This is a genomic window from Kushneria marisflavi, from assembly GCF_002157205.1.
In the GTDB taxonomy this organism is placed as follows: Bacteria; Pseudomonadota; Gammaproteobacteria; order Pseudomonadales; family Halomonadaceae; genus Kushneria; species Kushneria marisflavi.
This window is the reverse complement of the sequence record NZ_CP021358.1, coordinates 2,360,539-2,418,209: the sequence shown is the minus strand read 5'-3', so window position 1 is coordinate 2,418,209 and position 57,671 is coordinate 2,360,539. Positions and strand designations below refer to the sequence as shown.

Here is a 57,671-nt window from a genome sequence, read left to right as displayed (position 1 = left end):
ACGATGACCTACTCTCACATGGGGAGACCCCACACTACCATCGGCGCGGAGCCGTTTCACTACCGAGTTCGGGAAGGGATCGGGTGGTGCCGGCACGCTATGGTCGTCAGGCAATTCTGCAGACCGGCTGCTTTAAAGCAGCGGATCAAAATAGGGATCATGCTGATCATTACATCAACGTTTTCGTGTGATGCGAACCACTTGGGTGTTATATGGTCAAGCCTCACGGGCAATTAGTACGCGTCAGCTCAATGCATTGCTGCACTTACACACCGCGCCTATCGACCTCGTCGTCTTCGAGGGCCCTTCAGGGAGCTCGAGGCTCCAGGGAAGTTTCATCTTGAAGGGGGCTTCCCGCTTAGATGCCTTCAGCGGTTATCCCGTCCGCACATAGCTACCCGGCGGTGCCATTGGCATGACAACCGGTACACCAGCGGTGCGTCCACTCCGGTCCTCTCGTACTAGGAGCAGCACTTCTCAAACTTCCGACGCCCACGGCAGATAGGGACCGAACTGTCTCACGACGTTCTAAACCCAGCTCGCGTACCACTTTAAATGGCGAACAGCCATACCCTTGGGACCGACTTCAGCCCCAGGATGTGATGAGCCGACATCGAGGTGCCAAACACCGCCGTCGATATGAACTCTTGGGCGGTATCAGCCTGTTATCCCCGGAGTACCTTTTATCCGTTGAGCGATGGCCCTTCCATACAGAACCACCGGATCACTAGAACCTGCTTTCGCACCTGCTCGACATGTCCGTCTCGCAGTCAAGCACCCTTATGCTCTTGCACTCATTGCACGATTTCCAACCGTGCTGAGGGTACCTTAGTGCTCCTCCGTTACTCTTTGGGAGGAGACCGCCCCAGTCAAACTACCCACCACACACTGTCCTCACACCGGATCACGGTGCGGAGTTAGAACGCCGATGATACCAGGCTGGTATTTCAAGGTTGGCTCCACCCCGACTGGCGTCGGGGTTTCAAAGCCTCCCAGCTATCCTACACAAGTAACATCAGCGTCCAGTGTGAAGCTATAGTAAAGGTTCACGGGGTCTTTCCGTCTAGCCGCGGGTACACTGCATCTTCACAGCGATTTCAATTTCACTGAGTCTCGGGTGGAGACAGCGTGGCCATCATTACGCCATTCGTGCAGGTCGGAACTTACCCGACAAGGAATTTCGCTACCTTAGGACCGTTATAGTTACGGCCGCCGTTTACCGGGGCTTCGATCAAGAGCTTCGCCTTGCGGCTAACACCATCAATTAACCTTCCGGCACCGGGCAGGCGTCACACCCTATACGTCCGCTTACGCGTTGGCAGAGTGCTGTGTTTTTAATAAACAGTTGCAGCCACCTGGTCTCTTCGGCCGGTCAGGGCTAGGGGAGCAAGTCCCGTCACCCTGGCCGGCGCACCTTCTCCCGAAGTTACGGTGCCATTTTGCCTAGTTCCTTCACCCGAGTTCTCTCATACGCCTTGGTATTCTCTACCTGACCACCTGTGTCGGTTTGGGGTACGGTCGCATGTTATCTGAAGCTTAGAGGCTTTTCCCGGAAGCGTGGCATCAGTGACTTCCAGACCGTAGTCTGTTCGTCTCGCGTCTCGGCTTTATAGAGGACCGGATTTGCCTGATCCCCAGGCCTACTCGCTTTTACCAGGACAACCAACGCCTGGCTCACCTAGCCTTCTTCGTCCCCCCATCGCAATAACATCCGGTACGGGAATATTGACCCGTTTCCCATCGACTACGCTTTTCAGCCTCGCCTTAGGGGCCGACTCACCCTGCTCCGATTGACGTCGAACAGGAACCCTTGGTCTTCCGGCGGGGGAGGTTTTCACTCCCCTTGTCGTTACTCATGTCAGCATTCGCACTTGTGATACCTCCAGCATACCTCACGATACACCTTCGCAGGCTTACACAACGCTCCTCTACCGCGCATCCATAAGGATGCACCCGCAGCTTCGGTACCCGGTTTGAGCCCCGTTACATCTTCCGCGCAGGCCGACTCGACCAGTGAGCTATTACGCTTTCTTTAAAGGATGGCTGCTTCTAAGCCAACCTCCTGGCTGTCTGTGCCTTCCCACATCGTTTCCCACTTAACCGGGATTTTGGGACCTTGGCTGGCGGTCTGGGTTGTTTCCCTTTTCACAACGGACGTTAGCACCCGCTGTGTGTCTCCCACGCTGTACTCACCGGTATTCGGAGTTTGCCTCGGGTTGGTAAGCCGGGATGGCCCCCTAGCCGAAACAGTGCTCTACCCCCGGTGGTAATACGTGAGGCGCTACCTAAATAGCTTTCGAGGAGAACCAGCTATCTCCGAGCTTGATTAGCCTTTCACTCCGATCCACAGCTCATCTCAGCATTTTTCAACATACTTGAGTTCGGACCTCCAGTCAGTGTTACCTGACCTTCATCCTGGCCATGGATAGATCGCCCGGTTTCGGGTCTATTCCCAGCAACTAAGTCGCCCATTTAAGACTCGGTTTCCCTGCGCCTCCCCTATTCGGTTAAGCTCGCTACTGAGAATAAGTCGCTGACCCATTATACAAAAGGTACGCAGTCACAGAACAAGTCTGCTCCCACTGCTTGTACGCACACGGTTTCAGGATCTATTTCACTCCCCTCGCCGGGGTTCTTTTCGCCTTTCCCTCACGGTACTGGTTCACTATCGGTCAGTCAGGAGTATTTAGCCTTGGAGGATGGTCCCCCCATGTTCAGTCAGGGTTTCACGTGCCCCGACCTACTCGATTTCACAATGCTCGGATTTCGGCTACAGGACTATCACCTGCTATGGTCAGACTTCCCAGACTGTTCGCCTATCGGTTGCACTGCTTAAGGGCTGGTCCCCGTTCGCTCGCCGCTACTGGGGGAATCTCAATTGATGTCTTTTCCTCGGGGTACTTAGATGTTTCAGTTCTCCCGGTTCGCCTTCATGAGTTATGTATTGGCTCATGAATACTCATCTTGTGATGAGTGGGTTTCCCCATTCGGAAATCGCCGGGTCGCAGGTCATTTGCCACCTCACCGACGCTTATCGCAGGCTGTCACGTCCTTCATCGCCTCTGACTGCCTAGGCATCCACCGTGTGCGCTTAATCGCTTGACCATATAACCCCAAGGGGTCCGGTCTCACAATCACACGACATTTACTGAAATACATACGACATTATGTATCGCAGCAAATTTATACGTTGTCTGCCGGCCGGGTCACAACGCCCATCCGAAGATGAGGTGTTCACCGACCGACAGGTCAGCATGATCCACATTGTTAAAGAGCGTACTGTCAAAAAGACAGTCAGAAATCATGTCGATGATTGTCATCATCATGACTTTTGACTGTGGTTTCATCAGTATCGAGCGAGATTGTGACACCGAGCTGTATGGTGGAGCCTAGCGGGATCGAACCGCTGACCTCCTGCGTGCAAGGCAGGCGCTCTCCCAGCTGAGCTAAGGCCCCGACAGGTTGGTGGGTCTGGGCAGACTCGAACTGCCGACCTCACCCTTATCAGGGGTGCGCTCTAACCAACTGAGCTACAGACCCAGGCATCTTCGCTCTATCCGATCAGGCAATTTGTGTGGACGCGCTGGTTCGCGTGAGCACTTGTCGTTTAAGGAGGTGATCCAGCCGCAGGTTCCCCTACGGCTACCTTGTTACGACTTCACCCCAGTCATGAACCACACCGTGGTGATCGCTCTCCCGAAGGTTAAGCTAACCACTTCTGGTGCAGTCCACTCCCATGGTGTGACGGGCGGTGTGTACAAGGCCCGGGAACGTATTCACCGTGGCATTCTGATCCACGATTACTAGCGATTCCGACTTCACGGAGTCGAGTTGCAGACTCCGATCCGGACTGAGGCCGGCTTTATGGGATTGGCTTCACGTCGCCGCTTCGCAACCCTTTGTACCGGCCATTGTAGCACGTGTGTAGCCCTGCTCGTAAGGGCCATGATGACTTGACGTCGTCCCCACCTTCCTCCGGTTTGTCACCGGCAGTCTCCCTGAAGTTCCCGGCCGGACCGCTGGCAAAAAGGGATAGGGGTTGCGCTCGTTACGGGACTTAACCCAACATTTCACAACACGAGCTGACGACAGCCATGCAGCACCTGTCTCTGCGTTCCCGAAGGCACTCTCCCATCTCTGGGAGATTCGCAGGATGTCAAGAGCAGGTAAGGTTCTTCGCGTTGCATCGAATTAAACCACATGCTCCACCGCTTGTGCGGGCCCCCGTCAATTCATTTGAGTTTTAGCCTTGCGGCCGTACTCCCCAGGCGGTCGACTTATTGCGTTAACTGCGCCACCAAACCCTCAAGGGGTCCAACGGCTGGTCGACATCGTTTACGGCGTGGACTACCAGGGTATCTAATCCTGTTTGCTACCCACGCTTTCGCGCCTCAGCGTCAGTGTCAGTCCAGAAGGCCGCCTTCGCCACTGGTATTCCTCCCGATCTCTACGCATTTCACCGCTACACCGGGAATTCCACCTTCCTCTCCTGCACTCTAGCCTGCCAGTTCCGAATGCCGTTCCCGGGTTGAGCCCGGGGCTTTCACATCCGGCTTGGCAAGCCGCCTACGCGCCCTTTACGCCCAGTAATTCCGATTAACGCTTGCACCCTCCGTATTACCGCGGCTGCTGGCACGGAGTTAGCCGGTGCTTCTTCTGTGGGTGATGTCCTTCATGACGAGTATTAATCATCATGCCTTCTTCCCCACTGAAAGTGCTTTACAACCCTAAGGCCTTCTTCACACACGCGGCATGGCTGGATCAGGGTTTCCCCCATTGTCCAATATTCCCCACTGCTGCCTCCCGTAGGAGTCCGGGCCGTGTCTCAGTCCCGGTGTGGCTGATCATCCTCTCAGACCAGCTACGGATCGCAGCCTTGGTGAGCCTTTACCTCACCAACAAGCTAATCCGACATGGGCTCATCCGATAGCGCAAGGTCCGAAGATCCCCTGCTTTCTCCCGTAGGACGTATGCGGTATTAGCTCGGGTTTCCCCGAGTTATCCCCCACTATCGGGCAGATTCCCATGCATTACTCACCCGTCCGCCGCTCGTCAGCGGGTAGCAAGCTACCCCTGTTACCGCTCGACTTGCATGTGTTAGGCCTGCCGCCAGCGTTCAATCTGAGCCATGATCAAACTCTTCAGTTTATTTTGAAGCTTTGAGATTCTTTATCCGGCCCTGCAAAAGCAGTTCCGAAAGGCGAATCAATCCGGGCTCGAGGTCAAACTAGTACTCTTGACGAGTGTTCGTCTGCTCGATTATCTATGTGACTGGTGTCACACGAGCCAGACGCCCACACAAATTGCCTGATCGACTTGTTAAAGAGCGTCTCGAAGATGTTGCCTCAGTCGCCGTGGCGGCTGCTTCGAGAGAGTGGGCATTTTACAGCCCTGAATCGAAAAGTCAACCTCTTTTTTTCGATCCGGAAGTCGGCGGCTGGATTTGAAATCCTGATTGAGCGACCAAAACCTCAGTCAAAACAATCACCTGCAAACTTCCCCGCTGCCTCGTCGCCGTGTGCTCCGTGGCAGCGGATGCGTACTTTATAGATCAGACCCCGAGCGCGCAACCCCTTTCGGCAAAAAACTTCATTTTTCTGTCATGACTTACAGCACAGCCCTTTACTGACGCAGATAGCCTTCATCACCCAGACACCTCTCAAGCGCCTCCTTCCCCTTTACCAGATGTGAGTGCATCCCCAGCGCACGGGCTGCTTCAATACATTCGGGATTGTCATCAAGGAAAGTGATCTGGTCGGGGCGACACCCCAGTGCTTCCAGCACATGGTGCCAGGCACGTGGGTCAGGCTTGCGATAACCGATCTCGTGGGAAAGAAAGACAGCGTCGAAAGCGGCTTCCAGACCGGTCTTTTGAATGACGTCCCAGTGAAGTGGATTGTTATTACTGAGAATGGCCCTGTAAAAGCGCGGATCAATTCGCTCCAGCAGTTCAAGGGTGCCGGGATAAAGGCCCTTGACCCATTTTGCATAATGCTGACCAAATGCTTCAGGCGTCATCTCAAGTGACAGGCTTTCAACCGCAGCCTCCAGAAAGCCGTCCACCGACGCCCTGCCGGTTTCAAAAGGGTCCAGCGGTGCAAACTCTAGCCAGAACCGGCGAGCCTCCTCACGGCTCAATCGCCCATTTGTCAGCGTGACCAGTGGTGTGATGCCGTCCCAGTCAGCCAGTACACCCCCTACATCGAATAGAAGTATCTCTCGCGACGTCATGCACTCTCCTTATTTGAGTCAGGCCTTAACCCCAGAGCGCCCACACCTTGCTGCCAATCTGCTGAAGTGCTTCATAAGGTGGTAACCAGGGCGTCATCGACAGTATCACGATCCCCATAAGCAACGCCGTCTGAGGAGTGCCGTAATCATAGAGCTTGAAGGCCGTTCCGAAGGAGCGCTTCAGACGTCGGCCTTCGATATCGATACTGTAGATTTCATCGAGCAATAGATGAATGAGCACGCCCACCAGCATGGCCGCGGCAAAACACCAGGACTGCATGGCCGTCTGTATAAAGAGGTGGTAGCTCACCACGGCAACAGCCAGGGCGGAAAGCACAGCCGCAAGCAGGGAATGCCAGATGCCGCGATGCACGGAAAAGCGCTTGAAGAGACTACTGAGGGGATAACGCACGAGAAGATAGGCGGCGATGCCCGCACCACTCAGCTCTGCCAACGACAGAAAGGGTTGAAGCGCCGAGACACAGCCGACAACAGCCAGCATGGCCATCAATGTAAATATCAGGCGAACCGCACGGGATTGATCGGCATCGATATCCGGTACCACCCCGCCCAGTGCTACCAGTCCTGCGACCGGAAAACTGTCAACGAAGGGCCAGAGCCCTGCAAACCAGCCCAATCCGCCGACCAGGACACCGCCAGCGGCAGCCACCGTAAAATGCGTTGTAAAATTGGCCATAACTCAACCACTGGATATAAATCCATATTATGACGCAATTTTTCCAGCAACAACAAAGATATAGCGGCTACCGCGCTCACATTATCATTCGGTCTGGGAAAGGAACTCGTCCTTGAGCGCGACATAGTTGCCTGCCGAGTACTCGAAGAAGCGATATTCGGACTCCTTGAGTGGGCGCAGTTGACGCACAGGATTACCGCCATAGACGTAGCCGCTTTCCAGATGCTTGCCCGGAGGCACTACGGCACCGGCGGCCACCAGCACTTCGCTTTCCACCACGACACCATCGAGCACCGTGGCCCCCATGCCAATCAGCACCTTCGAGGCAATGGTGCAGCCATGCAAAATGGCGCGATGGCCGATGGTCACATCATCACCGATCGTCAGCGGATATCCCCCGGGGGCGTAATCGCTGGCATGAGTAATGTGAAGGATCGAGCCATCCTGAATGCTGGTCCGGGCACCGACACGAATCCGATGCATGTCGCCGCGGATGACGGCCGTGGGCCAGACAGAGGTATCATCTCCGAGTGTGACGTCTCCCAGCACCACGGCAGTGTCGTCGATGAAGACACGCTCCCCCAGCGATGGTGATACCCCTCTAAAGCTTCGAACTCCCATATACCTTCTCCCTGTCCGATGTGTCTGATCAGTCTGCAGCAACCCGAAAGGCGCTGCCAGCACTCCATACGGCCGTCAGGTCACGCCGGCGGCTGACTATTTCATCAGAAAAAAGCCCAGTAAAACCACAAGCAGCAGCGGAATGGATACCCATCGCACCACCGCCCGCCACACCTGATAAAAGCGCTCGCCGGCCCCGATCGCTGCCATCGCCCGTGGGGCATCGACAACCCAGACCGCAAAAACGGCGATCAGCAGCCCACCAATGGGCAGCATGATGTCGATCGGTAGCGTCGTGGCCAGATCAAAGAGCGTCATGTCGTGGAAGAGGTGAACATCCGACCAGATCGAAAAGGACAGTGCCGAGGGCAGACCCATCAGCCAGACGCCGACACCGATGATCAATGCCGCCAGCGGACGAGCCATGCCGGTACTGCCCAGCATGGCCACCATGGGTTCAGCGAGATTGATGGAAGAAGTCCAGGTCGCCAACAACAGCAAAACAAAAAAGCAGCCAAGCCAGAGCGCGCCCCCGGGGAGGTCGGCAAAAGCAATGGGCAGCGTCACGAACATGAGTCCGGGACCGGAAGCGGGGTCCATGCCCTGTGAAAAGACGATCGAGAAGATGGCAATGCCGGCCAGCAACGCCACCGCCACATCGAGGATAGCGACGGTCACGACAGCGCGCGGCAGACTCTGGTCATCGGGCATATAAGCCCCGTAGGCCATCAGCGCACCCGCCCCCACTGCCAGTGTAAAGAAGGCGTGCCCCATCGCGTTGAAAACGGCCACGAGGGTCACCGCCGAAAGATCAGGTTTAAAAAGCCATGCCAGCGCGGTCGTGAACCCGCTGGTCGTCACGGCATATCCCACCAGCAGAATCAGCAATAGATAGAGCAGGGGCATCAACAGATTGTTGAGCCGTTCAAGGCCACCACCGACGCCGAGCGCCACGACCGACATGGTCAAAAGCAGGAAAATGCTGTGATTGAGTAGCACAAGGCCGGGGCTTGCCAGAAAGGCATCAAAGGCCCCTCCGATTTCCTCGGGAGAGCGTGAAGCGAAATTACCGCTTAGTGCCTCGACCAGATACTCGATCGACCAGCCGGAGACCACTGAATAAAACGAGAGAATGAAAAACAGGGTGATGCCGCAAAAAAGCCCCAGCAACCCCCAGTGCCGACTCCTGCCGGCATCGCGCGCCAAGAAGGTCAACGCCTGCATGGGGGTACGCCGTCCGGCGCGGCCGATCATGATTTCGGCCACCATGACCGGCAGCCCCAGCAGGGCCAGAAATACCACGTAGAGCAATAAAAAGGCCGCGCCACCGTTTTCACCGGTCATCCAGGGAAAGCGCCATATGTTGCCCAGACCTACCGCCGCCCCTGTCACTGCTATAATGAACGCACGGCGTGACCCCCAGCGCTCTACCACTTCGGACATGTCCTGCATCCCTTCTACTGCGCCCTGAAGCGCACTGAATCGACTCATGATGCCGCGCGCTCTCATTGAAACCGGCGCCCGCCACCCTCATTGTCAGCAGTATATCTTTCGCCAACCGCGAGGTCGCTTCATGTCTACCAATCCCCTGCTCGAATCCCACGTGCTTCCCCCTTTCGAGGCCATTACGCCCGACATCATCGAGCCGGCCGTGGACGAGCTGCTCGCGCGCAATCGGGAGGCCATCGACAGGCTGGTCGAGGCAGGTGACTACACATGGCAGGGTCTGGCGGCACCGCTTGAAGCCATCAACGACCAGCTCTCTCAGGCCTGGTCACCGGTCTCGCATCTCAATGCCACCATGAACTCACAGGCCCTGCGGGAAGCCTATCAGGCCTGTCTGCCGAAGCTTTCAGCCTACGGCACCTGGCTGGGCCAGCACGAAGGTCTTTTCAAGGCTTTCCAGACTCTGGCCGACAGCGACGAGTACCAAAAGCTGGACCAGGGGCAGCGCAAATCGATTGATAACACCCTGCGCGATTTCCGTCTGGCCGGGGTCGACCTGCCGCCCGAAAAAAAGGCACGATTTGGCGACATCCAGGCCAGGCTCTCGACGCTGTCCAACACCTTTTCCAACAATGTGCTGGACGCCACGCAGGCCTGGCATCTGGACGTCCCACGTGAACGCCTTGGCGGTCTGCCGCAGAGCGCGCTGGAGACACTGGCCGCCAACGCCGAAGCCAAGGGCGTCGAGGGCTATCGCGTCACGCTCGACTTCCCGAGCTTCTTCCCGATCATGAGCCACGCCGATGACCGAGCCCTGCGCGAAGAAGTCTATACCGCCTTCGTGACACGGGCTTCCGATCAGGGCCCCAATGCCGGCGAGTTCGACAATTCCGACGTCATGGCCGAGATCGTGACGCTCCGGCAGGAACTGGCAGCATTGGCCGGTTTTGAGACCTACGCCGACTATTCGATGACAACCAAGATGGCGGAAAGCCCCGATCAGGTGCTCGACTTCCTGCAGGATCTGGCCGGCCGTGCCGTCCCCCAGGCCACTGAAGAATTCAAAAGCCTCAGCGATTTCGCTCGTGAGGAACTGGGCATTGAAACGCTTGCCCCCTGGGATACCGGCTATGCCAGTGAAAAGCTGCGAGAAGCACGCTATGCCATTTCACAGGAAGAGCTTCGCCCCTACTTTCCTGCCCCTGGTGCCGTCGACGGTCTATTCCGGGTCATCGGCAAGCTCTTCAACGTCAGCTTCCAGGAAAATACCCAGGCACCGCGCTGGCACAGCGATGTGCGCTATTTCGACATTCTTGAAAATGACAGCGTCATCGCCGGGTTCTATCTCGACCTTTACGCCCGCGAAGGCAAGCGCGGCGGCGCATGGATGGATGAGTGCCGGGTTCGGCGCGAGCGCGAGGATGGTGACATTCAGTTGCCGGTCGCCTACCTGACCTGCAACTTTACTCGTCCGGTCGGTGACCGCCCGGCGCTTCTGACCCACGATGAAGTCCTGACCCTGTTCCACGAATTCGGCCACGGATTGCACCACATGCTGACTCGTCAAAGGGTGGCGGACATTTCCGGCATCAATGGCGTGGCATGGGACGCCGTCGAGCTGCCCAGCCAGTTCATGGAGAACTACTGCTGGGTACGCGAAGGGCTCGATCTGATCGCCGCACACGTGGATACCGGAGCCCCGCTGCCGGACGACCTGCTGGAACGCCTTCAGGCAGCTCGCAACTTCCAGTCTGCCATGACCATGGTGCGCCAGCTCGAGTTCTCGCTGTTTGATCTGCGTCTACACCGTGAGCATCAGTCACCCGGCGCCGGAGATATTCAGTCTCTGCTGGATGACGTCCGTCATCAGGTTTCCGTGGTGCCCAGGGTTGAATTCAACCGCTTCCAGCACGGCTTCAGCCATATCTTCGCCGGAGGTTATGCGGCCGGCTACTACAGCTACAAGTGGGCCGAAGTCCTCTCGGCGGATGCCTGGTCGGCCTTTGAAGACGCTGGCGTCTTTGATCAGACCACCGGCATGCGCTTTCGCACCAGCATTCTGGAGCAGGGCGGCGCTCGTGACGCTGCGGTTCTGTTTCAGGAGTTTCGTGGACGCGAGCCAAGCATCGAACCGCTGCTGCGCCACAGCGGCATCCACCAGGCGGCCTGATTTCTGCATCACGACCGGCAGGCCCTTGCCTGCCGGTCAGGAGTTTTGATGAACCAATCCACACCCAAACGCTTTATTGCCGGCGCCATCTGTCCGCGCTGCAGCGCCATGGATCGTATCCGTAGCTGGGAAAGCAACGGCACGCGCTATCGAGAGTGTGTCAGCTGCGACTTTTTCGAGCAGCTGCCCATGACCGATGAATCGCCCGACCCGCTTGATACTCGCGTATCCAAATCCCGGCCAGCGTCGGAAAGCGACGATTTTCAGCCGGTTAAAATCATCGACCCGGGCAAGCGCTAGCTCCAGCGACACTAGCGCTTGCCTCACCGCAACACCATCAAAAAGGCCCTGCCGGCTAACCGGCAGGGCCTTTTCCATCAATAATGCTCTGAATCAGTTGGCGCCTTCAACCACGCCACAGGCCCAGCGGGCACCGCCACCGCCCAGTTTGGGCGTATCGCTGTAGTTGTCACCACCTTCGTGGATAACGATCGCATGACCGCCAAGATCACTTTCCTTCAGGCGGGGCGCCAGCACCGGCGTTGTAATGTTGCCATCGTTGTCCGCCACCAGCAGCGGCATGTCACCCAGGTGGCTATCCTCAACGTAAGGCCCGGCATGCGTGTCCGTGCCCTTCGGATCAAAATGCCCGCCGGCAGCACCCGCCGGTGTCACCTTGCCATCCGTCGTGGAAGGATCGCAGCTGGGGTTGGTATGCAGATGAAAACCATGCATACCCTGGCCCGGCAGCCCTGAAATATCAGGCGTCGCCAGAAGGCCGTAGTCGGTATCCTTGAACGTGACGCTGCCCACGGATTCTCCCGGCCCCTTGTCCGTTGCCTTGTGCAGCTCTACCGTCGTGTCAGCCATGGCCAGCGGCGTCAGTGCCAACAGTGCAGATGCCAGAAACAGTCTTTTCATTGGAAGTCCTCTTGAGTCAGCCCAATCATGATTGGCGTACTCTCAAGACTAGCTGGCTCAGGTCGATGCAACCAATCAGCGGCCTGCTTTCTCAAGCGACAGGTCCGACACGATACGCGTGCAGGCCTCGGCCTGATTGAGTGTATAGAAATGCAGACCCGGCGCCCCCTGATCCAGCAGCTGCTGACAAAGACGCGTCACGACTTCGTGCCCGAACGCCTGAATGCTGTCACTGTCATCGCCGTAGGACTCGAGCTGTCGACGTACCCAGCGCGGAATTTCCGCACCACACATTTCCGAGAAACGGGCCAGCTTGGTGTAATTGGTGATCGGCATGATGCCCGGCAGGATCGGAACATCTACCCCACGCGCCCGAACCCGATCCACGAAGTGATGGTAGGCGTCCGGATTAAAGAAATACTGTGTGATGGCCATGTCGGCGCCGGCACGCACCTTGTCGACAAAATGATCGATATCGCGTTCGAAGTTCTGTGCCTGCGGATGACACTCCGGATAGGCTGCCACGGTCAGGTCGAAATGATCTCCGGTCTCTTCGCGGATGAAATCGACAAGGTCACGCGCATAGCGAAACTCTCCCAGCCCCAGCATGCCCGATGGCATATCGCCCCGTAGGGCCACGATGCGCTTGATCCCGTGCTCACGATATTGGGTCAAAAGCCGGCGCAGATCGGCCTTGTCGCTGGCCACGCAGGACAGATGCGGCGCCGTACAAATGCCGGTATCGCGCGAAATGTTTTTGACAGCGTCAAAGGTGAAATCACGCGTCGTGCCACCGGCGCCAAAGGTGACCGAAAAAAAACGGGGATCGAGTTCAGCCAGTTTGGTATAGACCTCGGGCAGCCGATCTCGACCTGCCTCGGTACGCGGCGGAAAGAACTCGAAGCTGAGCTCGGGAGCACGGGAATCACTCATGGGTCTAAAGGTCCTTTTGACAAGTCACGCGGTTGACCGGCCGGCAGCATCAAGCTGTCTGTCAGGCTGCCTTTTTGCGGCAGCGGTCGACCATCGATTAATGCCGTGTATTGTGACGACACTGAAGAACTAGGCCAAATGAAAGATTCGGGGGGTCTGATCAAGCAGAATTCATGATCAAGCGTGTGAGAAGTCTGGAAGACAACAGAAGGAGACAGAGTTACCGACAGAGGGCATGGCAGAAAAATGGCGGAAAAGCGTGGGAGTCGAACCCACCAGGGACTGCTGGCAGCCCCTCTCGGGTTTGAAGCCCGAGCGCCCCACCGGGGAACGAAGCCTTTCCGCAACCGCATGATATACATGGTGTCATGCAGATGTGTCACCAAACCTGCATGATAGCTTAATTAATGCCACATGTCGGCCTGTCTTACGACATGGTCATCGCGTACCCGACGTGTATAGCCGATTCGGTCAAAGAACTCCAGGATCATGACGGCCAGCTTGCGCCCGATCCCCAGGCGATCGCGAAAGCTGGCCACGCGTGCCGCGCCCTGCTCCGCCTCGAGCTGCTGAATCATGCTGGCCATATCAAATACGGAGTGGGAGAGAAAAAAATGATCGCGGCGCACATGGTATACACGCCCCAGACGGGCAGCAGAGGTCAGCACCTGACGCACCTTCGCTTCATCGATGTTTTCCAGACCGACCACATCCCTCACTCGGGGCGGATCAAAGGGCGCGGCAGCCAGATGCGGCTCGATCTGCTGCCAGAGTGCCTCTTCATCCTCTGACAGTGCTGCCTGATGCTCAGGCAACGACAGGAAAGGGCCATGCTGTTTCAACATCCCGGCGGTCATCAGCGGCTGAAGAATCTGTCGAAACAGTGCGCTGGGCAGGCCGGGCATGACCTGACGACGCAGTCGCTCACGTTCGGTCCCCAGCATGGCCGGCTCGCGCTCATGATTTTCGGTGACCACCTCAAGAATGCGCACACGAAGCGACTCGAGTGACTCGGGCGAGAAGGCGCGCATCTCCTGACCGGCGCTGATGACCCGCGCGCCCAGCGCTTCAAACTCCCGCCCCAGCGAGGCCGGCGTACGATTGAAGTTTCGGGCCAGACCATAAACGTCCGGCCCGTCGGGTCGCAGCGTCAGTGCCACCTTGAGTGGCTCAGCCAGAGAAATGCCATCAGCACTGCCCGTTACTGCCTGGCGACAGCTCTCCAGCCACTGAAGTCGCGCCGGAGAACGCTGGCCACGACGCGGCGTCGCACCATCAAGGACAATGGCACCGCCAATGGTATGACGCGCCCCATGGTCACGAACGATAACGCGATCGCCGAGACAGGCATGCAGCGGCGACTCCAGAATCATCTGTGCCAGCATGCGCTCACCGGGCAGCAACTGCTGACCCTCCAGCAAAGAGATGCGACCGGTCACGTGCGATGCCCCCAGATGCAGGTGCACGCCCGACCAGTGGTTCAGGGGAGGCGCATCTTCCAGAAGCTCCAGCGCAATATCCACACGTGTCAGCGAGGGTGTAGGCAGCGCTTGAGCCACCACCCAGTCACCGCGCTGAACGATTTCACGATCAATGCCCGACCCTGCCAGATTCAGGGCCAGCCTGTCGCCCTGACGCGCATGTTCCGCCACTCGTCCCTGACGTCGCAGCCCTCTGACCCGGGCATCCCGATCGGATGGAAAAAGCCGGACATTATCGCCAACCGAAATCTCGCCGGCCACAACCGTACCCGTGACCACAAGCCCGGAGCCGGTCTTGGTAAAGGCGCGATCCACTGCCATGCGAAAATTGCCCTGAGCCACTTCGCTGTCGATGGCCCGGGCGCGCTGCCAGAGTTCGTCCTTGAGGGCCGTAATGCCTTCGCCGGTACGACTGGAAACCTCAAAGATTGTCGAGGCTTCCAGCGGTGAACCGGCCAGCAGCGCCTCGATCTCCGCACGCACTTCCAGAAGCCGTTGTGGCTCGACCAGATCACATTTGGTCAGCGCCACCACCCCCCGGTCGATGCCCAGCAGACGCAGGATCTGAAGATGTTCCCGGGTCTGTGGCATGACCCCATCGTCTGCCGCCACGACCAGCAGCATGGTATCGATCCCTGCCACACCCGAGAGCATATTGTGGATAAACCTTTCATGCCCGGGCACATCAATGAACCCGAGTTCGAAGTCATCGGACAACTCCGGATAGGCATAGCCGGCCTCGATGGTCAGACCACGGGCCTGCTCTTCGCTCAGCCGGTCAGTACTGATGCCGGTCAACGAATGAATCAGCGCTGTCTTGCCATGATCCACATGGCCTGCCGTACCTACAATCATGATCCGGTATCCCGATTAAGCGAGAGATGGCCAAGCTGTTCTGCAAAGGCGTGCTCTTCGGCCTCACCCTGTAGACAGCGTAGATCAAGCCAGAACGCGCCATCATGCAGCCGTCCAATGACAGGCCTTGGCAGCTGTCTGAAAGCGGTTTCAATCATGCGCAGAGTACGCTCACCGGCACGGCGTTCCTGCGTTGTGGGAGCCACCACGAGCGCCTGACTGGGCAGACGATCCACCGGTAGCGCTCCGCTGCCCAGCTGGCTTTTACATGGCGCAATACTGACCTCCATGTCCGGCAGATGTTCGCTCAACACCGGCAACAGCCGCTCGGCCGTAGCCGCAATATCCTCCTGAGCACGTGTCAGCAGCGCCAGTGTCGGGATATCGCGCGCAATCTCGTCGCTGTCTCGATAAAGTCTAAGCGTTGCCTCCAGCGCACTCATGATCAGCTTGTCGACACGCAGGGCACGCTTGAGCGGATGACGACGGATACGATCGATATAGTCACGACTGCCAACGATCAAGCCGCACTGAGGGCCGCCAAGCAGCTTATCGCCGCTGAAGGTCACCACATCGGCACCAGCCTCGATGCTCTGGCGTGGGCGGGCTTCATCCGGCAGCCCCAGAGCCGCCATGTTAGTGAGGGCACCACTGCCCAGATCCACAATAAAGGGCACCTCCTGGGCATGCGCAATCCGTGCCAGCTCACTTTCCTCGACGACCGCCGTGAACCCTTCCACGGCATAGTTGGAGGTATGGGCCTTGAAGATCATGCCGGTGGCATCATTCATGGCCTGCTCGAAATCGCGCGCATGCGTACGATTGGTAGTCCCCACTTCGCGCAGATAACAGCCGGAGGTATGCATGATATCGGGCAGGCGAAAGGAGCCACCGATCTCGATCAGCTCGCCGCGTGAAATCACAGCTTCACGGCCGGCGCCCAGTGCCGACAGCGTCAGTACCACAGCGGCGGCATTATTGTTAACCACGGTTGCGGCCTCGGCGCCGGTCAGCTCGCACAGCAGCGATTCGACGACCTGGTCACGATCTCCGCGATGCCCGCTATCGATATCGTACTCCAGCGCCAGCGAATACCTGGCAGCCCGTGTCATGGCCTCAATGGCAGGCTCTGCCAAGGGCGCCCGGCCCAGATTGGTATGAATGACGGTGCCGGTCAGATTGAAAACGCTGGGCGCATTCGACGCAGCCAGCGACCTGGCCATATCAATGGCGCGATCGACCAGCTGATCCGTGGCAAGCGGTGCAGCGTCCTCCTGGCCCAGCCGGCGGCGCTCACAGGCCAGCAGCTCGCGGACAGCACGTCGTTTAAGACGATGACTAATCTGCGAGCGCTCCATCGCCTGATGAGACAGCAGCACATCCACTGCCGGCAGATAACGACGCGGGTCATCCATCGAGGGCTCCTTTCATGAGGTCAGGGCAGGGGCGTTCATCCACGACACGCTTTCCATACTGTCATACACATGCTGCCATCCATCCAGCATCCGGCAGACACGCTGTCAGCTATTGAATCAAAATCGGACCATACGGTACACGACCATTCAAGCCGGTCATCATCCATTAAAAAAGTGCTGAAACAAGCAGGATACATTTTCTGCAGAGATCGTTTTGATATAACCAAATAAAAAACGCGCTCATCTTGAGCGCGTTGGTAAAACAGGACACCAGAATCAGCCCGCTATTAACCAGGGGTTATAACTGCTTCGGCCAATATCACGTTCATTGGCAATCATGATATCCAGCCCCAGACTTGCCAGATCATCGGACAATGCGTCGGCGTCCACCTCAAGATCACGATGGACAATCTTCACATAGCTTTGACAAGCCCCGCAGGTCTCCGCCCTGACCGGTAACGGCCGCTTGCCGTCCTCACCTTCAAGCCCGATGTAATCCAGCTTGCCGGTTTCAAAGCAGGTCGTGCAGCGGGCGCGCTCCATGTACCACTCGGCAGCGCAGATTGAACACTGCATGTAGCGCACACGGGAGCGTTCGCGACCGACCTGAATGAGGCTGGCCACTGGGAGCGAACCACAGCAGGGACAGACCGTCTGAGCCGTCCCTTCTGCCCGCTTCGGCGGTCGGGGCAGCACAGAGCACTGGCGAAGCCAGGCTACCTGCAGGGCCGCGGCCACCAGCGGCATGAAGGCACGAATCTCTTCCGTTCCGCTACCGGCATTGAGCACTTCAGCAGCGATTTTGCGGCGCGCCTCGGGATCAAGCTGACGCAACTGATGAATCAACTGCTGCTGCGTCGGCCCAACGTTGAGCTCCAGAGCATCACAAAGGGCATCCATATCTTCCTGCCAGTCCAGATCGTTTTGTAACGACTGCACCGACAATGGCGGCATGCCGTGCTCCAGCGCCAGATCAAAGGCCTCGTTGTCCGGCGCAAAGGTGCTGGTGCGCTTTTGCAGTACCTGATGCTGGGCCTGCGCCAGACGCGCGGCAAAGCCGAGGAAATCGGCCATTGAACGCATGCGTCTGGAAAGATCGCGCAGGCGACGCGCCCGATGGCTGAAAAGACGTCGTTCAGGCAGCACCACGACGGGGGGTTCAACGACCCCGCCGGGGGCAGCACCGTAATCATGTTCAGCCTGATGTTCGGCCGTCATGGCGAGCTCCGTGATGGGATGTCGTGTCACGCTCGGAAGCGTTCTCGTCTCCCGCACGCTGCGAGGGCTTTTTCATTTCATCTTCATACCACAGCGGATGATGATGTTTGGCCCAGGCATGCGTCACGCGACCGCGGGTCATGGCCTTGATCGACCCCTTGACCCAGATGGCTGCGTACACGTGCACGATGATGGTCGCAATCGCAATGAAAGCAGCCAGTGCATGCACAAGGCTTGCAACACGAATCAGCGGGATGGGAAAAAACCCGGCAAACCAAGGACGCCACATGATCACACCCGTGATCAGAAGCACTGGAATGCAGAGAATCAGCGCCCAGTACACCATCTTCTGGCCCGGGTTGTACTTGCCGATAGGCGGCAGTTTCTCATCCCGGTTGTTAAGCACATCACCCATCTGACGCATCCACTGCACATCGTTTTTCATCAGCAGATTATATTTGAGCTGTCGCACCGCGATGATGACGAACAGCACAAACAGAACCACGCCGATGAAGGGATGCAGGATCCGCGACCAGACCGGCCCGCCCAGCGTATGGGTAAAAAAGAAAAAGGGTGGATGAAAGAAGGCAAGCCCCGACAGCGTCAGCAAAATGAAGGCGCCGGCCATGGCCCAGTGATTGGCCCGGGTACCCGGGCCGTAACGCAGCATGGTCTTTTGTTTTCTGAAGTTCATGACCGATGCTCCTCTTCACGTGAATCACGATGATGGTCATCGCCTTCACCGAAGACTTCCTCATCCGTAGGCTCTTCCTTCGGGCCCTTGGTGATGTAGTGGAAGAAACCGGCAAACGCCGTGATGCCCAGAATGGCGGACATGATCGGTTTGGTAATGCCTTTCCAGGCACCGACGACCGGCGAAATTCGCGGGTCTTTTGCCAGACCGTGATAGAGACCTGGCTCATCGTGGTGGTGCAGCACGTACATGACATGCGTGCCGCCTACCCCTGCCGGATCGTAGATTCCGGCATTTTCATAGCCACGCTCTTTCAGGTCATTCACGCGCTTGTCGGCGCGCGCCAGCATGTCCTTCTTGCTGCCAAACTCGATACAGTTGGTCGGGCAGGCCTTGACGCAGGCCGGCTCGAGTCCAACGTTGACACGGTCAGAGCACAGGGTGCACTTGTAGGACTTGCTGTCCTTTTCCGAAATGCGCGGAATATTGAACGGACAGCCCGTAATACAGTAGCCGCAGCCAATGCAGTTGTTGGAATCGAAGTCCACGATGCCGTTGGCGTACTGCACGATGGCGCCAGGCGCCGGACAGGCCTTGAGGCAGCCCGGATCGGCGCAGTGCATGCAGCCATCCTTTCGGATCAGCCAGGACAGCTGCTTTTCAGCGCTGACGTCATCACCGCCCACGACCTCCGTTTCCACTTCGCTAAAGCGCATCACCGTCCATGATTCGGCGGTGAGGTCCATGGGGTTGTCATACACCCCATGGCACTCGCCAACGTCATCACGCAGGTCATTCCACTCCATGCAGGCGACCTGGCAGGCCTTGCAACCGATGCACTTGGTAACATCGATCAGCTTGGCCACTTCCACCACGTTATCGCGCGCATGCGGTGCCGGCAGTGTCGTCGCGGAACGGGCAACGATATTTTGTGAGTTGATCATATGCCCTCCCCCTATGCCTTCTCGACCTTGACGATGAATGACTTGTATTCCGGTGTCTGGGTATTGGCATCACCTACGAAAGGCGTCAATGCATTGGCCAGATAGCCCTTTTTCGCAACGCCGGTGAACCCCCAGTGAATCGGAATACCCACATGATGCACGTCGCGATCTCCGATACGCAGCGGCTGCAGGCGCTTGGTAACCACCGCGACCGCCTTGATAAAGCCACGGTTGGAAGACACCCGAACCCAGTCACCAGCCACCACACCAATTTCTTCGGCCAGCTGATGACCGATCTCCACAAACTGCTCCGGCTGCACGATCGCATTGAGGCGGGCGTGCTTGGTCCAGTAGTGGAAATGCTCGGTCAGACGATAGGTGGTTGCCGCATGCGGAAACTCCTGTCGTGTCCCCAGCTCCGCACGATCCTTGTCGAAAATACGCCCCGCAGGATTGTTTCTCGCCAGCGGATTGTTCGGATGCAGCGGGTTGTTGTCGATCGGCGATTCATAAGGTTCGTAATGTTCAGGGAACGGGCCATCCACCATGCTCTGCCCCCCGAAGAAGCTACCGCCACCGGACGGCTGCATGATAAACGGACCCACCCCTTTCGACGGTGCCGACGTCAACGGGAAGTCAGGCACATCAGCCCCGATCCAGCGGCCCTGCTCACTGCTCCACCATACGAACGCCTTTTCCCTGCCCCAGGGTCTGCCCTGAGTATCGGCACTGGCACGGTTGTACAGTACGCGCCGGTTGGCCGGCCACGCCCATGCCCAGCCCAGCGTGTTACCTGTCCCATATGGATCAGAGTTGTCACGCCGTGCCATCTGATTGCCGTCCTGGGTCCAGGCACCGGAAAATATCCAGCAACCAGAGGCCGTACGACCATCAGCCGTCATTTCAGAGAAGCCTGACAGCAGCTCACCGGCCCGACGGGTCACATTGCCGTTGTCATCGGTCAGATCAACCAGAGCACGTCCGTTGTACTCCTGTGCCAGCTCTTCCGAGGAAGGCGCTTCGGGGATGTCGTAGTCCCAGTCCAGATTCAGAATCGGATCGGGGAAGGCACCACCCTCCTGGCGGTAGAGATCACGAATCCGGATGAAAAGCTCACCCATGATGCGTGTATCCGGACGCGCCTCACCCGGCCCAGGCGCTGCAGCCCAATGCCACTGAAGCCAGCGGGCACTGTTGACGATCGAGCCGTCATCCTCGGCAAAGCAGGTCGTGGGCAGACGAATGACTTCGGTCTGGATCTGTGAAGAATCCACATCATTGTATTCGCCGTAGTTCTTCCAGAACTCGCTGGTCTCGGTATTCAGCGGGTCCATGACGACCAGATACTTGAGCTTTGACAGCCCTTCCGTGACCTTCTGGCGATTGGGGAACGACGCCAGCGGGTTGAAGCCCTGACAGAAGTACCCGTTGATCTCGCCCTTGTACATGCGATCAAAGGTATCAAGCACGTCATAAAGCGGTCTTGAAAGCTTGGGCAACCAGTCAAAGCACCAGTTGTTCTCCTGGGTTGCGGCATCGCCGAACCAGGATTTCATCAGGCTGACATGGAATTTCTCGTAGTTTTTCCAGTACGAGACCTCACCTTCCAGAATCGGCTGCTTGGCGCGCTTTTTGATATATGCGGGATAGTCCTGCTCGGCGGCGTTGGCCAGCGTCATGTAGCCCGGCAAAAGCTGCGAGAGCAGACCCAGGTCGGTCAGGCCCTGAATGTTGGAGTGACCACGCAGTGCGTTCACGCCGCCACCCGGCATCCCCATGTTACCCAGCAGCAGCTGGACCATGGCGGCCGTACGGATGATCTGAGACCCGATCGAGTGCTGCGTCCAGCCCAGCGCATAGAGAATCGTCATGGTCTGGTGGGGCACGGCCATCTTGCCGATTTCCGACCAGATATGTTCGATGTGCTCTTTGGGCATGCCACAGATGCTCGACACCGTATCGACGTCATAGCGGCTGTAGTGCTCGCGCATCAACTGATAGACGCACCTGGGATGCTGAAGCGACATATCGCGTACGGCCATGCCGTCATCGCCCAGCTCATACATCCAGGAAGACTTGTCGTCGTAGGCCTTCTTGTCAGGGTTGTAGCCGGTAAAGAGTCCGTCTTCGAAACCAAAGTCTTCACGCACCAGAAGCGAGGCATCGGTGTAATTGAGGACGTATTCCTGCTGAATCTGATTGGTCGTGATCAGGTAATGGATCAGACCGCCCAGAAACGTAATGTCGGTTCCGGTACGAATAAAGGCCTTGTAGTCAGCGACCGCGCAGGTACGGGTGTACCGCGGATCAATACAGATCAGCTTGGCCTTGTTGTGCTCAATGGCTTCGGTGACCCAGCGGAAACCCACGGGGTGAGCCTCGGCAGAGTTGCCGCCCATTGAAAGAATCAGATTGGCATTGCGGATGTCGACCCAGTGATTGGTCATCGCACCGCGACCGAATGTTGGGGCAAGACCTGCCACCGTCGGTCCGTGTCAGACGCGCGCCTGGTTGTCGAACGCTACCATGCCAAGATTACGCACCACCTTGTGGGTGATGTATCCAGCCTCATTGGAAGATCCCGAAGCGGCCAGAAAGCCGGTCGTGGTCCAATGATTGACCGTACCGCCATTGTCATCACGCTCGACGAAATTGGCGTCGCGATCGTTTTTGATGTGACGTGCGATCTTGTCGAGCGCCTCATCCCAGCTGACACGCTTCCACTCACTTGAGCCTGGCGCCCGCACCTGAGGATATTCAAGACGACCTTCACTGCGCACGAAATCCAGAAGCCCGGAACCCTTGGGACACAGGGAGCCGCGAGAGACGGGATGATCCGGGTCGCCCTCGATGTGAAAGACTTCCTGGCGAACATTTTTTGAGCCATCGCCCTGGCTGTAAATCAGGATGCCGCAACCTACCGAGCAATAAGTACAGTTGTTACGGGTTTCCTTGGCGTGCGTCAGCTTGAACTGACGTACGGACGCTTCAGCCGACTCCGGGGCAAACCCCATCATCGCCATGCTGGAAGAAGCAACGCCGGCTGCCCCCAGCTTGAAGAACTGTCTTCGGGTTACATTAACCGTCATGGGTCAATCTCCTCATCGCCTGCCGGATCAACAGCCTTCAGGGCAGGCAGGCGTCATGCTTGAACATCGGCTTTCAGCCAATGTGACCAGTCACTGTTTATCGGCATGACCTCACCGATTATTAATACTTCCCATGGCTGGGATAATTTTTATCAGGCAGTACAAAAAGAAGGGATAGGGAAATGGTCGTGCGGTCAGCGTCATGAAGACAAAATGCCGCATACGCCGATTTTCAAAGAGATTGTACGTTTTGTCATCATCGGGTTTCAAAAGTAAACGTCATATTTTTTTATAACTTTCAAAACCCCATGAAATTCATGACCTTGAGGAAGGGCACGACTTTAATTTTATTTTAATCGGAAGCGGATCCAGTCTCTTCATCCGCCAGCCAGTCCTCTGTTTCGGTTTTCTCGCGATGGCCGGAAGGGGGTCGAGGATCATCTACCAGCGTCTTGTTTTGCCAGTCGACCAGCCGCAATCGTCCATCAAACTCCTCAACCAGTGCCGTACAGTTTTCGACCCAGTCACCATCGTTACAGTATACGAAGCCCTCACACTCGCCAAAAAACGGGATGTGAATATGGCCGCCAATGTAGCCATCCACGCCCTCACGCCGCACACGCGCTAGCGCCGATTGACGAAAGGCACCCGCAAAATTTTTGACATTGCTCGAGCGACGCTTGAGCGCTGCCGACAACGACCAGTACGGGCGTCCCAGACGGCGACGCGCCTGCACGGTCCAGCGATTGGTGCGTCGCATGGTATGCAGCGCCATCTCTCCGACGACCAGCTTCCACTGTGGCGCCTTGAAGTGACCATCAAATTCGTCCCCGTGGCTGACCAGCAGTCGCCGACCGTCCTTCGTGACATGAATGGCGTCACGGCGAACCTCGATACTGCGAAAGGTTTCGCCACAGAAGGTACGAAAGGCGGCGTCGTGATTGCCCGGAATATAGATCACCTCGCAACCGGTTCGGGCCAGCCGCAGGATATGGCGAACCAGACGCTGCTGATGGCTGTCCAGTACCGAGATGGCCCGACGCTTCATGGCGATCAGATCAAAGACGTCGCCCACCAGATAAAGCCGCTCGGGGCGCACCTGCTGCATCAGGCTCAGCAACAGCTGCGCCTGAGCATCCGGCGTTCCCAGATGAAGATCGGACACAAACAGGGTGCGGGCATTGGGCCTTCGGGCCATCGGATCCTCCAGGACAGTCTCGATAACGCATGACCTGCGTCACGTTAAACACCTTCAATGACAGACAATTATCGACATAACATCGACATCCGTCGAATCGGCGCCCATAGCGGGGCACGAAGGCAGCTACACTCATGTGGCAGCCATCCTGTCATCACTATCAAAGGAGAACCCTGATGTCCGCTCCCGCCGAAAAGGTCTTTATCAGCCCCGGCCGTTATGTTCAGGGCGCCAATACACTGACGCGCGCCGGCCACTACGTCTCGCAGCTGGGTCAGCAGGCGCTGATTATCGCTGACGACTTTGTATGGAAAATGGCAGGCCAGGCATTGAGTGATAGTCTCAAGGACAGTGATATCCGCTTCGAGCGCGCCATCTTTGAGGGCGAATCTTCCACCGCCGAGATCGATCGACTGATCAAGCAGGGCGAGGCCTTCAGGGCTGATGTGATCATCGGTTTTGGCGGGGGCAAGACGCTGGATACTGCCAAGGGCGTCGCGGACAGAATGCAGGCAGCCTGCGCCGTATTGCCCACTACGGCTTCAACGGACGCCCCGACCAGCGCGCTCTCCGTCATCTACAGCGATGAAGGCGAGTTCGAATCCTACCGTTTTTACAACAAGAACCCCGATCTGGTGCTGGTCGATACCGCCATCATCGTCAATGCGCCCCCACGCTTTCTGGCCTCCGGCATCGCTGATGCGCTGGCCACCTGGGTCGAGGCACGCGCGGCCATTCGCGCCAGCGCCACCAATATGGCCGGCGGTCAGGCCACGATTCTGGGTCAGACCATCGGCGAAAAATGCGAAGAGGTTCTTTTCGATCACGCCCTGCTGGCCTATCAGGCCAACCAGGCCAAAATCGTGACGCCCGCCTTTGAAGCGGTGGTCGAGGCCAATACGCTTCTGAGTGGGCTCGGCTTTGAAAGCGGTGGACTGGCTGGCGCCCATGCCATCCACAACGGCTTCACTGCCCTCCATGGTGAAATACATGAACTCACACACGGCGAGAAGGTCGCCTACGGCACCGTCGCCCAGCTGATTCTGGACCAGACGCCTCAGGCCGAACTGGAAGAGTACCTGGATCTCTATCTGGCTCTGGGGCTGCCGGTGACGCTGGAGGCGCTCAAACTCAAGGATGTCAGCGACGAAGACCTGTATCGCGTTGCAGAAGCCGCGCTCAAGGAAGGTGAGTCGATTCACAACCTGGCCTATCCCCTTACACCCGATCAGGTCGTTTACGCCATCAAGGCGGTCGACGTTCATGCGCGCGCCTACATGGAAAAGCTCGGCTGGGAATAACCTCCGCTCTTTTAGACAAGGGCCGCGCCGCGGCCCTTTTTCATGGTGGCGGCTCGTTGCCGCCGACAACGAAAAAGGTTTGGCACCCCGCTATGCTGACAGCAGACCTGTCTCTCCTTTCATGTGACCGGACCGGAAGCCGAGGCTCATGCAAAACGCCGATATTGCTCGTACTCTCAACCGCCTGGCGAACATGCTGGACATCGAAGGCGCCAATGCCTTTCGCGTGCGCGCCTATCGCAGTGCCGCACAGACCATCGAGTCCCATCCTCGCGCCCTGCAGGAGATGGTGGCCCTTGATGAGCCACTGACCGAACTGGCCGGCATTGGCCAGGATCTGGCCAAAAAGATCACCGAGCTGATCAATACGGGCCGTCTGACGGTGCTTGAAGAAGCTGAAAAACGCCTGCCGCCCGGGCTTTTACAGCTGATGCGGGTCAGTCAACTGGGACCACGGCGGGTACGCCAGCTTCATGAGGCACTGGGCATCGACAACCTCGAAGCATTGAAAAAGGCAGCCCTTGAAGGCCGTATCCGCGCACTCGAAGGGTTTGGCGAAAAAACCGAGGCCGGCATCCTCAAGGAAGCCGAGCGTCTGGACGATGCCCCACCCCGAACGAGGCTTGATGAGGCTCATCAGGCCGCCGATGATCTGATTGCCTGGCTTGAACACGCCCGGGGCGCCCAGCGCATCAGCGCCGCCGGTAGTCTGCGGCGGGGTCGCGAGACTGTCGGCGACCTCGACATTCTGGTCAGCAGCGAGGATGGCCCGACGATCATGACCCACCTGATGGACTACCCCGAGATTGCCGAAGTCGTTTCTCACGGCAAGACAAAATCCACCCTTCGTCTTCACTCGGGTCTACAGGTGGATGTCCGCGTGGTGGCCGATGAAAGCTTTGGCGCGGCCCTTTACTATTTCACCGGCTCTCAAGCGCACAATATTGCCACTCGTAAAATGGCCACCGACCGTGGGCTCAAGATCAACGAGTACGGCATTTACAAGGGCAGGCAGCGGCTGGCAGGGCGCACTGAAGAAGAGGTGCTGGCACGGATTGATCTGGCCTGGATACCGCCCGAGCTGCGGGAAAATAGCGGCGAACTCGAGGCTGCGCTTGAAGGTACGCTACCCGAGCTTGTCACCCTCGATGACATTCGCGGTGACCTGCACATGCACACTACCGCCTCCGACGGCAAGGCAGGCCTTGAGGACATGGTCCACGCCGCCAGAAGACGCGGCTATCGCTATATCGCCATCACCGATCACTCACAGCGTCTGGCCATGGCCAATGGCCTGGACGCCAGGCGCCTGCGCGAGCAGATGGCCGAGATCGACGCGCTCAATGAACGGCTGAAAAATTTCACCGTTCTCAAGGGCAACGAGGTCGATATTCTGGAGGACGGTTCGCTCGACCTTCCCGATGACGTGCTCAAGGAACTCGACGTCTGTGTATTCTCGGTCCACTCCAAATTCAACCTGTCGCGGGAACAGCAGACAGCACGCATCCTGCGCGCCATGGACAACCCCCATGTCAATATTCTGGCCCACCCCACCGGCCGCATCATCAACGGCCGAGAGGGCCATGAGGTAGATATCGAGGCCGTACTGCGCGGGGCGAAGGAGCGCGGCATCTTCCTTGAAATCAACGCCCAGCCTGCCCGACTGGATCTCGCCGACCGCTGGGCTCGCATGGCGCGCGACATTGGCGTAATGCTGGCCATCAGCACCGATGCACACGCCACCGACCAGCTGGGGCACATGGCGCTGGGCGTGACTCAGGCCCGTCGAGGATGGCTGGAGCGAAAGGACGTGCTCAACACTCGTACCGTCACACAGCTCAGAAAACTGATGAGACGCTAGCGGGCCTGTCCAGTGCTCAGGCAGCACCAAGCATCAAAAACGCTCCGCCTGCCGCAATGACGGCGCCGCTGACATGCTGTACCCAACGCCCTGCCTGCCCGCGGGCAACGGTCAGCGCCATCAGGATACCCAGCCCGTGCAGGACCGCCGTGGAGAGCATGAAGCCGGCAAGATAGGGACCCACATGACCGCTGGCTTCGGTGGCATGCGCATGGCCATGCAAAACGGCAAAGAGCCCGATACACAGAAGGGAAGCGCGGGTCAGCATGACAGACTGCTGCTGGCCGCCTGTCAGGGTCAGCAGGCCAAAGACAATCACGGAGAGCACGATGCCGGGCTCCACCAGCGGAAGAGCGATTCCTGCCCAGCCCAGAAGCGCTCCGCCGCCCATGGCCGCCATGAAGGTCAGAGGGGCCACCAGTACGCGGCGCGGCATGACAAATCCGGCCCAGAGGCCTACCGCGACCATGGCCAGTAGATGATCCACTCCGGTCAACGGATGCATCAGTCCGGCCATCAGACCCGAGCCATGCTCATGGCCGGGATGTGCCATGGCCGGCAGGGAAAGCATCATCAGCGGGCCAGTCAGTGCCAGGGCCTGAGGGAAGCGCATACGGTTATCCTCTAAAGATTGATTCGGTCGTCCAGCCTGTTAATAAACAGGCCATGACCATTTGCAGGCCGGCCATTATGTCGCACTTGTTCCTCTGGCCCGGCTCTCTACGACGAAGGGTTAACACCATATCGTGCCGGTCACCTGAAAACGCTTCTACCAGCCCTGAAAAAACGCCCCGAAGGCTCGCTCAAGCAGCCCCGGGGCGTCCATGGTGTTGATCAAACCGGCCCGAAAAGGCCGGTCAGTCAGTCACTTAGTAGCGATACTCATGCGGCTTGAACGGGCCTTCCTGCGGCACGCCCAGGTACTCGGCCTGCTTCGAAGTCATCTTGGTGAGGGTGCCACCAAAGCCTTCAACCATATAGCGGGCAACTTCCTCATCGAGCTGCTTGGGCAGGACTTCGACCGTCACTGCAGGACGCTCATCGACCGGGATGTCGGCGAAACGGCGTTCGAACAGGTGAATCTGTGCCAGCACCTGGTCGGCAAAGGAGCCATCCATGACGCGTGACGGATGGCCGGTCGCGTTACCCAGGTTAACCAGACGACCTTCCGAGAGCAGCAGCAGATAGTCATCGCTGGTTGGGTCGAAGTTGCCCGGGGTGCCATCACGGTAGATCTTGTGGACCTGCGGCTTGATTTCTTCCCACGCCCAGTGCTTGCGCATGTAGGCCGTATCGATCTCGTTGTCGAAGTGTCCGATGTTACAGACCACGGCACCCTTTTTGATCGCACCCAGCATACCGGCGTCACAGACATTGATGTTGCCGGTGGTGGTGACCAGCACATCGATCTTGCCCAGCATGTAGGTATCGAGGTTGTTGCCGGACTCATCGTTGGCACCATCGATATAGGGCGAGACCACTTCATAGCCGTCCATGCAGGCCTGCATGGCACAGATCGGATCCACTTCGCTGACCTTGACGATCATGCCCTCGTTGCGAAGACCGGCCGCCGAGCCCTTGCCCACGTCACCGTAGCCGATGACCAGCGCCTGCTTGCCGGACAGAAGATGATCCAGACCGCGCTTGATGGCGTCCGACAGCGAGTGGCGGCAGCCATACTTGTTGTCGTTTTTCGACTTGGTGACCGAGTCGTTGACGTTGATGGCCGGTACACGCAGCGTGCCCTTGCGCATCATTTCGACCAGACGATGCACGCCGGTGGTGGTCTCTTCACTGATGCCGTGGATGGCGTCCAGCAGCTCGGGATGATCATCGTGGAGCATCAGGGTCAGGTCGCCACCATCATCGAGCACCATGTTCGGGCGCCAGCCGTCCGGGCCTTCGATGGTCTGCTGGATGCACCACCAGAACTCTTCTTCCGTTTCGCCCTTCCAGGCAAAAACCGGCGTACCGGCCGCAGCAATGGCGGCAGCGGCCTGATCCTGGGTCGAGAAGATGTTGCACGAGGACCAGCGCACACTGGCACCGAGCTCGATCAGCGTCTCGATCAGCACGGCGGTCTGAATGGTCATGTGGATGCAGCCGGCAATGCGGGCGCCCTTGAGCGGCTGCTGGTCACGATACTTGGCGCGGATCTTCATCAGCGCCGGCATTTCGGTTTCGGCGATGCGAATTTCGCGGCGGCCCCAGTCGGCAAGACTGATATCGGCGACCCTGTAATCCTGATGAACGGCGTTTTCGGCAGTAGCCATGAAATACTCCTGGCAAAATAGCGGGCGCCGTTGAATCCGGGGTATCCAGCTCGAGCCTCGCAAGAATCACTCTCTTGCTGCAGCGCCCCTCGAGTGGACATGACACCTCACGATGGCATGAGGCAAAAATCTGACGCAAATTATAGCGGGCTGGCGCCTTGAATGGTCAACACTGGACATAAAAGCCGTCAGCCCCGCTCATACTATCGGCACGTCGACGTGAAACAAGAGGTCTGAGGTCAATGGTGTTTCGTGGTTTCGGAGGACCTGTCGTCTTTTGGCACCAAATGACCGACCAGCTTGCCGATGGTCAACCCCTGCACCAGGATGGAAAACAGCACGATGATGTAGGTGATCATTACGATCGGCTCTCGGTAGTCACTGTCCGGAAGCCCCAGCGCGAGGGCCACCGAGATCCCGCCACGCAACCCGCCCCAGGTCAGCACCCGGGTCGTCCCCCGCCGATAGTCGATCCAGTGGCGCATCGCCATCAGCGGTAGCCCAATGGTGACAAGCCGAACCGCCAGAATGGCCACGATCAGCGGCGCGGCCACCATCAGATAGCTCCACTCGAACGGAATCAGCAAAAGCTCCAGTCCGATCAGAACAAACAGCACGGCGTTGAGAATCTCGTCGATCAGCTCCCAAAAGCCGTCCACATAGCGTCGGGTGTTTTCCGACATGGCATGTTCGCGACCACGGTTGCCGATGAAAAGCCCGGCAATCACCATCGCAATCGGCCCGGACACCTCCATCCAGGTGGCCAGCGCATAGCCACCCAGCACCAGCGCCAGACTGATCAACACCTCAACCTGGTATTGATCGATGCTTTTCATCATCTGGTAGGCGATATAGCCCATGACAAACCCAAGCAACAGACCGCCACCAGCTTCTTCGGCAAACAGTACCAGTGAATGCATTGCCGTGAGCTGCTCGCCTGCCGTGGCCGCCCCCGCCAGCAGGGTAAAGACCACCACGGCGACGCCGTCGTTGAATAACGACTCGCCCACAATCTTGATTTCCATGTCCTCCGGCGCGCCGGCGTTTTGCATGATGCCCAGCACGGCAATCGGATCGGTCGGCGAAATCAGCGCACCAAAGACCAGGCAATAAAGATACGGCACATGGATGCTGAAAGTGGCAAACAGCCACCAGGCAGCGCTGCCGATCGCAATCGTTGACACCACCACACCGACTGAAGCCAGAAAGCCGATCGAATAGCGATATCGCTTGAGCTTGTTGATATCCACATGAAGGGCGCCTGCAAACAGCAGAAACGACAGCATGCCGTCCATTAACAGGGCATTGAAGTTGATGCTGCCAAGCCACTGCTCGGTCAGGTCCGTGACATGGGTAAAGCCCAGATGATCCAGCGCGATCAAGACCAGCGACATCACCAGGGCGACCACCATGACGCCGATGGTGGCCGGCAGGCGGATAAAGCGATAGTTGAACCACGAAAAGAGCGCGGTCACGGTAATAAACAGTGCGGCAATGTTCAGCATGGAAATCGTGCTCGATCGAAGAATCGGTCTGCTCGAAACAGGCAGGGGCCCTTGAGCATAGCCAAACTTCCGGCACAAAAAAGCCCACGTATCCGTGGGCTTTCAGGAAGTGGACCGGAACGTTCCCGGCCCATCAATCAGGATTTACAGCCCGGCGGCGTCCCGAAGTGCCTCGGCCCGGTCGGTTTTTTCCCAGGGGAAGGCCGTGAAGGTTTCGCTTTGCATCTCGCCGCGGGTGTCCTTCCAGGTATAGGTGTGCTCGAAGGGGTCACGACCGAAATGGCCATAGGACGCGGTGAGCTGATACATCGGATGGAGCAGATCCAGCATGCGAGTAATGGCGTAGGGCCGCAGATCGAAATGCTCTCGCACCAGGTCGACGATCTTGTCATCGCTGATCCTGCTGGTACCGAAAGTGTTGATCGCCACCGAGGTCGGCTCGGCCACGCCAATGGCATAGGAGACCTGAATCTCGCACTTGTCGGCGATACCGGAAGCCACCACGTTCTTGGCCACATAGCGGCCGGCATAGGCAGCGCTTCGATCCACCTTGGAGGGGTCCTTGCCGGAGAAGGCACCACCGCCATGGCGGGCCATGCCGCCATAGGTATCGACGATGATCTTGCGCCCGGTCAGACCACAGTCGCCGACCGGCCCACCGATCACGAACTTGCCGGTCGGGTTGATGTGAAAACGCGTCGATTCGGTGATCCATTCCTCGGGCAGCACGTCACGGATGATCAGTTCCTCGACCGCATGACGCAGCTCCTCCTGGGAGATGCTCTCATCGTGCTGGGTCGACAGCACCACCGCATCCACCGCGACCGGCCTGCCATCTTCACCGTAGCGAAAGGTCACCTGACTTTTGGCATCCGGGCGCAGCCAGCCAAGCGTGCCGTTTTTACGCAGCTCCGACTGGCGCTCGACCAGGCGATGCGAGTAATGAATCGGCGCCGGCATGTAGGACGGCGTCTCATTGGTGGCATAACCAAACATCAGGCCCTGATCACCCGCGCCCTGATCCTCGGGCCTGGAGCGATCCACGCCCTGAGCGATATCGATGCTCTGCTTGCCGATCAGGTTGAGCACGCCACAGGTAGCACCGTCAAAGCCGACTTCGGAGGAGGTATAGCCAATATCGGAAATCACGCGACGCACCAGCTCTTCCAGATCCACCCAGGCACTGGTGGTAATCTCGCCGGCCACAATCGCCACTCCCGTCTTGACCAGCGTTTCACAGGCCACGCGGGCCTGCTTGTCGCGGGCAATCAGGGCATCAAGCACTGCATCGGAGATCTGATCGGCAATCTTGTCCGGGTGTCCTTCAGAGACGGATTCGGAGGTAAACAGGGAGTATTCGCTCATGAAGACTCTGGATCCTTTTGTCGCTCACTGACGAGCAGAAAAATATGAAAGGCCAGGCCGTCCTGCCCTTGGCAGACGTCCTGTCATGAATGTGGATACCGACACTATCGGCACAATGCGAAAAGTTTACACCCGGTAAAAGCAAAGTGCCTAACCCACGCCCGTGCAATGTCTTCATGGTCATCACGCAGGGCGTTCATGACGGGCAAGACCGGGTTCAAGCGGTATCGACTGAAGTGCCCGACCATGGTTGATGACGTTTCAATGAACCGTGCGCCCTACAATCAGGCACTGGATTAAAGGGGGCACGGCTGCAACGCTTGTCCCTTCACCTTCAACCTCAGGATGGGCCCATGTCATCACCGCAATCCCTTTTGGCCTATATCGGCTGTGGCGGCGCCGGCGAAGTCTGCCTGGTGCGCTATACCAACGACAGCCTCGAGCTGGTTCAGCGCGTCACCCTTCCCGACCTTGAAAAGGCCGGTGGTTCCCTGCCGCTATGCCTGAGTCCGGATCGGCGTTATCTCCATGCCGCCGGGCGGGGCACCCCCATGGGCATTTTCACCTTCGCCATCGATGAGCAAAATCATCAGCTGACGCCGGTGTCGACTTTTCCCATCCATGAAAGTGTCGCCTATCTGGCCTGCACCGCGAGGGATGGCCGCCTCTTTTCGGCGTCCTATCACCATCATCTGGTGGCCGCCTACGACATCGCTCGGGATGGTGGCGTCGAAAGCGAGCAGGGCCGCTGGACCACCGAACCCAACGCCCACTGCATCCTGCCCGACCCGGAGGAACGCAACGTACTGTTCACCAGCCTCGGCGGGGATCGGCTCTACTGCTCGAGCCTCGACGCGCAGCCGTCCTTCTCCGATACGGTTGAGGTCACACTCCCCGAAGGTACCGGCCCCAGGCACCTGATTTTCAACGCCGATGGTACGCGTGTGTACCTGCTTGGCGAGCTGGATGGCTCCATCACGCTGTTTGACTACGACAGCAGCACTCGAAGCCTGAACAAGCGACAGCGGGTAGTGATCGACAAGGGCGAGGCTGACACCTTCTGGGCGGCAGACATTCATCTCGATGCCGAAGGGCGTTACCTGTACGCGTCTGAACGCAGCAGCTCACTGGTGACCTCTTTCGCCGTCGATGCCGGCAGCGGAGAACTCACACGCATCGGTGCCTTCGAGGTCGAAACCCAGCCCAGAGGGTTTGCACTGGATGCTACCGGGCAGCTGATGCTGGTAGCCGGCCAGCAGTCTCATCATGTTGCGGCCTACCGCCTCGACCAGGGCAGGCTTGAATTGATCAGTCGTGTTGAAGTGGCCCAATCTCCGGACTGGGTTGAAATGATCTGAGCCGCAGGCGGTATCGGTTCACCACTGAAAGACGCGCATAAAAAAACAGCGCGGCAGAGCGGCCGCGCTGTTTCGAATCAACCCTTGGTTTCAGATCAACTCTTAAGGGATCAGCACGATCTTCAGTGACTTCGCCCCGCTGGTCATGAGCTCAAAGCCTTCCTCGAACTTCTCCAGCGGCAGCTTGTGGGTCACCACGCCCTCGGTGGGGAAATCACCATTGCCGATGCCGTCGATCACCAGCGGATAGCAGTACGGCCCCAGATGCGAGCCCAGCACATCAAGCTCCTTGCGATCGGAGATGATGCTCCAGTCGACACTGACCGGGTCCTTGAACACGCTGAACTCGACGAAGCGGCCCAGCTTTCGAATCATCGACAGGCCCTGCTCGACCGATTTCGGATGGCCGGTAGCTTCGATATAGACATCGCAGCCGTAACCGCCGGTCATTTCCTTGATGATCGACACCACATCATCGTTTTTGGGATTGAGCACCATGTCCGCGCCGAATTTTTTGGCCAGTTCGAGGCGCTCATCAAAGAGATCCAGCACGATCAGTTTTTCGGCCCCGGCCTTTTTGGCGGCCCCGACCATGCCGAGCCCCAGCGTGCCGGCCCCGGAAAGCACTACAACATCCCCCAGCTCGATCTTCGCGCGCTGAACGGCGTGCAGCGAACAGGCATAAGGCTCGATCAGAATCGCCTTTTCCAGCGGCAGCTCTTCAGGCACGTGATAGTTGATCGCCTCTTTCGTGAACTTCATGTACTCGGCCATGCCGCCGTTCACGTTGCTCTGGAAGCCGTAGAGATCGTGCTTTTCACACATCCAGTACTGCCCACGACCACAGAAGCGGCAGTCCCAGCAGGGCACGATCTGCTCGGAGATCACACGGTCACCGGGCTTATAATCCTTTACGGCATCGCCAACCTTCACGACCCGCCCGATAAACTCGTGACCCGGAATCATCGGTGCCTTGATATAGGCGGGCTGATACTCATCGCCCCAGAAGCTCGGGGCGCCATCAAAGGACTTGATATCGCCGGCACAGATACCGCACCCCTCGACCTTGACCAGAATCTCGCGGTCATTATCGAGCTCGGGAACCGGCACCTCCTCATAGCGATAGTCGCCGGGACCATAGGCCACCACGGCATGCATGGTTTTGGGAATCTCGTGCTGGGAGACGTTGTTCTGCGTCAGTGTGTCAGACATGATCACCTCATCGCGGGCTGCAAACATCATTTGTTCCTTCTGTGGACAAATGAAATAACGCTGCAGGCCGCCTCCGGTCAATCAAACGCTGCGCCTCTGAGCCTTATACTTTAGCGCAAGGTGCTATACCCCATTGAACTTGCGATGCTTTTTCAAAAGCTTTTAGACTAATGTCTGGACCGGTCGTAGCGCTCTGACATCACCTTTTAATGATCATTCATTGATCATTTGAACAAATCTTACAGGCAGCCATCTGCACGCAAGGCCCAACGAAAGAAGCCGCCCTGACGGGCGGCTTCGATGCTTTCAGAGACATGAGTTGAACGCTTATTGTTCCAGTACGAAGGGCGACGTCACCTGATCAACGTTGTCTGGCGTAATCAGCAGGCAGTCAAAGAGCTGCTTTTCGCCGTTCAAACCGGTTTCACCGGTGCGGATGAACTGATCGGCCAGCTCGACGGCACGCCTGGAGAACACGGCTACAGGCTGAAGCACGGTATAGGCCATGTCGCCATCCTTGACCGCCTGCACCGCATCCGGCGAGCCATCAAAACCGCCCACCACGACATCCTTGAGCTTGCCCGACTCGCGCAGAGCAGCAATGGCGCCCAGCGCCATCTCGTCGTTACCGCTGATCACGCCCTGAATGTCCGGATTGGCCTGCAGCATGCTCTGGGTCTTGTTATAGCCCTGAGTACGGTCCCAGTTGGCCACGTCGGACGCGACCAGCTCAAGGTCCGGGTACTGGGTCAACACGGTCTGGTAGCCGTTGGAGCGTGTGGCCGCGTTATTGTCAGAGGGGGCTCCCTTGAGCTCGACATAGCGGGCGCTGTCACCCACGGCCTCGACCCACTGCTGCGCCCCCAGTGCCGCACCCTGGGCATTGTTGGACACAAGCTGTGCCTTCGCCAGCCCCTGCTGGTTGATCTCGGCATTGACGATAAAGACCGGAATGCCGGCATTGACTGCCTTTTTCACGGCTCCGACCGAGCCATCGGCATTGGCCGGATCAAGAATGATTGCCCTGGCCTGGTTGGTGATCGCAGTGTCCACCTGACGGCTTTCGGCATTGGTATCGCCCTTGTGGGCGCTGACATTGGCGCTGTAGCCCATCTCTTCCGCCGTTTCGCGAGCAATCTGGCCCTCTGTAAACCAGTATGGGTTGGAGGTGTCATTGACGATGATCGAGATCAAACCCTTCTGCTGATCCTGCGCCAGCGCACTGCCGCCGAGAACCATGGCGCCGACGGCCAGACCCGCCATCAAAAGATGCTTTCCCTTTCTCAACATGATGTTTCCCCTTGCCTTGACGGTTGGTGTGCCGGCGAACCGGCGTTTCGATGCTGCCCGAGTCAGCCTATGCCGCCCCGGATGACGCTGAAGTCTTCTGCGGGGCATCGCCACCGGCCGCGCGCTTTTTGCGCGGCTTGTACTGGATGCTGTTCAACAGCACGGCCAGTACGATGACGCCCCCCATGAACACGGTCTGCCAATAGGAGGAAACTCCGATAATGACCAGACCGTCAGAGAGAAACCCGATCACGAAGGCCCCGAGCAGCGTGCCACGTACGTTGCCTCGCCCCCCGGTCAGTGCTGCCCCGCCAATGACCACGCCCGCAATGGCGGTCAATTCATAAGTGGTCCCGGCCGTCGGCCCGGCCGAGGTCAGCTGCGAGGAGAGCACCAGCCCCGCGATGGCAGCACACACCCCGGACAACACATACACCCACACCTGCACCCGCTTGACCGGCACGCCGGAAAGCTCCGCAGCTCGTGCATTGCCACCGGTGGCATAGACCCAGCGTCCGAAGGGCGTGCGATTGAGCGCAAACATGCAGGCAACTGCCACCGCCGCGAAAATCAACACGCCTACCGGCACCCCGAACAGCCGGTTGAAGCCCAGCCAGTCAAAGCCCGTATTGCCAAACTCCGGATTGCCGCCCAGATTGTTGTAGGTCAGGCCGTCGGTCATCAAAAGCGCAGCACCCCGCGCCACATAGAGCGTGCCCAGCGTCGCCACAAAGGCCGGCACCCTGAAAATCGACACCAGCACACCGTTGATCATGCCCACGAACGCCCCGGCCACACAGGTCAGCACCACGACCGCCCACACCGGCGGATAAAGCGTCACTCCGAAGGCATCCACCGATACCCCCTGCATCATGAAACCTGCGATCACCCCGCAAAGGCCCATGGTCGAGCCGACCGACAGGTCAATACCGCCGGTCAGGATGACCAGCAGCATGCCGATCGACAGCAGCCCGAAGATGGCCACATGGGAGGACATGGTCAAAAAGTTATTGGTCGAAAAATAGACCGGCGACAGGATCGAAAAGATGATGATGATGGCGATCAGGGCAAAAAAGGCTCGCCCTTCAAGAAGAATGCGCCCCAGATCAAATCCGCCGCTGCGACCTGACGCCGAGCGAGGAGAGGAGACGTTGGCGGATGAAGCACCCTGTTGAACATCGGACATGGTAGTGACCCCTGCTATACACGTATTTCAGCCTTCGGCAGACTCTCCGGAGGCGGCCATGATCTCTTCCCGGGTCACATCGGCCCCGAACTCTGCGCTGATGCGTCCGCGACTCATTACCACGATCCGGTGCGCCACACTCAGGCACTCGCCAACCTCCGAGGTCGAGTAGATAACCGCCAGCCCGTTTGACGCGCCTTCGGCCAACAGCCGGAACACCTCGGCCTTGGCACCGATATCGATACCGCGGCTGGGCTCATCCAGCAGCACCACGCGTGGATGGGTCGCCAGCATCTTGCCGATGACCACCTTCTGCTGATTACCGCCGGAGAGCGAGCCGATGCCGGCCGCCCCCCCGTCGGTCTTGATGTGCACGTTACGGATCGACTCATCGATGACGGCCTGCTCGCGGCCGCGCGAGGTCAAAAGACCACGGGTAAAGGCACCGATGCTGGCCAGCGACAGATTTTCACCGACCGACATGGTCTGGACCAGACCATCACGCTGGCGGTCTTCAGGGACCAGCACCAGCCCACGCTCGATACGATCGGCGATGCTCAGCCCGGAAATGTCTTCACCTTCGAGCATGACCCGACCATCACTGGCCGCCACGCGTCCGGCGGCGCACTCCAGAAGCTCCGTACGCCCGGCGCCCATCAGGCCATAGATACAGACAATTTCGCCGGCACGAACCGACAGCGACAACCGGTCCACCACCGAACGCTCCGGCACCGCCACGTCAGCCACACTGATGTTGTCCAGTGACAGCGCCACTTTGCCCATCGTGTGACCGGTCGGCGGCGAGCCCAGATCGAAGTTGTCACCCACCATATGGCGCACGATCCACTCCAGATCGATCTCGCGGCGCGCGGCATAGGCGGTCATGGCACCATCACGCAGCACCACGGCGTGGTCGGTGATGGTCAGCGCTTCTTCCAGATGGTGCGAGATATAGACGATCGACACCCCGCGGCTTTTCAGATCCGCAATCACCCGAAACAGCACCTCGACCTCGGAGGCCGACAGTGCCGAGGTCGGCTCATCCATGATCAAAATGCGCGAATCCACCGACAGGGCACGGGCAATCTCGACAATCTGCTGCTGCCCCAAACGAAGATCCTCGACCAGAGTCAATGGATCGATGGGCTCATCGAGTTCGGCCATCAATCGTTCGGTTTCACGTGCCTCCAGGGCGTAATCCACCCCCCGGGACCGCCCAGCTCTCGCCCCATGAAGATGTTGTCGCGCACGTTCATGTTGGGGGCTAGACTCAACTCCTGGTGGATGATCGAAATGCCATGACGCTGGGCATCCACGGTCGAGCCAAAGCTGACCGGTGTGCCTTCCAGCACGATGTCGCCGGAGCTTGGCTGAATCACGCCGGAAAGGATTTTCATCAGCGTGGACTTGCCCGCGCCGTTTTCCCCGAAAAGCGTGGTCACCTGCCCCCGGCGAATATCGAAATTGACGCTCTTGAGGGCCTGCACGCTGCCAAAGGACTTGGCCACATGACGCGCTGACAGCACGACCTCACCGGTTCTATCAACCGCCTCAGGCCTCTCCATGACACTCTCTTCACTGCTCATGACGCACTCCCGCCCTGGACTTCAAGGGCGACCGGTGTAATCAGCCAGTTTTTGGGATTGATCATCTGAAAAACGCCGGTCACTTCAACGGTTTTACCGCTCAGGTTCGCCGTATCCATACCCTCGAGCACTTCGGCCTTCATGGCATTATTGATAGCCGCGCCTGCGTTCTGATATTCGATCTGATTGGTAAACTGACCAAAGCTGATCTCGCCGGTCGCATCACGCAGCGTGGTCCCGTTGATGGCCGGCCCGGTCTGCACCCTGACACGCGTGCCTTCGGGCATATCGGGAATATCGATCGTATAGATACCGGATTTGCCTTCCCCCACCGTGCCGGTGACATGCACCGGGAAGATCGGGCCAATCCCGCTGGCGACGCCATAGCGCTCACTGGCGGCACTGGCATCATCAGCCAGTGCCCGGGCCAGCTCCGGCGCTTCCACGGCGCGGGATTCCACGCTCTGGCGAATGGCCGGGAATTGTTCCTGCCCATAGCGTTCGGCTGAAAACTGCCCGCTTTGGGCCTCAAGCTGCGCGCCCTGCTCAACCACATGCGTATCCCAGCCAATGGCGATGGCTACCATGACCACCACCAAGGCCGCTATGGCACGGCCGCGTTTTTTGCGAGCGCGAGGGCGTGCATGGGTACTGGCTTCTGCTGTCATATCAAACCGGTCTCCGCTGCAGAGGCAGGTTGTGGTCAAGACCTCAGGGCTTGAAGGACAATCAATCGGTGATGTCCATGCCGAATCATTTGACCTGCCTTCGTTCAAATGTATTAACGCCACAGCGCCTCTCGGCTGCAATCCCCACGCAGGCACCAGACGTTAAGACTTTATGCTTAAGGTCATTAAGATATTGAAATAAAAGGCAATAATTTGACCAGTCAGCCAGCCGTACGACTAAAGTTATTCAGGTGAACAGGGTATAGCAACGCGAACATTTCTACAGAAGGGGAACATTGGTACAGGACATGTCTCGACAAAAGATTAACCTGAACAGTGTCAGGCATGGCAAGGACCGACCTCTGTCAGTCCTGCCCAGTGAAGGGGTGTCGTGAAAGGATACTGCGGGGGCGAACGAGGGCTTATCCCTCGCTTTTGAGGCGCGTGGCCTCATCCAGGTGCAAAAGGGTATGCGCATTGGTAGCGCTGGTGGCGAGCACATCGATCACCCCGGTGCGTAGCGCCCCCAGAATACCGGCAGCCTTGGTGCTTTCACTGGCAATCGCGATCACCTCGGGAATACGTGCCAGATCCGCGATGGTCAATCCGATGACACGACCCTGCATGGGGGTGGTGGATGCGCGGCCGTTCAGGTCGATGAAGTCATACCCCATCATGTCGCCGACCGTACCGGACAGGCGCGCCTCGGCGATCTCCTGCGGCGAGAACCAGCCCATGCGTACCATGTTGCTGTCTTCCGACAGATCCCCCACGCCGATCATGGCAATATCAGCCCGTCGGGCGCGATCCAGCGTCTGGCGCACGGTGGGGTTTTCCAGCATGGCATCACGAAGCTCGGTACTGGCTACCATGGCCGGTGCATAGAGTGTTTCACTCTCGCCGCCGAATCTGGCCGCCAGACGTCGACAGATATGATCAGGGTTCATGTATTCCCCGGCACGCAGCGAACCACCAATGGCGCAGATGAACGAGCATTGCCGGGTGCGCTGGGTAAAGACGTTGTCGGCCACGGTGCCGACATTGCGCCCCATGCCAACGGCCACAATGGTGCCGTCTTCAAGGGTTCTGGAAAGATGATCGGCCACCAGACTCGAGACCTCATGGCGCTGCTGCTCGGCATCCGCGCAGTCGAGTGCAATCAGTGCCCGGCGGATGCCAAAGCGCCGGATCAGCGCCTGTTCGATCTCGGCGGACACCGAAGGATGGTGACGCACCCGCACATCAACGATGCCTTCGGACTGAGCGCGCTTGAGCATGCGCCCGACCTTGATGCGTGACATACCCATGCGCCCGGCAATCGCCTCCTGGGTTTCACCCTGCATGTAATACAGGCTGGCAATCTCGGTCATCAACGCGATATCGGGATCGGCACGCTCGTTCATGGGGTCTCCGGATCAGAGGCATGGGATTGATGGTGGCGGGAAGATACCTGCAAGCACTGTCCATGTCACAGTAGATGGACCGAAACAGGTCGCGGTTCATCCAAAAAGGGGCAGTACGCTGGCTTGCCGTACTACCCCATCACGTCGACCCATATGCCCTGCCTTGTCAGACAGAACCATGGTCAGGCGGATTATGCCTTGCCGTGCTGTTCCTGCTCGTAGGCCGCGATGCGGTCGACCTTGGCCTGGGAGCCGCCGCCGCTGAACTCGCTCTCAAGAAAGGACTCGGCAATCTTCTTGGCAAGCTCGACACCGATCACACGAGCGCCCATGGTCAATATCTGCGCATCGTTACTCTTGCGCGCGCGCTCGGCAGAATAGGTGTCATGCGCCTGCGCAGCACGAATGCCCGGCACCTTGTTGGCCGAGATAGCCACGCCAATGCCCGTGCCACAGATCAGAATGGCGCGATCGACCTTGCCGTCCTTGACTGCATGAGCGGCGGCAAAGGCGATATCGGGATAGAGCACCGGTTCGGCATTATGGGTGCCGAAGTCCTCGACCTCGTGACCCAGCGAACGCACGTGCTCCACCATGGCCTGCTTCATGTCATAAGCGGCTTCATCACATCCGAGTGCGACCCGAAGCCTTTTGGTCTCTACTGTCATGATCTCTCCTGGTGAACGGTCACCGTCTGCGTTGACATCCTTCTAGAGTACGCCCTGCCGATCATATGAACAAAACGTATTCATATGAAAAATATTTCAGCTCCTACAAACTGCGCCAAAAAACACCCTCGAAGGTCGACAATATCACTCGCCAACCAATAAATACGTCATTACACCCCCGACCAAAGGCGATATTAAAACCAAAGTCTCATGCGAACACATCGAGCCCAGCGCTAATATGGCCTGAATGCTTTAACAAATGTACATATCAGGATCATATTATCATTCTGACCATTTCCTGTTCGAGTGCGCACCGCACACGAAGGGGAGAGAGGTTTTCAGCGCTCCTTGAGTACAAGGTTGCGCAATGCCTGGTCATTTTCGCCTTATCAGGAGTACGCCCGTCATGACACGCCTTTTCAACGACCCGATTGCCTTTGTCGACGAAGCCACCGAAGGCTTTGTGGCCGCTCACGCTCACCGGGTACGCCAGGTGCCCGGTGGGGTGATCCGCAGTACAAAAAGCGAGCCCAATACCGTCGCGGTCGTGATCGGCGGCGGCTCAGGCCACTACCCCGCCTTTTGCGGCCTGGTCGGGCAGGGGCTGGCGCACGGAGCGGCCATGGGCAACCTGTTTGCCTCGCCCTCGGCCCAGCAGATCTATTCGGTCGCTCGTGCCGCCAATAACGGTGCCGGCGTTTTGCTGAGCTACGGCAACTATGCCGGCGACGTGCTGCATTTTGGTCAGGCACGTGATCGCCTGATCAGCGAAGGCATCCCATGCGAGATGGTCAAGGTCATCGATGACGTCTCCAGCGCCAGTCTTGAAGAGATCCAGAAGCGCCGTGGCATTGCCGGTGACCTGACCGTATTCAAGATCGCCTCGGCCGCCGCCGAAGCCGGCTATTCGCTTGAAGACGTGGTCCGTGTGGCGGAGGCAGCCAACCTGCGCACCCGCTCCTTTGGCGTGGCCTTTGACGGCTGTACCCTGCCCGGCGCCGACGACGCCCTCTTCCACGTGCCGGAAGGCAAGATGGCCGTCGGCCTCGGTATCCACGGCGAGCCCGGCATCAGTGAACAGGATATTCCCACCGCCGACGAGCTGGCCGAACTGCTGGTCAAGCGACTGCTTGAAGAGCTGCCTGAAGGTGTGGGCAGCGCAAAAGGTGCCCGTGCCTCGGTGCTGCTCAACGGCCTGGGGACGGTAAAATATGAAGAGCTGTTCGTGGTCTATCGTCGCGTCAATCAGCTGCTGAAAGAGGCAGGCCTTGAGATTGTCGAACCCGAAGTGGGTGAGCTGGTCACCAGTCTGGACATGGCCGGCGCGTCACTGACCCTGTTCTGGCTCGACGACGAGCTTGAGAAGTTCTGGGCGGCGCCCTGCGATACCCCTGCCTACAGCAAGGGCAGCGTCGTCAGTGCCGAGCAGCTCGATGCAGCAGAACTTGATATCCCCGACCCGGACGCCATCCCCGACGCCACGGAAGAATCGAAGGAAGCCGCAGCAAAGGTGCTGGCGGCACTTGAGGTCACCTATCAGGTGATTGAAGAAAACGAAGAGGAATTCGGCCGCATCGATGCTGTCGCCGGCGATGGCGATCACGGCATTGGCATGGCCCGTGGCGGCAAGGCAGCGCTTGAAAAGGGTCGTGACGTCAAGGAGCGCGGCGCAGGCGCCGGATCACTGCTGCGCATGGCGGGCGATGCCTGGGCCGACAAGGCAGGCGGCACATCAGGCGCGATCTGGGGCTCGGCGCTTCACTCGCTGGCGATGGCCATCGGTGACGAGAAAAAGCCAGATGCCGCTCGGATCGCTCAGGGCGTGCGGGACGCACGCGACAACATCATGCACTTTGGCAAGGCAAAGGTCGGCGACAAGACCCTGGTCGACGTGCTGGTCCCCTTCAGCGAGGTACTGACAGAGCGCGTCGAGGCTGGCGATGATCTGAAAACGGCCTGGCAGGCCGGGGCTGACCGCGCCGAACAGGCAGCGAAGGAGACGGCCGATCTCGTACCAAAGATCGGACGCGCCCGCCCGCTGGCAGAGAAAAGCAAGGGTACGCCAGACGCCGGCGCCGTCTCGCTGTCCATGATCATCCGTGCCGTGGTAGATGTGCTCTAGGCGATTATTCAGGATCTGACCACAGGAGAGAGACATGGCCGCCCCCCTGCTTATCGGGACCAGCCTCAAGATGTATTTCGGCTATCAGCAGACGCTGGACTGGTGCCGTCAGGTGACCGACATTGCCCGTCAGCACCCTGCCGTCACGCAGGGGCACGCCGCGCTATTCATCATGCCCTCCTTTCCGACGCTGGCGCCGGTACTCGAGATCGTGCGCGACACCGATATCCGCATCGGCGCGCAGAACCTTTCCGACCAGCCCGCCGGCGCCTGGACCGGCGAGGTCAGCGCCGCCATGCTGGCGGAGATGGGCTGTCGCTGCGTGGAAGTAGGACATGCCGAGCGCCGCCGCCACTTTCATGAAGACGAGGCGCTGATCGCGGCCAAAACGGCTCAGGCCATGGCCAACGGTCTCTCGCCTGTCCTGTGCGTGGGCGAGGTGGAGGAAGGCGCCCCGGAGCGCGCGGCCGGAGAGTGCATTCGTCAGGTGGCCAGTGCCATGGCCGACGTTTCACAGCCCAGACAGGCCGACCTGATCGTGGCCTATGAGCCGCACTGGGCCATCGGCGCGCCTCAGCCGGCACCGAGAGAGCACATCAGCGCGGTATGCACAAGGCTTCAGGCCTGGCTGGACGGTCACGGTGGCGGGCGCGTCATCTATGGCGGCAGCGCCGGCCCGGGCCTGCTCTCGCGCCTTGAAGGCAGCGTTCAGGGCATGTTTCTGGGCCGCTTTGTGCATGACGCACGTGCCTTCGAGAAGATTCTTGATGAGGTCATGACGCTTCACGAGGCGTCCTGATAACGCAGGCTCATGATCCGACCCGCTGGTTTCAGCACATCCTTCTTGATACCTGGGGGGCGACATCACCATTTCATGCAGCTACTCTTGGCGAATAAAGATGTGCGACATCGATGCGGGCGCTGGTGCCACGGCCCATGATTCTGGTCGATAGCGCCAACGTCCCTTTCACCACCACCATCAGGCAGGAGTTCACAAAGATATGACCTCGCGTCGTCACCTCGCCAATGCCATCCGTGCGCTTTCGATGGATGCCGTGCAAAAGGCCAACTCCGGCCACCCGGGCATGCCGATGGGCATGGCTGACATCGCAGAAGTGCTTTGGAACGATCACCTCAGACACAATCCGGCCAACCCGGACTGGGCCGAACGTGACCGCTTCATTCTTTCCAACGGTCACGGCTCGATGCTGCACTATTCGCTGCTGCATCTCACCGGCTACGACCTGCCGATGGAAGAGCTCAAGAATTTCCGCCAGCTGGGCTCCAAAACGCCCGGCCACCCGGAACATGGCTACACCCAGGGCATCGAGACCACCACCGGCCCGCTGGGTCAGGGTCTGGCCAATGCCGTCGGCATGGCGGTCGCTGAACGTACGCTGGCCGCCCAGTTCAATCGTGACGGTCACGACATCATCAATCACCGCACCTGGGTATTCGCAGGTGACGGCTGCCTGATGGAAGGCATCAGCCATGAGGCCTGCTCGCTGGCCGGTACGCTGGGCCTGGGCAATCTGGTCGTGTTCTATGACGACAACGGCATCTCGATTGATGGCGAAGTCGAAGGCTGGTTCACCGACGATACTGCTACCCGCTTTGAAGCCTATCACTGGAACGTCATCCGTGACGTCGACGGCCACGATGCCGAGCAGATCGACGCCGCCATCCGTGAAGCCAAGGAAGTCACCGACAAGCCGACGCTGATCATCTGCAAGACCGTGATCGGCTTTGGTTCGCCCAACAAGGCCGGCAAGGAAGAAAGCCACGGTGCAGCGCTGGGCGAAGAAGAAGTCGAAGCCGCACGCAAGCAGCTGGGCTGGGAATACGGCGCGTTCGAAATTCCCGACGATATCTACAAGGCGTGGGATGCCCGCGACAAGGGCCAGCAGCTCGAAGACGAGTACAAGCAGAAGATGGCCGCCTATGAAAAGGCCCATCCGGAACTCGCCAAAGAGCTACAGCGTCGCTACGACGGCAAGCTGCCAGAGAACTTTGACGGCGATGCCCTGATCAAGCGTGCCCAGGAAAAATCCGAAACTACCGCTTCGCGCAAGGCATCCCTTGGCGTACTCAACGAGCTGGCGCCGGATCTGCCCGAACTCTTCGGCGGCAGTGCCGACCTGGCACCGTCCAACCTGACCCTGTGGAAAGGCGCCAAGGCCGTCAGCAAGGACAACTTCAACGGCAGCTACCTGCACTACGGTGTACGCGAATTCGGCATGGGCGCGATTGCCAACGGTATCGCCACCCACGGCGGCTTCATCCCCTATGACGCCACCTTCCTGGTGTTCATGGAATACATGCACAACGCCGTACGCATGTCAGCGCTGTCGCACACCCGCATCCTGCACATCTTCACCCACGACTCTATCGGTCTGGGCGAAGACGGTCCGACCCACCAGCCGGTCGAGCAGCTGGCCGATCTTCGCAACCTGCCGGGTCTGGCCACATGGCGCCCCTGTGACGCCACTGAAACGGCCGCCTCCTGGGTGGAAGGCCTGATGCGTGAAACCGGCCCCACGGCGCTGATCTTCTCGCGTCAGGATCTGCCGGCCCAGTCTCGCAACGACGAGCAGCTCAAGAACATCCGTCGCGGCGGCTATGTCCTCAAGGACGCCGAAGGCGGCCAGCCGGATCTGATCCTGATCGCGACCGGCTCTGAAGTCGGCCTGGCGATGGACGCCGCTGGCGAACTCGAAGGCAAGGGTCAGAAGGTTCGCGTGGTCTCCATGCCCTGCACGACCAAGTTTGACGAGCAGGACGAGTCGTATCGCGAATCCGTACTGCCCAACAGCGTACGCAAGCGCATGGCGATCGAGGCGGCCATTCCGTCGACCTGGTACAAGTACGTCGGCCTTGATGGTCACGTGTTCGGCATGACCACCTATGGTGAATCCGGCAAGGCGGGTGATCTGTTCAAGCACTTCGGCTTTACCGTCGAGAAGGTCGTCGAGCGCGCAGAAACCATGCTCAAGGCGTAATTCGCCAACCCATGCCGGGCGGCCCTCACCGCTCGGTACTTCAAAGACCCAATGTGCCGTAGACAGGGGGTCTTTGAAGACAAAAAGAAAGGGCCCGGCAAATTGCCGGGCCCTTTTGCGTTTCAAGCGTTAGAACATCTCCATCAGGCGATGGTGATGTCCTTGTCGAGATAGACATCCTGAATGGCATTCAGAAGGGCCACGCCCTCTTCACGCGACTTCTGGAACGCCTTGCGTCCGGAAATCAGACCCATGCCACCGGCACGCTTGTTGATGACGGCGGTACGGACCGCTTCACCCATGTCGGAATGGCCCTTGGAACCACCACCGGAGTTGATCAGTCCGGCACGGCCCATGAAGCTGTTGACGACCTGATAGCGCGTCCAGTCGATCGGGTTATCGCTGAGCAGCTCGTCATAGACGCGATCATGCGTGTGACCGAAGCCGACCGCGCGATAGCCACCGTTGTTCTCCGGCAGCTTCTGCTTGACGATATCGGCATTGATGGTCGCCGCCAGATGCACGGCCTGACTGGTGAGGTCAGAAGAGACGTGATAGTCGACGCCGTTTTTCTTGAACTCGGGGTTACGCAGGTAGGACCACAGTACGGTGACCATGCCCAGCTCATGCGCCCGTTCGAAGGCTTCGCTGATTTCCTGAATCTGGCGACGGCTTTCCGGCGAGCCGAAATAGATGGTCGCACCGACCGCGACACATCCCATGTCATGTGCCTGCTCGACCTGCGCGAACAGCGTCTGGTCGTAGATGGCCGGATAGGTCAGCGTCTCGTTATGGTTGAGTTTGACCATCATCGGGATGCGATGCGCGTAGCGACGCGCGACCGAAGACAGTACGCCCAGCGTGGAGGCTACGCAGTTGCAGCCGCCTTCGATGGCCAGCTCAACGATGTTTTTCGGGTCAAAGTACTGCGGATTGGGCGCAAAGGAGGCGCCGGCCGAGTGCTCGATGCCCTGATCCACCGGCAGCATGCTGACGTAACCTGTGCCACCGAGTCGACCATGGTTGAAAATGGTCTGCATGTTACGCAGTACGTGCGGCGAGCGGCTGCTGTCCATCATGACCCGATTAACGAAATCGGGACCAGGCAGGTGCAGGTCCTCTTTCTTGAATCCGGCACAGGTATGGTTCAACAGGCTATCCGCTTCCTCTCCCAGCAGCCTGGCGATATCTGTCATTATCTTCATCCTCTTTTCTACGAAAGATTTTGCATTGCCGCCGGCCAATGCCGAGGCTCGGACAGCATAAGCAACTATACGTTGCAGTTCATGTCATGTTTTGTCAGTAGTATTCAAGCATGAAGGGGGTTGCACTGCATGCCTGTCATGGACGATCACATATTCAGGGCCGTCATGACTGGTTCCCATTGTGAGCCGACAAGGCCATGGACCACTTGACCGCGATGCGCGCTGCCATCGCCCTATAGACGAAAGTCTCATGCGCATGAGGACGTCCTGGCAGTCAATAATGGCGCCCGGCGCTGCTGTCTTCGCTTTCCGTGTCCCTGCTATGCTGAAAGCTGTTCAAATCGGCCCTGGCAACACTGCAGAGCCACCACCGCTCAATGCCGACCACTTATCATTACTACGGGAGTAGCGACATGACTGTGCGCAAGATGTCCGAGCTGAACCTCGCCGGCCAGCGCGTCCTGATCCGTCAGGACCTTAACGTGCCGATCAAGGATGGAAAGGTCACTTCGGATGCCCGCATTCGTGCCAGCCTGCCCACCATTCGCACGGCCCTTGAACAAAACGCTCGTATCATGCTGATGAGTCACCTGGGGCGCCCCACCGAAGGAGAGCCCAATGATGAGGAATCACTGGCACCGGTGGCCAACCACTTGGGAGAACTGCTGGGCATGACGGTTCGTCTGGAGCGTGACTATCTGGAGCAGGACCCCGAAGTGCAGGAAGGGGAAGTCGTGCTGCTGGAAAATGTGCGCTTCAACAAGGGCGAGAAAAAGGATGACGAGGCCCTGGCGAAAAAATACGCCAGCCTTTGCGACATCTACGTGATGGACGCCTTCGGCACCGCGCACCGCGCCCAGGCCTCTACTCACGGTGTGGCCCGCTTTGCGCCGGATGCCTGCGCCGGCCCGCTGCTCTCCTCGGAGCTGGACGCGCTCGAGAAGGCCCTTTCCAGCCCGAAGCGTCCGATGGTCGCCATCGTGGGCGGCTCCAAGGTCTCCTCCAAGCTCGAAGTCCTCAACGCCCTGTCCGAGAAGTGCGACCAGCTGATCGTGGGCGGCGGTATCGCCAACACCTTCATTGCCGCCGCGGGTTACAACGTTGGCAAGTCACTTTATGAAGCCGACCTGGTCGATCAGGCCAAAGCGCTCATGGACAGGGTCAACGTGCCCCTGCCCATCGATGTGGTCGTGGCCACCGAGTTTTCCGACAAGGCCGAAGCCGTCATCCGCAACGTCGATGACGTCCGCGATGACGAGATGATCCTTGATGTCGGCCCCCAGACCGCACAGACCTATGCCGAATCCCTGCGTGAAGCCGGTACCATCCTGTGGAACGGCCCGGTGGGCGTGTTCGAGATCGATCAGTTCAGCGCTGGCACGAAGGCCATGGCACACGCCATCGCCGACAGCGACGGCTTCTCGATTGCCGGTGGCGGTGACACGCTCGCGGCCATCGACAAGTACAGCGTCACCGACGATATCTCCTATATCTCCACCGGTGGCGGTGCGTTTCTCGAGTACGTTGAAGGCAAGACCCTGCCGGCCGTCAGCGCCCTGCGTGATGCGGCCAAATAACGTCTGACCTCACGGCGCCGGATGGCGGCCGTTGAAGGACAGACGTTGAAGGACAGAAAAGTGGCCCTGTTCCGGCAAGGAACAGGGCCACTTTTGTAACACCTTTTTGCAAGCATGTTTCCGTGGCACCCTCTCGGCGCTACACTGCGACAAAGTGCAAAACAGGCTCTCCATGAACAAACGACTCTTTTATGCCGGTAGCTGGCCCGATTCCGCCGCCCTGCTCGAAGGCGCCCTGTGGGTAGGCTATGCCTGGAGCATTCAGTGGTCGCTGGTCCATCATCAGAGCCTGGTCTTTTTGCTGGCGACCCTTGTGGTGCTGGTCTGTGCACTGACCACACTCATGTGGCAGCCGCTGAAGCTCACACTGGCCCGCTACCGGGTCAGAAAGCGGCGCACCGAAATGTGGATGCATATCCTCTACCCACCGATGCTGCTGGCCCCGCCACTGTGGTGGCTGCTGGAGCGCCTGGTCGGCAACCTGCCCGACGCCCAGCAGTGGACACTGGCCTGCCTTCTGATGACGGTCGGCTGGCTGGTCTTTCTGATCTCGCTTTTGATCAAGCGTCTGATCCGCCAGTACCGTCAGTCCTTGAGCGATCACGCCGCAGACTGACGGTCCACCCTGGACCCCTTGCGCCTCCAAACCCCTTAGAAGCTTTCCCACTCCTCGACCGCCGTATCTCTGGACGAGGCGCGCGAGGCGTCCGGCCGGGAGAGTTTTCTTGCCGGAGTTTCAGTGTTTCGAGCACTTCTGGAGGCCGTTGACGGCCGCGTCGAGGCTCCGTGCGCCCTCGGCGACTCGGCCACCACCGGGCTGATCGTCATCGAATCGGACAGGCGAAAGAACGAGACGGCCTCGACCAGCGCCCGTGACTGCTGATGCAGCCTTCGGGAGGCGTCACCACTTTGTTCCACCATGAGCGCGTTGTGTTGCGTGGTCTGATCAAGCTGGCCGATCGCCTCACCCACCTGGCTGACACCGGTGCTCTGTTCGGCACTGGCCCGGCTGATATCGCCCATGAGGTGGTGTACGCGCTTGATGGAAGTCACGACTTCCCCAATGGTCTGCCCGGCCTGATCCACCAGTGCCGTTCCCTCTTCGGTACGGGTCACGCTTTCCGAGATCAGCGCATTGATTTCGCGCGCGGCCTCGGCACTGCGGCTGGCCAGATTTCTCACCTCGCCGGCCACGACGGCAAAACCACGACCCTGCTCACCGGCACGGGCGGCCTCGACCGAGGCATTGAGCGCCAGAATATTGGTCTGAAAGGCGATGTTGTCGATGACGCTGATGATTTCCGAGATACGTCGGGCGCCGTCGTTGATGCCCTTCATGGTGACCACCACACTGCCAAACACTTCGCCGCCTCGCTCGGCCACCCCGGCGGCGCTTGTGGCCAGCTGCTCGGCATCGCGGGCGTTATCGGCATTCTGGCGCACCGTGGCGCTGAGCTCCTCCATGGCGGCCGCCGTCTGCTCCAGCGCACTGGCCTGCTGCTCGGTGCGCGAGGAAAGCTGACTGTTGCCCTGCTCGATGTGATCGCTGGCATGAGCCACTTCATGCGCCGAGCGACGGACATCGGCCACGGTCTCCTGCAGCCGGTCCGCCGTGCGGCTCAGCGCAGCCATGATGCTGCGATCCTTCTCCTGATAAACCTTGCGAGCCGCATCCAGCTCACCACGACCAAGCGCCTCGGCCAGCGCCCGGACATCATCGGGTTCGGCCCCCAGCGTTTTCAGCAATTGCCGCGTGATCAATGTGGCAATCGCAATGCCCAGCAGCACCGCCAGTGCACACAGGGTAATCATGGTGGTTTTGAAGCCACCACTGATACCGCGTACCACGACGGCCTCGGCATGATTCATGGCTTCCTGATGATCGATGAAGGCATTGATCGAGGCCAGCCAGTCCACGAAGGCCGGGCGTGCCTGAGACAGCAGCAATGAGCGAGCGCCCTCGATGTCACCGTTGCGGCGCGCCTGGAGCACACGATCAATCAACGGCATGGTGCGATCGTGTACCGCGTTGATGCTGGTCAGAAGTCGCTGGTCTTCGGCGGTAAACTGTTGGGCATCTGCCGCCATGGCAGCCATGCTGGCCGCAGCGGTCTGGTAATCCGCCGTCAGCTTGTCGATCAGCGCCGTAACCTGAGGCAATTCGCTGTCGCTCACCAGCGTGGCATCTCTCAGCGCAATGGCCCGGTCATGAACGCTGCCACGATAGTCGATGGCATGACGCTGCTTGACGCTATTCACGTCATTGATATGAGTCAGCCCACGGTCAATCTCACCGACGCGCCAGACACCGATGGCCGTCAGCAGAACAATCAGGAAAAGCACCGTAGAGAAGCCGAGCATCATGCGGGTGCGAACGCGCATGTTCGAGAAGGTTGAAACGCCTGACGCCATCGCCATGTGAACACCTGCCTGTATTAGCGCACGATTAATTAATGCGCGATTTATATGGACAGAAGTTATCGCCTTGCATCGAGCTGACTTGAGCCACATGGCCGTTGAAATATCTTATGACAGTGATAGTCACACCGGAGGCTATACCGCCCGGAGCTTCCCCCGGGCGGAAGGACCGCTACTGACGCTCAAGCACCAGTAGCGGATCGATACGGGTATCGAACCAGTTCATGCCCCAGTGTAGATGCGGGCCGGTCGCGCGGCCGGTCGCGCCGACCTCGCCAATCACATCGCCCTGTGCCACACGATCACCTACCTTCACATCCAGCTTTGACAGATGCAGGAAGTTGGAGCTGATGCCGTAACCGTGATCGATCAGCACCGTGCCGCCAGTCAGACACAGATCCGGGTTGGCAAAGGTCACGATCCCGCCGGCCGGCGCCTTGACCGGAGTGCCGGTGGCGGCCGCAATATCCATGCCCGAATGTGCCGAGCCCGGCGTACCGTTGTAGACGCGCTGATTGCCGAAACGTCCGCTGATGCGTCCCTTCACCGGCCAGATAAAGTCCTCGGTGAAATCGGTGATGCGCTCGTCACGCGTGCGCGCCTGGCTGACGCCGGCCTGCTCGCGGCGAATGCGCTCGGCAATTTTGGGCGGCGGCGACACGGTTTTTGGCGGTACGCCGTTGATGCGCTCAACCGGGAAATCCCGCGGCGTCACCCGGATATCCACCGTGCGCGACGGCTCGCCGGGCGGCGTGACGCTGACCTCGCTGTTGCCCGTGGCATCACGGCCAATCCCGAACACGACCGTGCCGTAGTCGGTCACGCCCAGCGTGCGGCCGGCATGAACCACCCGGCTGCCGGGCGGCACCCGACCGATCACCATGCTGCCCTGCTGAACGTGCTCGGGAAAGACGATGGGTACCTGGCTTTCGGCTGCCGCGGGGCCGCTCATCAGCACCCCGGCAAGCATCAGTACCGGCAACAGCCCGGACAGGGCACGGCGCAGGCCGGCGGTCGATAGTGTGGTATCAAAAAACATGGGTCACTCACTCTCGGCAGATGGTCAGGTGGGCAGTAGATAGGGGAGATAGACGATCAGGGCAATCACGGCCAGATGTCCGGGATACCAGCCCAGCCACAGCCAGCGCGGCATGCGCACCACGCCCGGAATCCAGCGTGCCAGCCCCGCCGCGATCACCAGCACCACCAGCGTGGTCGAAAAGGCCACGCTCTTGCTGATGGTGTAAAAGTTGAGCTGCGCCGTGATCAGAAGAATCGGCACGCCGGCCAGCCATGCCCAGATGCGGGCCACGCCATGGTCAAAGTGCTGATAGACCGCCATGGCCAGCATGAATCCCGGTACCATCAGGATACCGAAACGCCCGTACTCCAGCAGTGGCCCCACCGTGTACCAGACGATAATGGACAGCGCCACGGCGGCGGCACTGAGCAGCCGGGCGCGGGCCTCCCGGGGTGGAGACATCAGCAACTGGCGCAGCCAGGCGCCCCAGACCAGCCCGAAGGCGAGCGTGAAGCAGACGTTGATCACCAGCACGCTGGAGTAACGCGGCATCAGCATATAGGGTAACTGGGCGATCAGACCGATGATCAGGATGCGCCGCGCATAGCGCATGGGGTTACGGGTATCAAAGAGCCCATGCCAGGCCACCATGGCGGCAAACAGCGGAAACGCCACCCGCCCGATGGTGGAGCTCGCCCAGCTGAACTGCCAGGACAGCTCGTTGGACAGCGCGTAGCGCACCACGTGATCCACGGTCATGGAGATCAGCGCGAGCCACTTGCCCCAGTCCGTCCAGTGGGACCGGGTCATTCGGCGTTGACTTGCCGGGGCCCCGGCAGTTGTATCGGTCATGCGCGCTCCATCATTTGATCAGATTGTCAGAAGTAACATCCCGGGCCGCGGCCGGCGCGGCGCAAGCTCTCACAGTCAACGGAGACAGTCCATGCACTCCCCCATCAGAACCGTGATTATCGGCTTTGGGCTGGTCGGGCGCGTCTTTCATGCGCCCCTGATTCGCCACACCGATGGCATGACGCTTAAAGGCGTGGTCTCCAGCCGTCCGGACGACGTTCACCGTGAACTGCCGGACATCGACGTCTACGCGAGCCCCGATCAAGCCTTCCGCGACCCGGACGTGGATCTGATCGTGATCGCCTCTCCCAACGATACACATACCTCGCTTGCCATGGCCGCACTTCAGGCCGGCAAGCATGTGGTCATCGACAAGCCCGTGTCGCTGGATGGCGAGGAACTGGAACACATCACCGCCTGTGCCCGCCATCATGACAGGGTTTTCAGCGTCTTCCAGAACCGACGCTGGGACGCCGACTTTCTGACCCTCAAGGGACTGCTGGAGGCCGGTCGTCTGGGAGAAGTGACCCGCTGCCACCTGCACTTTGACCGCTTTCGCCCCGAGGTGCGCGACCGCTGGCGCGAGCGCCCCGGCCCCGGCAGCGGTGCCTGGTATGATCTGGGGTCGCATCTGGCCGATCAGGCCGTGACGCTGTTTGGCACGCCGCGAGGCGTCTACGCCGATCTGGCCACGCTCAGGCCAAACGGCGGCGCCGTGGACTATTTCCACGTGCTGCTGCGCTATGACCATCACCGGGTCGTGCTCTCAAGCCATGCCCTGAGTGCCCATGATGGGCTGCGCTACGCCATTGACGGCACCCGTGCCTCCTGGATCAAGCACGGCATCGACACCCAGGAACAGACCCTGCGCGACGGCGGCACCCCGGGCCAGCCCGGCTGGGGCGAGGACCCGCAGCGTGGCGTGCTCTACCAGGGCGACACCGGCGAGAGCGAGTCCATCGATAACGCCCGGGGTGACTATCGCGCCTACTACGACAATATCGTCGCGCACCTGCAGGGTGAGGCCGAACTCGCCGTGACGCCCGAGCAGGCGCGCGAGGTCATGCGCGTGATCGACGCCGCTCATGAGAGCTGCGCCACCCGATGCGAGGTCGTGCTCGACTAGCGCGTCTTTCCAACATCAGGTACCGCAGAAGGTGCGAAACACGCCTTCATCGGGTGAGGCCGGCAGTGTCCAGGCCTCACGCCCGGGCTGCGCTTCAAACGGGTGAGCGAGAATCTCGCGCAGCGTCTCAAAAGGCGCAAAGTCACCTTCTGCGGCCGCGTTCAGCGCCTGCTCGACGCGATGGTTACGCGGAATATAGAGCGGATTGACGGCCTGCATGCGCTGGGCAATCTCGTCACTTCCAGCCGTCTCACGGGCCAGGCGCTCGCGCCACCGGGGCAGCCACGCGCGGATGTCGGCGTCCTGCTCGAATAGCGCCAGCAGGGCGTCGTCACCCGCCTCGCCAAGGGCACACTCGCCGAGCTGACGAAACGTCAGAGTGAAGTCAGCGCGTCCGGCGCGCATGGCCTCCTGCAGCGCCTCGATCAGTTCCTGATCACCGTCTTCTTCCTGCATCAGCCCCAGCTTTTGTCGCATCACCCCAAGCCAGGCCTCCAGGTACTGCTCGGAGAAGCCCTGCACCACTTCGGTGGCGCGCTCGATGGCCTGCTGCTCGTCACTGTCAAACAGCGGCAGCATCGCCTCAGCCAGACGTGCCATGTTCCACTGCAGAATCATCGGCTGGTTGACGTAAGCGTACCGACCGTTGGTATCAATCGAGCTGAACACGGTTTTCGGGTCAAAGCGCTCCATGAAGGCGCAGGGGCCGAAATCGATGGTCTCGCCGGCAATCGAGATGTTGTCGGTGTTCATCACGCCATGAATGAAGCCCACCCCCATCCAGCGCGCCACCAGCTCGGCCTGACGCTGCTGGATGGCCTTCAGGAGTGCCAGATAGCGATTCTGCTCGCCGGTCTCAGCAAGCGCCGGGTAGTGGCGCTCGATTACGTGATCGGCCAGCGTCTTGACGGCCTCGGCATCATGACGCGAGCCAAAGTACTGAAAGGTCCCTACCCGAATATGGCTTGAGGCCACGCGTGTGAGCACCGCTCCAGGCTCCGGCATGCGCCGCATGACCTGCTCACCGGTGGATACGGCCGCCAGCGCACGGGTGGCGGGAATCCCCATGGCATGCATCGCCTCGCTGACCAGGTATTCGCGCAGCACCGGTCCGAGCGGCGCCCGGCCATCGCCACCGCGCGAAAACGGGGTGCGTCCGGCCCCCTTGAGCTGAATGTCGCGCAGATGCCCGTCGCGGTCGGTCACCTCACCGAGCAGTACTGCACGGCCATCGCCCAGTCGCGGCGAGAAGCCGCCAAACTGATGCCCGGCATAGGCCTGGGCGACAGGCTCGGCCCCGGGGGGCAATTCGTTGCCGGAAAACCAGTCGGCCGCCTGACGCTCATCGAAGGCGGCCAGATCAAAGCCCAGCGTTTCGGCAAGCGTTTGATTGAAGGCGATCAATGCAGGCTTTTCGACGACCACCGGCGTGAAGGGCTCAAAAAAATGGGCGGGAAGCTTCGAATAGCGAAGCGTAAAGGTCGGAAACATGGTGACTCCAGCGGCAGATGCCGCGCATTGATGAAATGATCCGTCCGGAAAAAAAAGGGTAGAACATCCCTGACGCAAGAGCCCGGCGCTCATTGAAGAGGCCGGGCCCTGGCAAAACCGTCAGCGGCGTGTTACATCAGTCGTTTTGCTTCATGGCGCTGACCATCTGATCGACGTTGAAGCGGAACATGTCAGCATAGGTGGCGGCCGGGCCGTCGGCCTTTGACAGCGACTCGACGTAGAGCTCACCGCCGGGCTGGGCGCCGGCGGCGTTGGCGATCTGCTCGACCAGCCGCGGGTCGTTGGAGTTTTCAAAGAAGTAGCTCTTGATGTGCTCCTCCTTCATCTGGGTAATGAGCCCTGCCACATCCTTCGCTGAGGCCTCGCTGTCGGTGGTCATGCCCAGCGGGGCCAGAAAGGTCACGCCGTAGCGGTCGCCGAAATAGCCAAAGGCGTCATGCGAGGTCAGGATATTGCGCCGATCCCCGGGGATGGCCTCGATCTGCGTTTTAGCGTACTCATCCAGCGATTCGAGTTCCTGCTTGTAGGCGTCCCCATTGGCGCGATACTCCTCTGCGCCGGCCGGGTCTGCCTTCGACAGCGCCGCGACGATATTGTCGACCCATACCTCGACGTTGGCCGGGCTGTTCCAGACGTGCGGGTCGGGGCCGTCATGATGGTGGTGATGGCCGCCGGCGTCATCCTCATGATCATCGTGACCGTGATCATCCGCGTCATGGCCGTGGTCGTGACCTTCGTCGTCATGATCTTCGTCATGGCCGTGCTCGTGGCCTTCTTCCTCCATCTCACGGGTATGGATGTGCTCCGAGACCACCACGGGCTTTCCCTTGAAACCGGAAGTCGCAATCAGGCGATCCATCCAGCCTTCCAGACCCAGCCCGCTCATGAACACCACATCGGCGTCCCGCACCCGGCGCACGTCATTGGGCGCCGGCTCATAGGCATGCGGATCGCCGTTGGGGCCGATCAGACTCGACACCTCGACCCGGTCACCGCCCACTTCACTGACCACATCGGCCAGCACGGTAAAGGTCGCCACGGCCTTGATATCCGCCGCCTGAGCCACGGCGGCCGACAACGGTGACAGTGCCAGCATTGCGGCCCCGGCCCACCAGACTCTGATCTTCATGCATGCTCCCCGTTGAGAAGTGGAAAACGCCGACCCGGCCTAACCGGCCAGATGCGGTCGAGACAGGCGCTGGCGCACGATGCCCAGCCGCCCGAACAGAAACGACAGCAGATAAATCCCG

Annotated in this window: 43 protein-coding genes, 3 tRNA genes, 3 rRNA genes, 1 pseudogene and 1 riboswitch (2 of these 51 only partly in view); of the genes and pseudogenes, 12 read left to right on the top strand and 38 right to left on the bottom strand. The window is 59.2% G+C overall.

The annotated features are described in order from the left end of the window. The 9 genes from rrf to B9H00_RS10910 form a co-directional block, all read right to left on the bottom strand. Positions 1–111, bottom strand: a 5S ribosomal RNA gene (gene rrf / locus B9H00_RS10950); it reaches 5 nt to the left of the window's first position. Positions 112–212: 101 nt separating this feature from the next. Beyond that, positions 213–3,105 (bottom strand): 23S ribosomal RNA (locus tag B9H00_RS10945). Positions 3,106–3,380: 275 nt separating this feature from the next. Beyond that, a tRNA-Ala gene (locus B9H00_RS10940) sits at positions 3,381–3,456 on the bottom strand. Between the two features lie 7 nt (positions 3,457–3,463). Further along, positions 3,464–3,540, bottom strand: a tRNA-Ile gene (locus tag B9H00_RS10935). A gap of 68 nt (positions 3,541–3,608) precedes the next feature. Beyond that, positions 3,609–5,148: ribosomal RNA gene (locus tag B9H00_RS10930) — 16S ribosomal RNA — on the bottom strand. Together the 16S, 23S and 5S rRNA genes with 2 tRNA genes alongside form the textbook arrangement of a ribosomal RNA operon. 474 nt (positions 5,149–5,622) lie before the next feature. Then, positions 5,623–6,231 carry an HAD family hydrolase gene (locus B9H00_RS10925; RefSeq protein ID WP_086900693.1) on the bottom strand — a complete coding sequence of 203 codons (609 nt, stop codon included), beginning with the start codon at positions 6,229–6,231 and terminating at the stop codon, positions 5,623–5,625. Positions 6,232–6,256: 25 nt separating this feature from the next. Then, positions 6,257–6,928, bottom strand: a complete 672-nt coding sequence (locus B9H00_RS10920) for a metal-dependent hydrolase (protein WP_086900692.1) — start codon at positions 6,926–6,928, stop codon at positions 6,257–6,259. A gap of 84 nt (positions 6,929–7,012) precedes the next feature. After that, a complete protein-coding gene (locus B9H00_RS10915; RefSeq protein WP_086900691.1) occupies positions 7,013–7,549 on the bottom strand; it encodes a gamma carbonic anhydrase family protein in 537 nt (178 codons plus the stop codon). A gap of 96 nt (positions 7,550–7,645) precedes the next feature. Further along, complete coding sequence (locus tag B9H00_RS10910) at positions 7,646–8,992, bottom strand: sodium-dependent transporter (RefSeq protein WP_086901834.1); 1,347 nt, start codon at positions 8,990–8,992, stop codon at positions 7,646–7,648. A gap of 130 nt (positions 8,993–9,122) precedes the next feature. On the opposite strand from B9H00_RS10910, the gene prlC reads away from it, so the two are divergent. Together prlC and B9H00_RS10900 are read left to right on the top strand one after the other, a co-directional pair. Continuing rightward, positions 9,123–11,165 (top strand): oligopeptidase A, encoded by a 2,043-nt coding sequence (gene prlC, locus B9H00_RS10905; RefSeq protein WP_086901833.1) that lies wholly within the window; start codon positions 9,123–9,125, stop codon positions 11,163–11,165. Between the two features lie 48 nt (positions 11,166–11,213). Further along, positions 11,214–11,465: a YheV family putative zinc ribbon protein gene (locus B9H00_RS10900; protein WP_086900690.1), complete on the top strand. Its 252-nt coding sequence runs from the start codon at positions 11,214–11,216 to the stop codon at positions 11,463–11,465. A 93-nt stretch (positions 11,466–11,558) separates the two neighbouring features. Here B9H00_RS10900 and sodC read toward each other — a convergent pair whose 3' ends face one another. The 9 genes from sodC to fdnG all read right to left on the bottom strand — a co-directional run bounded on the left by sodC (position 11,559) and on the right by fdnG (position 22,715). Beyond that, positions 11,559–12,086: a superoxide dismutase family protein gene (gene sodC, locus B9H00_RS10895; RefSeq protein WP_086900689.1), complete on the bottom strand. Its 528-nt coding sequence runs from the start codon at positions 12,084–12,086 to the stop codon at positions 11,559–11,561. Between the two features lie 75 nt (positions 12,087–12,161). Continuing rightward, positions 12,162–13,019 carry a methylenetetrahydrofolate reductase [NAD(P)H] gene (metF, locus tag B9H00_RS10890; protein WP_086900688.1) on the bottom strand — a complete coding sequence of 286 codons (858 nt, stop codon included), beginning with the start codon at positions 13,017–13,019 and terminating at the stop codon, positions 12,162–12,164. Positions 13,020–13,266: 247 nt separating this feature from the next. Then, positions 13,267–13,362: transfer RNA gene (locus B9H00_RS16800), tRNA-Sec, on the bottom strand. A gap of 61 nt (positions 13,363–13,423) precedes the next feature. After that, positions 13,424–15,355: a selenocysteine-specific translation elongation factor gene (gene selB, locus B9H00_RS10885; protein WP_086900687.1), complete on the bottom strand. Its 1,932-nt coding sequence runs from the start codon at positions 15,353–15,355 to the stop codon at positions 13,424–13,426. Continuing rightward, positions 15,352–16,770: an L-seryl-tRNA(Sec) selenium transferase gene (selA, locus tag B9H00_RS10880; RefSeq protein WP_086900686.1), complete on the bottom strand. Its 1,419-nt coding sequence runs from the start codon at positions 16,768–16,770 to the stop codon at positions 15,352–15,354. Before selA ends, selB begins: the two co-directional genes overlap by 4 nt. 276 nt (positions 16,771–17,046) lie before the next feature. Beyond that, positions 17,047–17,988, bottom strand: coding sequence for a formate dehydrogenase accessory protein FdhE (fdhE, locus tag B9H00_RS10875; RefSeq protein WP_086900685.1), 942 nt, complete (start codon positions 17,986–17,988; stop codon positions 17,047–17,049). Further along, positions 17,966–18,682, bottom strand: coding sequence for a formate dehydrogenase subunit gamma (locus B9H00_RS10870; protein ID WP_086900684.1), 717 nt, complete (start codon positions 18,680–18,682; stop codon positions 17,966–17,968). Before B9H00_RS10870 ends, fdhE begins: the two co-directional genes overlap by 23 nt. Next, positions 18,679–19,626, bottom strand: a complete 948-nt coding sequence (gene fdxH, locus B9H00_RS10865) for a formate dehydrogenase subunit beta (protein WP_086900683.1) — start codon at positions 19,624–19,626, stop codon at positions 18,679–18,681. The genes B9H00_RS10870 and fdxH overlap by 4 nt, the downstream gene beginning before the upstream one ends. An 11-nt stretch (positions 19,627–19,637) precedes the next feature. Further along, positions 19,638–22,715 (bottom strand): formate dehydrogenase-N subunit alpha, encoded by a 3,078-nt coding sequence (fdnG, locus tag B9H00_RS10860; RefSeq protein WP_147376576.1) that lies wholly within the window; start codon positions 22,713–22,715, stop codon positions 19,638–19,640. A gap of 105 nt (positions 22,716–22,820) precedes the next feature. Here fdnG and B9H00_RS16795 point away from each other — a divergent pair, with 105 nt between their 5' ends. Further along, positions 22,821–22,991 carry a hypothetical protein gene (locus B9H00_RS16795; protein WP_157663215.1) on the top strand — a complete coding sequence of 57 codons (171 nt, stop codon included), beginning with the start codon at positions 22,821–22,823 and terminating at the stop codon, positions 22,989–22,991. A 76-nt stretch (positions 22,992–23,067) separates the two neighbouring features. Here the strand turns inward: B9H00_RS16795 and B9H00_RS10850 are convergent, their stop codons facing one another. Then, complete coding sequence (locus B9H00_RS10850) at positions 23,068–23,913, bottom strand: UDP-2,3-diacylglucosamine diphosphatase (protein ID WP_086900680.1); 846 nt, start codon at positions 23,911–23,913, stop codon at positions 23,068–23,070. 176 nt (positions 23,914–24,089) lie between these two features. On the opposite strand from B9H00_RS10850, the gene B9H00_RS10845 reads away from it, so the two are divergent. Together B9H00_RS10845 and polX are read left to right on the top strand one after the other, a co-directional pair. Then, complete coding sequence (locus tag B9H00_RS10845) at positions 24,090–25,214, top strand: glycerol dehydrogenase (protein WP_086900679.1); 1,125 nt, start codon at positions 24,090–24,092, stop codon at positions 25,212–25,214. Positions 25,215–25,362: 148 nt separating this feature from the next. After that, on the top strand, positions 25,363–27,075 hold the full coding sequence (polX, locus tag B9H00_RS10840) for a DNA polymerase/3'-5' exonuclease PolX (RefSeq protein WP_086900678.1): 1,713 nt from the start codon (positions 25,363–25,365) through the stop codon (positions 27,073–27,075). A gap of 16 nt (positions 27,076–27,091) precedes the next feature. Here polX and B9H00_RS10835 read toward each other — a convergent pair whose 3' ends face one another. The 4 genes from B9H00_RS10835 to metK all read right to left on the bottom strand — a co-directional run bounded on the left by B9H00_RS10835 (position 27,092) and on the right by metK (position 32,218). Next, the gene (locus tag B9H00_RS10835; RefSeq protein ID WP_211329632.1) at positions 27,092–27,688 is read right to left on the bottom strand and encodes a HupE/UreJ family protein; all 597 of its coding nucleotides are present in this window, start codon (positions 27,686–27,688) and stop codon (positions 27,092–27,094) included. Positions 27,689–27,944: 256 nt separating this feature from the next. Then, a complete protein-coding gene (gene ahcY, locus B9H00_RS10830; protein ID WP_086900677.1) occupies positions 27,945–29,348 on the bottom strand; it encodes an adenosylhomocysteinase in 1,404 nt (467 codons plus the stop codon). A 15-nt stretch (positions 29,349–29,363) separates the two neighbouring features. Then, positions 29,364–29,445, bottom strand: a riboswitch (S-adenosyl-L-homocysteine riboswitch). Positions 29,446–29,587: 142 nt separating this feature from the next. Next, on the bottom strand, positions 29,588–30,853 hold the full coding sequence (locus B9H00_RS10825; RefSeq protein ID WP_086900676.1) for a cation:proton antiporter: 1,266 nt from the start codon (positions 30,851–30,853) through the stop codon (positions 29,588–29,590). A gap of 144 nt (positions 30,854–30,997) precedes the next feature. Further along, the gene (metK, locus tag B9H00_RS10820; RefSeq protein WP_086900675.1) at positions 30,998–32,218 is read right to left on the bottom strand and encodes a methionine adenosyltransferase; all 1,221 of its coding nucleotides are present in this window, start codon (positions 32,216–32,218) and stop codon (positions 30,998–31,000) included. A gap of 353 nt (positions 32,219–32,571) precedes the next feature. Here metK and B9H00_RS10815 point away from each other — a divergent pair, with 353 nt between their 5' ends. Further along, complete coding sequence (locus tag B9H00_RS10815) at positions 32,572–33,576, top strand: lactonase family protein (RefSeq protein ID WP_086900674.1); 1,005 nt, start codon at positions 32,572–32,574, stop codon at positions 33,574–33,576. Between the two features lie 102 nt (positions 33,577–33,678). Here B9H00_RS10815 and B9H00_RS10810 read toward each other — a convergent pair whose 3' ends face one another. The 8 genes and pseudogenes from B9H00_RS10810 to rpiB all read right to left on the bottom strand — a co-directional run bounded on the left by B9H00_RS10810 (position 33,679) and on the right by rpiB (position 41,589). Then, positions 33,679–34,788 carry an MDR/zinc-dependent alcohol dehydrogenase-like family protein gene (locus B9H00_RS10810; RefSeq protein ID WP_086901831.1) on the bottom strand — a complete coding sequence of 370 codons (1,110 nt, stop codon included), beginning with the start codon at positions 34,786–34,788 and terminating at the stop codon, positions 33,679–33,681. A 327-nt stretch (positions 34,789–35,115) separates the two neighbouring features. After that, complete coding sequence (locus B9H00_RS10805) at positions 35,116–36,078, bottom strand: D-ribose ABC transporter substrate-binding protein (protein ID WP_086900673.1); 963 nt, start codon at positions 36,076–36,078, stop codon at positions 35,116–35,118. A gap of 67 nt (positions 36,079–36,145) precedes the next feature. Further along, complete coding sequence (locus B9H00_RS10800; protein ID WP_086900672.1) at positions 36,146–37,264, bottom strand: ABC transporter permease; 1,119 nt, start codon at positions 37,262–37,264, stop codon at positions 36,146–36,148. 27 nt (positions 37,265–37,291) lie between these two features. Then, positions 37,292–37,921: an ATP-binding cassette domain-containing protein gene (locus tag B9H00_RS17065; protein ID WP_236944420.1), complete on the bottom strand. Its 630-nt coding sequence runs from the start codon at positions 37,919–37,921 to the stop codon at positions 37,292–37,294. Between the two features lie 432 nt (positions 37,922–38,353). Beyond that, positions 38,354–38,829, bottom strand: a pseudogene (locus tag B9H00_RS17220) (ATP-binding cassette domain-containing protein); the annotation flags it as partial. Positions 38,830–38,846: 17 nt separating this feature from the next. Continuing rightward, the gene (locus B9H00_RS10790; protein WP_086900671.1) at positions 38,847–39,518 is read right to left on the bottom strand and encodes a DUF2291 family protein; all 672 of its coding nucleotides are present in this window, start codon (positions 39,516–39,518) and stop codon (positions 38,847–38,849) included. Positions 39,519–39,940: 422 nt separating this feature from the next. After that, positions 39,941–40,921: a sugar-binding transcriptional regulator gene (locus B9H00_RS10785; RefSeq protein WP_086900670.1), complete on the bottom strand. Its 981-nt coding sequence runs from the start codon at positions 40,919–40,921 to the stop codon at positions 39,941–39,943. A gap of 191 nt (positions 40,922–41,112) precedes the next feature. Beyond that, a complete protein-coding gene (gene rpiB, locus B9H00_RS10780; protein ID WP_086900669.1) occupies positions 41,113–41,589 on the bottom strand; it encodes a ribose 5-phosphate isomerase B in 477 nt (158 codons plus the stop codon). Positions 41,590–41,995: 406 nt separating this feature from the next. On the opposite strand from rpiB, the gene B9H00_RS10775 reads away from it, so the two are divergent. The 3 genes from B9H00_RS10775 to tkt all read left to right on the top strand — a co-directional run bounded on the left by B9H00_RS10775 (position 41,996) and on the right by tkt (position 46,710). Further along, positions 41,996–43,711, top strand: a complete 1,716-nt coding sequence (locus B9H00_RS10775) for a dihydroxyacetone kinase family protein (RefSeq protein WP_086900668.1) — start codon at positions 41,996–41,998, stop codon at positions 43,709–43,711. A 34-nt stretch (positions 43,712–43,745) separates the two neighbouring features. After that, positions 43,746–44,510 carry a triose-phosphate isomerase family protein gene (locus tag B9H00_RS10770; RefSeq protein WP_086900667.1) on the top strand — a complete coding sequence of 255 codons (765 nt, stop codon included), beginning with the start codon at positions 43,746–43,748 and terminating at the stop codon, positions 44,508–44,510. 202 nt (positions 44,511–44,712) lie between these two features. Next, a complete protein-coding gene (gene tkt, locus B9H00_RS10765) occupies positions 44,713–46,710 on the top strand; it encodes a transketolase (RefSeq protein ID WP_086900666.1) in 1,998 nt (665 codons plus the stop codon). 143 nt (positions 46,711–46,853) lie between these two features. Here tkt and B9H00_RS10760 read toward each other — a convergent pair whose 3' ends face one another. Further along, positions 46,854–47,906 (bottom strand): class I fructose-bisphosphate aldolase, encoded by a 1,053-nt coding sequence (locus tag B9H00_RS10760; RefSeq protein ID WP_086900665.1) that lies wholly within the window; start codon positions 47,904–47,906, stop codon positions 46,854–46,856. Between the two features lie 422 nt (positions 47,907–48,328). Between B9H00_RS10760 and B9H00_RS10755 the strand changes: the two genes are divergently transcribed. Both B9H00_RS10755 and B9H00_RS10750 read left to right on the top strand, forming a co-directional pair. Next, positions 48,329–49,492 (top strand): phosphoglycerate kinase, encoded by a 1,164-nt coding sequence (locus B9H00_RS10755; protein WP_086900664.1) that lies wholly within the window; start codon positions 48,329–48,331, stop codon positions 49,490–49,492. 172 nt (positions 49,493–49,664) lie between these two features. Next, positions 49,665–50,108: a hypothetical protein gene (locus B9H00_RS10750; RefSeq protein ID WP_086900663.1), complete on the top strand. Its 444-nt coding sequence runs from the start codon at positions 49,665–49,667 to the stop codon at positions 50,106–50,108. Between the two features lie 35 nt (positions 50,109–50,143). On the opposite strand, the gene B9H00_RS10745 is transcribed toward B9H00_RS10750, so the two are convergent. The 3 genes from B9H00_RS10745 to B9H00_RS10735 form a co-directional block, all read right to left on the bottom strand. Further along, positions 50,144–51,910, bottom strand: a complete 1,767-nt coding sequence (locus tag B9H00_RS10745; protein WP_086900662.1) for a methyl-accepting chemotaxis protein — start codon at positions 51,908–51,910, stop codon at positions 50,144–50,146. A 172-nt stretch (positions 51,911–52,082) separates the two neighbouring features. Continuing rightward, positions 52,083–52,949, bottom strand: a complete 867-nt coding sequence (locus B9H00_RS10740; protein WP_086900661.1) for a M23 family metallopeptidase — start codon at positions 52,947–52,949, stop codon at positions 52,083–52,085. Between the two features lie 24 nt (positions 52,950–52,973). Further along, positions 52,974–53,783, bottom strand: coding sequence for a TraX family protein (locus B9H00_RS10735; RefSeq protein WP_086900660.1), 810 nt, complete (start codon positions 53,781–53,783; stop codon positions 52,974–52,976). A gap of 91 nt (positions 53,784–53,874) precedes the next feature. Here B9H00_RS10735 and B9H00_RS10730 point away from each other — a divergent pair, with 91 nt between their 5' ends. Then, entirely contained in the window at positions 53,875–54,909 is a 1,035-nt protein-coding gene (locus B9H00_RS10730; RefSeq protein ID WP_086900659.1) for an oxidoreductase, read from the top strand. Positions 54,910–54,924: 15 nt separating this feature from the next. Here the strand turns inward: B9H00_RS10730 and B9H00_RS10725 are convergent, their stop codons facing one another. The 3 genes from B9H00_RS10725 to B9H00_RS10715 all read right to left on the bottom strand — a co-directional run. After that, positions 54,925–56,400 (bottom strand): protein adenylyltransferase SelO, encoded by a 1,476-nt coding sequence (locus tag B9H00_RS10725; protein ID WP_086900658.1) that lies wholly within the window; start codon positions 56,398–56,400, stop codon positions 54,925–54,927. Between the two features lie 136 nt (positions 56,401–56,536). Next, positions 56,537–57,550, bottom strand: a complete 1,014-nt coding sequence (locus B9H00_RS10720; protein WP_086900657.1) for a metal ABC transporter solute-binding protein, Zn/Mn family — start codon at positions 57,548–57,550, stop codon at positions 56,537–56,539. A 39-nt stretch (positions 57,551–57,589) separates the two neighbouring features. After that, a protein-coding gene (locus B9H00_RS10715) for a metal ABC transporter permease (protein ID WP_236944256.1) crosses the window boundary here: on the bottom strand, positions 57,590–57,671 show its 3' end. Its footprint extends 800 nt past the window's final position; 82 of the gene's 882 nt are visible here — the last part of the coding sequence; the start codon falls outside the window, past its right edge — the gene reads right to left on this strand; the stop codon is at positions 57,590–57,592.

What these genes read in the sequence shown, in the direction of transcription:
- B9H00_RS10925 (WP_086900693.1), bottom strand. Translation starts at nt 6,231, where the DNA reads ATGACGTCGCGAGAGATACTTCTATTCGATGTAGGGGGTGTACTGGCT.
- B9H00_RS10920 (WP_086900692.1), bottom strand. Translation starts at nt 6,928, where the DNA reads ATGGCCAATTTTACAACGCATTTTACGGTGGCTGCCGCTGGCGGTGTC.
- B9H00_RS10915 (WP_086900691.1), bottom strand. Translation starts at nt 7,549, where the DNA reads ATGGGAGTTCGAAGCTTTAGAGGGGTATCACCATCGCTGGGGGAGCGT.
- B9H00_RS10910 (WP_086901834.1), bottom strand. Translation starts at nt 8,992, where the DNA reads ATGTCCGAAGTGGTAGAGCGCTGGGGGTCACGCCGTGCGTTCATTATA.
- prlC (WP_086901833.1), top strand. Translation starts at nt 9,123, where the DNA reads ATGTCTACCAATCCCCTGCTCGAATCCCACGTGCTTCCCCCTTTCGAG.
- B9H00_RS10900 (WP_086900690.1), top strand. Translation starts at nt 11,214, where the DNA reads ATGAACCAATCCACACCCAAACGCTTTATTGCCGGCGCCATCTGTCCG.
- sodC (WP_086900689.1), bottom strand. Translation starts at nt 12,086, where the DNA reads ATGAAAAGACTGTTTCTGGCATCTGCACTGTTGGCACTGACGCCGCTG.
- metF (WP_086900688.1), bottom strand. Translation starts at nt 13,019, where the DNA reads ATGAGTGATTCCCGTGCTCCCGAGCTCAGCTTCGAGTTCTTTCCGCCG.
- selB (WP_086900687.1), bottom strand. Translation starts at nt 15,355, where the DNA reads ATGATTGTAGGTACGGCAGGCCATGTGGATCATGGCAAGACAGCGCTG.
- selA (WP_086900686.1), bottom strand. Translation starts at nt 16,770, where the DNA reads ATGGATGACCCGCGTCGTTATCTGCCGGCAGTGGATGTGCTGCTGTCT.
- fdhE (WP_086900685.1), bottom strand. Translation starts at nt 17,988, where the DNA reads ATGACGGCCGAACATCAGGCTGAACATGATTACGGTGCTGCCCCCGGC.
- B9H00_RS10870 (WP_086900684.1), bottom strand. Translation starts at nt 18,682, where the DNA reads ATGAACTTCAGAAAACAAAAGACCATGCTGCGTTACGGCCCGGGTACC.
- fdxH (WP_086900683.1), bottom strand. Translation starts at nt 19,626, where the DNA reads ATGATCAACTCACAAAATATCGTTGCCCGTTCCGCGACGACACTGCCG.
- B9H00_RS16795 (WP_157663215.1), top strand. Translation starts at nt 22,821, where the DNA reads ATGACCTCACCGATTATTAATACTTCCCATGGCTGGGATAATTTTTAT.
- B9H00_RS10850 (WP_086900680.1), bottom strand. Translation starts at nt 23,913, where the DNA reads ATGGCCCGAAGGCCCAATGCCCGCACCCTGTTTGTGTCCGATCTTCAT.
- B9H00_RS10845 (WP_086900679.1), top strand. Translation starts at nt 24,090, where the DNA reads ATGTCCGCTCCCGCCGAAAAGGTCTTTATCAGCCCCGGCCGTTATGTT.
- polX (WP_086900678.1), top strand. Translation starts at nt 25,363, where the DNA reads ATGCAAAACGCCGATATTGCTCGTACTCTCAACCGCCTGGCGAACATG.
- B9H00_RS10835 (WP_211329632.1), bottom strand. Translation starts at nt 27,688, where the DNA reads ATGCGCTTCCCTCAGGCCCTGGCACTGACTGGCCCGCTGATGATGCTT.
- ahcY (WP_086900677.1), bottom strand. Translation starts at nt 29,348, where the DNA reads ATGGCTACTGCCGAAAACGCCGTTCATCAGGATTACAGGGTCGCCGAT.
- B9H00_RS10825 (WP_086900676.1), bottom strand. Translation starts at nt 30,853, where the DNA reads ATGCTGAACATTGCCGCACTGTTTATTACCGTGACCGCGCTCTTTTCG.
- metK (WP_086900675.1), bottom strand. Translation starts at nt 32,218, where the DNA reads ATGAGCGAATACTCCCTGTTTACCTCCGAATCCGTCTCTGAAGGACAC.
- B9H00_RS10815 (WP_086900674.1), top strand. Translation starts at nt 32,572, where the DNA reads ATGTCATCACCGCAATCCCTTTTGGCCTATATCGGCTGTGGCGGCGCC.
- B9H00_RS10810 (WP_086901831.1), bottom strand. Translation starts at nt 34,788, where the DNA reads ATGTCTGACACACTGACGCAGAACAACGTCTCCCAGCACGAGATTCCC.
- B9H00_RS10805 (WP_086900673.1), bottom strand. Translation starts at nt 36,078, where the DNA reads ATGTTGAGAAAGGGAAAGCATCTTTTGATGGCGGGTCTGGCCGTCGGC.
- B9H00_RS10800 (WP_086900672.1), bottom strand. Translation starts at nt 37,264, where the DNA reads ATGTCCGATGTTCAACAGGGTGCTTCATCCGCCAACGTCTCCTCTCCT.
- B9H00_RS17065 (WP_236944420.1), bottom strand. Translation starts at nt 37,921, where the DNA reads ATGGGCGCCGGGCGTACGGAGCTTCTGGAGTGCGCCGCCGGACGCGTG.
- B9H00_RS10790 (WP_086900671.1), bottom strand. Translation starts at nt 39,518, where the DNA reads ATGACAGCAGAAGCCAGTACCCATGCACGCCCTCGCGCTCGCAAAAAA.
- B9H00_RS10785 (WP_086900670.1), bottom strand. Translation starts at nt 40,921, where the DNA reads ATGAACGAGCGTGCCGATCCCGATATCGCGTTGATGACCGAGATTGCC.
- rpiB (WP_086900669.1), bottom strand. Translation starts at nt 41,589, where the DNA reads ATGACAGTAGAGACCAAAAGGCTTCGGGTCGCACTCGGATGTGATGAA.
- B9H00_RS10775 (WP_086900668.1), top strand. Translation starts at nt 41,996, where the DNA reads ATGACACGCCTTTTCAACGACCCGATTGCCTTTGTCGACGAAGCCACC.
- B9H00_RS10770 (WP_086900667.1), top strand. Translation starts at nt 43,746, where the DNA reads ATGGCCGCCCCCCTGCTTATCGGGACCAGCCTCAAGATGTATTTCGGC.
- tkt (WP_086900666.1), top strand. Translation starts at nt 44,713, where the DNA reads ATGACCTCGCGTCGTCACCTCGCCAATGCCATCCGTGCGCTTTCGATG.
- B9H00_RS10760 (WP_086900665.1), bottom strand. Translation starts at nt 47,906, where the DNA reads ATGACAGATATCGCCAGGCTGCTGGGAGAGGAAGCGGATAGCCTGTTG.
- B9H00_RS10755 (WP_086900664.1), top strand. Translation starts at nt 48,329, where the DNA reads ATGACTGTGCGCAAGATGTCCGAGCTGAACCTCGCCGGCCAGCGCGTC.
- B9H00_RS10750 (WP_086900663.1), top strand. Translation starts at nt 49,665, where the DNA reads ATGAACAAACGACTCTTTTATGCCGGTAGCTGGCCCGATTCCGCCGCC.
- B9H00_RS10745 (WP_086900662.1), bottom strand. Translation starts at nt 51,910, where the DNA reads ATGGCGATGGCGTCAGGCGTTTCAACCTTCTCGAACATGCGCGTTCGC.
- B9H00_RS10740 (WP_086900661.1), bottom strand. Translation starts at nt 52,949, where the DNA reads ATGTTTTTTGATACCACACTATCGACCGCCGGCCTGCGCCGTGCCCTG.
- B9H00_RS10735 (WP_086900660.1), bottom strand. Translation starts at nt 53,783, where the DNA reads ATGACCGATACAACTGCCGGGGCCCCGGCAAGTCAACGCCGAATGACC.
- B9H00_RS10730 (WP_086900659.1), top strand. Translation starts at nt 53,875, where the DNA reads ATGCACTCCCCCATCAGAACCGTGATTATCGGCTTTGGGCTGGTCGGG.
- B9H00_RS10725 (WP_086900658.1), bottom strand. Translation starts at nt 56,400, where the DNA reads ATGTTTCCGACCTTTACGCTTCGCTATTCGAAGCTTCCCGCCCATTTT.
- B9H00_RS10720 (WP_086900657.1), bottom strand. Translation starts at nt 57,550, where the DNA reads ATGAAGATCAGAGTCTGGTGGGCCGGGGCCGCAATGCTGGCACTGTCA.